Below are 56,309 nucleotides of genomic sequence, written 5' to 3'. Positions count from 1 at the left end.
GCTACGAGGAGGCGCAGGCGTCCGGCGTCGACTGCTTCTACGTCGCCGAGCGCTGGCGCGGTGAGCCGGCGCCCGTGGCGGAGTGCTCGGAGGTCGCCTGGTTCGACCCGGCCGACCTGCCGCCGGACGCGCTGCCCTGGCTGGCCGGCACGCTGCGCACGCACCTACTCGACGGGACGCCGTTCAGCGAGGTGCTCGAGGGCTGAGCCGCGGTGCTCACGAGAGCACCACGCGCAGCCGCCACTCGTGGGTGCCGTCCGGCAGCTGCTGCGCGCGCCAGCCGCCGCGGCGCAGCACCCGGTGCGTCCACCTCGGCCGGCCCTCGACGACCGCCCGCAGCTCGAGGGAGCCCGCGCCCCGCTGCCGCGCGTGCTCGGCCACCTCGCGCACCGCGGCGTCCAGCCGGGCGGCCGCGTCGTCGCCGGGCTCGAACCGGTGCCGCATCCGCAGCACCCGCCCCTGCAGCGTGAGCACGCCGTCGTCGTCCGGACCCCTCAGGTCGATCAGCGGCTCGAGCTCGCCCCGTGCCTCGAGCAGCGCCATCAGCTGCGGGGTCAGCCGCGGCGCGGCGCGCAGCAGCCGGAACGACTGCACCACCTCGAGCCGCAGCCGCTCGATCTCGGGGTCACGAGCCACCGGACGAGTGTCGCACGGCACCGGTTGCCGCCGGGCCCGGCTCGTCGAGACCGGTCGGGTCGGTGGTCGGCGCGGCGAACTGCGCGTCGTACAGCTCGCGGTAGCGGCCGCCGGCGGCGAGCAGCTCGGCGTGCGTGCCCTGCTCGACGATCTCCCCGGCGTCCATCACCAGGATCAGGTCGGCGTCGCGGATCGTCGACAGGCGGTGCGCGATGACGAAGCTCGTGCGGTCGGACCGCAGCGCCGCCATCGCCTCCTGCACCAGCACCTCGGTGCGGGTGTCGACCGAGCTGGTGGCCTCGTCGAGCACCAGCAGCGCCGGGTCGGCGAGGAACGCGCGAGCGATCGTGATCAGCTGCCGCTCCCCCGCGCTGAGGTCGCCGCCGTCCGTGCCGACGAGCGTGTCGTAGCCGTCGGGCAGGCCGTGCACGAAGCGGTCGACGTACGCCGCCTCGGCCGCGCGCAGCACCTCGGCCTCCGTCGCGCTCGGGCGGCCGTAGGCGATGTTGTCGCGGATCGAGCCGTCGAACACCCACGCGTCCTGCAGCACCATGCCGACGCGCGAGCGCAGGTCGTCGCGGCGCATCGTGGCGACGTCGACGCCGTCGAGGGTGATCCGCCCGCCCTGCAGCTCGTGGAAGCGCATGAGCAGGTTCACCAGCGTCGTCTTGCCGGCACCGGTGGGCCCGACGACCGCCACGGTCTGGCCCGGCTCGGCCACCAGCGACAGGTCGCGCAGCAGCGGGCGCTCGTCGTACCCGAACCGCACGTGCTCGAACGCCACCCGGCCGCGCAGGTGCTCGACGGTCGCCGCCGGCTCGGGGTCGGGGGACTGCCGCTCGGCGTCGAGCAGCTCGAACACCCGCTCGGCGGAGGCCACCCCCGACTGCAGCAGGTTGGCCATCGAGGCCACCTGCGTCAGCGGCTGGGTGAACTGGCGCGAGTACTGCACGAACGCCTGCACGTCGCCGAGGGTCATGGTCCCGGACGTGATGCGCAGGCCGCCGACCACCGCCACGGCGACGTAGCCGAGGTTCCCCACCAGCAGCATCGTGGGCATGATCAGGCCCGACACCAGCTGGGCGCCGAACGCCGCGTCGTGCAGCTCCTGGTTGGTGCGGGCGAACTCCCGCTCGACCTCGGCGCGCCGGCCGTACACGTTCACCAGGGTGTGGCCGCTGAAGGCCTCCTCGACCTGCCCGTTCAGCCGCCCGGTGGCCGCCCACTGCGCGACGAACCGGCCCTGCGCGCGCCGCGCCACCGCGCGGGTCAGCAGCAGCGAGGCGGGGATGGTGAGCAGCGCGACCAGCGACAGCAGCGGTGAGACGACGAGCATCATCGCGACGACGCCGACCACGGTGAGCAGGGCCGTCAGCAGCTGGCTGAGGGTCTGCTGCAGCGACTGGGCGACGTTGTCGATGTCGTTCGTGACCCGGCTGAGGATCTCGCCGCGCGGCCGGCCGTCGAAGTACGGCAGCGGCAGCTCGTGCAGCTGGTCCTCGACGTCGGAGCGCAGCCGCTGCACCGTGCGCTGCACCGCGAGGTTCAGCAGCCGGCCCTGCACGAGCATGCACAGCGAGGCCACGACGTACAGCACCAGCGCGAGCAGCAGCACCCGGCCGACGGCGCCGAAGTCGATCGCCCGCCCCGGCACGACGCCGGCCCGCTGCACGACGTCGGCCAGGGTGCCCTGGCCCCGCGCGCGCAGCGCCCGCACCGCCTCCGCGGTGGTCTGGCCGGCGGGCAGCCGGCTGCCGACGACCCCGGCGAAGACGAGGTCGGTGGCCCGGCCGAGCAGCCGCGGCCCGACCACGCTCAGCCCGACCGACGCCACGGCCAGCAGCACCACGAGCACGAACGTCGTGCGCTCCGGCCGCAGCCGCTCGACGAGCCGGCGCGCGGACGGCCCGAAGCGCAGGGCCTTCTGCGTGGGCACCGCCATCGCCATCGGACCGCCTGGACGCCCGCCGCCGGGACCGTGGCCGGGTCCGCCGGGCCCACCGCGACCACCCGGGCCACCCGGGCCACCCGGACCACCCGGTCCGCCCGGGCCGGCCGGCCGCCGTGCCTGCTGGGTGCTCACGCGGCCTCCTCGGCGGTCAGCTGCGACGCGACGATCTCGCGGTACGTCGGGCAGGTCGCCAGCAGGTCGTCGTGCCGGCCCAGGCCGACCACCGCGCCGCCCTCGAGCACCACGATCTGGTCGGCGTCGACGACGGTCGACACCCGTTGGGCGACCACCAGCACGACGCTGTCGGCGACGACGGGCCGCAGCGCGGCGCGCACCCTGGCGTCGGTGCGCAGGTCGAGCGCGCTGAACGCGTCGTCGAACAGGTAGACGGCCGGACGCCGCACCACGGCGCGAGCGATCGCCAGCCGCTGCCGCTGCCCGCCCGACAGGTTCGTGCCGCCCTGGGCGACGGGCGACAGCAGCCCCTGCGCCATCGCCTCGACGAAGTCCCGCGCCTGCGCGACGTCGAGCGCGGCCCACAGCTCGTCGTCCGTGGCGTCGGGCGCGCCCAGCCGCAGGTTGCTCGCGACGGTGCCGCCAAACAGGTACGGCTGCTGCGGCACCAGCCCGATGCGGTCCCACAGGTCGTCCGGTGCGAGGCCGCGCACGTCGACGTCGTCGAGCCGCACCGCGCCGGTGGTCGCGTCCATCAACCGCGGCACCAGCTGCACCAGCGTCGTCTTGCCCGACCCCGTGCTGCCGACGACCGCGGTGGTCTGCCCCGCGCGGGCCGTCAGCGTGACGTCGCGCAGCACCGGCGCGTCGGCACCCGGGTAGGTGAAGCCCACGTGGTCGAGCACCAGGTCGGCGCCCCGCCCCGGCGGCCGCACCGGCACCGCCGGCGGCACGACGGACGACGCGGTGCCGAGCACCTCCTCGATGCGCTCGGCGCAGACGGCGGCGCGCGGCACCATCACCAGCACGAACGTCGCCATCATCACCGACATCAGGATCTGCAGCAGGTACGACAGGAACGCCGTCAGCGCCCCGACCTGCATCTGCCCGTCGGCGATGCGGTGCCCGCCGAACCACAGCACCGCGACGCTCGACACGTTGAGCACCAGCATCACGATCGGGAACATCAGCGCGGTCAGCCGGCCCACCGCCGTCGCCGTCTCGGTCAGCTCGCCGTTGACCCGCGCGAACCGCTGCCGCTCGAACGGCTCGCGCACGAAGGCCCGCACCACCCGGACGCCGGTGATCTGCTCGCGCAGCACCCGGTTCACCGCGTCGATCCGCACCTGCATGCTGCGGAAGCCCGGCACCATCCGCCGTGCGACGAGCCCGATCGACACCGCCAGCACCGGCACGCTGACGCCCATCAGCCACGACAGCCCGAGGTCCTCGCGCAGCGCCATGACGACGCCGCCGACGCAGGTGATCGGCGCGGCGACCAGCAGCGAGCACGACAGCTGCACGAGCAGCTGCACCTGCGTGACGTCGTTCGTGGTGCGGGTGATCAGCGACGGCGCGCCGAGCTGGCCGATCTCGCGGGCGGAGAACGTGCCGACCCGGTGGAACAGCGCGCCGCGGACGTCGCGGCCGAAGCCTGCCGCCGTCCGCGAGCCGAGCACGACCGCGCCGTACGACGCGGCCCCCTGCACCAGGGCGACGAGGAGCATCCACCGGCCGATCCGCAGGATGGCCCCGGTGTCGCCGACGGCCACCCCGCGGTCGATGAGGTCGGCGTTCAGGCTCGGCAGCAGCAGCGAGGCGATCGTCGCCAGCAGCTGCAGCGCGACGACGCCGGCCAGCAACCGGCGGTACGGCTCGAGGTGGGTGCGCAGCAGGCGGGTGAGCATCAGGCGTCTCCTCGCGTCCGGAGGCCGTCGAGCAGCGTCGACACGATCTCGTCGGCGGTCATCGGCTGTCCGTCGGTGATCAGCGGGTGGGTGCCGGCGAAGGTGAGCACCCGCAGCCGGCGCACGAGCTCGTCGACCTCGACCCGCAGCGCGTCGCGGTCGGGCTCGACGAGGGCGCGGACGGCGTCGAGCGCCGGCCCGCTGCCGACGAGCTTCGGCCGGGCGGCCCCGCCGCGCAGCCGCTCGGCATCCGGCGGGCGGTCGCGGCCCATCGCGAGCATCAGCGCCCAGACGTGCTGCAGCCGCTCCTGCATGACCTGCACCACCTCGACCAGCCGCGCCTCCAGCGGCTGGTCGACGTCGACCGCCTGGAGGTCGCGCACCAGCAGCTCGGGGTCGAGCGCGCGGGCGACGGCCGCCTCGAGCAGCTCGTCCTTGCTGTCGAACACCCGGAAGATCGTGCCCTCGGCGACCCCGGCGGCACGCGCGATCTGCCGGGTGCTCACCGCCCGGCCGTGCTGCACGAGCAGCGGCAGCGTCGCGTCGACGAGATGACGTCGGCGCTCGTCCGGTGACAGGGGCGTGGCGCGGGGCACGCCGCACAGTGTGCTGAGTGAGTGCTCACTCAGTCAAGGTGGTCAGAGGTACTGCCCCGTGTTCGCCACGGTGTCGATCGACCGGCCCGGCTCGGTGCCCTTCTTGGTGTTGATGAGCGTGCGGATGTAGACGATCCGCTCGCCCTTCTTGCCGGAGATGCGCGCCCAGTCGTCGGGGTTCGTGGTGTTCGGGAGGTCCTCGTTCTCCTTGAACTCGTCGACGCACGCCTCGAGCAGGTGGTCGACGCGGATGCCGCGACGTCCGGTGGTCAGGAAGTCCTTGATGGCCTGCTTCTTGGCCCGGTCGACGATGTTCTGCACCATCGCGCCGGAGTTGAAGTCCTTGAAGTACAGGACCTCCTTGTCGCCGCCGGCGTACGTCACCTCGAGGAACCGGTTGTCCTCGATCTCGCTGTACATCCGCTCGACGGTCGCCTGGATCATCGCGTCGACGGTCTCCTGGCGGTCGCCACCGTGCTCGGCGAGGTCGCCCTCCCCCAGCGGCAGGTCGGCCGTCAGGTACTTGCTGAAGATGTCGCGCGAGGCCTCGGCGTCCGGTCGCTCGATCTTGATCTTCACGTCGAGCCGGCCCGGGCGCAGGATCGCCGGGTCGATCATGTCCTCGCGGTTCGAGGCGCCGATCACGATGACGTTCTCGAGCCGCTCGACGCCGTCGATCTCCGACAGCAGCTGCGGCACGATCGTGGTCTCGACGTCGGAGCTGACCCCCGAGCCGCGGGTGCGGAACAGCGAGTCCATCTCGTCGAAGAACACCACGACGGGCGTGCCGCCGGACGCCTTCTCGCGGGCCCGCTGGAAGATCAGCCGGATGTGCCGCTCGGTCTCGCCGACGTACTTGTTCAGCAGCTCGGGACCCTTGATGTTCAGGAAGAACGACTTGCCCAGCGGCTGCCCGGTGCGCTCGGCCACCTTGCGCGCCAGCGAGGCCGCGACCGCCTTGGCGATGAGCGTCTTGCCGCAGCCGGGCGGGCCGTAGAGCAGCACGCCCTTCGGCGGGCGCAGCCGGTGCTCGCGGAACAGGTCGGGGTGCAGGTACGGCAGCTCGACGGCGTCGCGGATCTGGTCGATCTGGCCGCCGAGGCCGCCGATGTCCTCGTAGGCGATGTCGGGCACCTCCTCGAGCACGAGCTCCTCGACCTCGGCCTTCGGGATGCGCTCGTAGACGAAGCCGGCGCGGGGGTCGAGCAGCAGGCCGTCGCCGGCGCGCAGCTTCTGGTCGTGCAGCGAGTCGGCCAGCCGGGCCACCCGCTCCTCGTCGGCGTGCCCGACGACGAGCACGCGGTCCTCGCCGAGGTGCTCCTTCAGCGACACCACCTCGCCGACCCGCTCGAACGCCAGCGCCTCGACGACGTTCAGCGCCTCGTTCAGCAGCACCTCGCGGCCGGGGGTCAGCTGCTCGGCCGGCACCGCCGGGCTGACCGCCACCCGCATCTTGCGCCCGCCGGTGAGGACGTCGACGGTGCCCTCGCCGAGCACCTCGACGATCGTGCCGAACCCGGACGGCGGCTGGGCGAGCCGGTCGACCTCGGACTTGAGGGTGACGATCTGGTCGCGGGCCTCGCGCAGCGTCCGCACCAGCCGCTCGTTCTGCGCCGCGGTGCTCTCGAGGGCCTCCTGCAGCTGCGCCGCCCGGCCACCGAGGCCGTGCTCGCGCGCGTCGTCCGGCCCCTGCGGGGAGTGCGTCATGTCGGCCACCTCTCGTGCGAACCACTCGAAGCACGACACTAACCCGGCGACTTCGCCGTCCGCGGGGCGACGGGCCCGCGGTTCGCGTCACATCCGCGCGGCGAGCGCGTCAGTCGCCGACGGGTGCGGAGGCGTCGCGCGCGGCGCGCCGCACCTTCTTGGCCGACACCGGCCGCTCGCCGAGGTCCTCCTCGGTCCACTGGTCGGTGTCGGGCATCCCCTTCGCCGGGCGGCGGCGGCGCACCGGCGGGACGACGCCGGGTGCCAGCCGGCGCACCGTGACCAGGAAGCCGGTATGGGCGACCATCCGGTGGTCCGGCCGCACCGCGAGCCCCTCGAGGTGCCAGCCGCGCACCAGCGACTCCCAGGCCTGCGGCTCGGTGAAGCCGCCGTGCGTCCGCGCGTCCTCGGCCACGCGGGACAGCTGCGTGGTGGTCGCGACGTAGCAGATGAGCACCCCGCCGGGCGCGAGCGCGTGCGCCACCGCGTCGAGGCACTCCCAGGGCGCGAGCATGTCGAGCACCACCCGGTCGACGGACCCGGCCTCGACGTGCTCGGGCACGTAGGTCTGCAGGTCGGCCACCTCGAGCTGCCACGCCGGGTGCGGCCCGCCGAAGAACGCCTCGACGTTGCCGCGCGCGACCTGGGCGAAGTCGTGCCGCCGCTCGACGCTCAGCAGGCTGCCGGTGTCGCCGACCGCCCGCAGCAGCGACATGGTGAGCGCGCCGCTGCCCACGCCGGCCTCGACCACCCGGGCGCCGGGGAAGATGTCGGCCATCGCGACGACCTGCCCGGCGTCCTTGGGGTAGACGACGGCGGCACCGCGCGGCATCGACAGCACGTAGTCCGACAGCAGCGGGCGCAGCGCGAGGTACTCGATGCCCCCGGTGTTGGTGACCGTGACGCCCTCGGGCCGACCGATGAGGGCCTCGTGCGCGAACCAGCCGGCGTGCGTGTGGAACGAGCGGCCGCGCTGCAGCGTGATGGTGTGCAGCCGGCCCTTGGGGTCGGTGAGCTGCACGCGCTCGCCCTCGGCGAGCAGGCCCCTGCGGTGGTCGGCCCCGGTGGGCCCGACCGGTTCGGTGGGCCCGCTCGACCCGGGCGGCTGGTCGGTCACGGTCGCCGATCCTATGGCGTGCCGGCCGTCCGTCCGGACGCACCGGTCAGCGCACCGGCCAGGCGGTCGCCGGACGCGACGCCCACCACGCGCCCGTCGGGGCCGGTCACGACGTAGACGGCGGCCGGGCTCCCGGCCAGCGTCTCCAGGACGACGTCGCCGGCGGCGGTCGCGGGCATGGTGATCGCGGGCTGCAGCACCGTCATCACGGCGGTCGCCGGGGTGCCGGCCGGCGGCCCACCCGGTGCGTGCAGCGTGCGCAGCCGCGCGGCGTCGACCAGTCCGACGGGGGCGCCGCCGGGGTCGAGCACCACCACGTGGTGCGGCGGGTCGAGCGGCACGGTGGCCCACGCGTCGGTGGCCGCCGGCACACCCACGGCCGGCTCGACGTGGTCGGACAGGCGCAGCGACCCGGCGCGGCCACGCAGCCGACCGACCTGGATCGCCGCGGTGGCGCCCTGCCACAGCGACGCGGCGATGAGCAGCGACCACACCGCGCTGAAGATCCCGGGCCGCGAGCCGCGGACCAGCGGCAGCACCAGCACCACGAGGACGAAGCCGACGGCGACCACGCGGCCGCCCCAGCCGGCGACGACGGTGCCCAGGCTGCGCCGCCGCGTCACGCCCCACACGAACGACTCGACGACCGCGCCGCCGTCGAGGGGCAGGCCGGGCAGCAGGTTGAGCACCGCCAGCGCGGCGTTGCCGTAGGCGAGCAGGTCGACCAGGGTGCCGACGACCGGGTCACCGACCGAGGGCGCCACCGCGGACGCCGCGACGGCGATCGCCGCGTTGGCCAGCGGGCCGGCGGCGGCGACCAGGGCCCGACGGCCGGGGCGGCCGAGGTCGGTGGAGAACTCGGTGTGCCCGCCCATCAGGTGCACGACGATCTCGTGCACCTGCTGCCCCATGGCCCGGGCGGTCGCGGCGTGCGCGAGCTCGTGGGCGAGCACCGAGAGCAGCAGCAGGACGGCGTAGAGCAGGGCGACGCCGTACGCCGGGCCGACGCCGAGCCCGAGCCGCACCTGCAGGCTCGGGCCCAGCGAGACCAGCACGACGAGGGCCAGGACGAACCAGGTGCCGGACAGCAGCACGGGCGCGCCGAGGAACCGTCCGAGTCGGATGCCGGCGCGGTCCATCCACAGATCGTACGTGGATGAACTGGACGAAGCCTGTGCGCCGTGAAACGGTGCGTCAGCATCCTGGGCCGGACGGCCCCCTTGGCACGAGAGGCAGGCATGTCCGGAACACGACACCTCAGCGGGCGGCGACCGCTGCTCGCGACGCTCGCGGTGCTGGGCGGCGGCACGACGCTCGCCCTGCTCGCACCCAGCAGCGCCCAGGCCGCCGGCGACGGCTGCCACGTGGTCGCCTCGCGCAGCGGCGACCAGCTGACCCTGCACCAGGCCGCGGCCGACTGCGCGCCGCAGGACGTGCAGGTCAGCACGTTCGACCTGCCGGCCAGCTACCAGGGCCCCGGGGACAAGACCTACCCGCAGGTGCTGCGCAGCACGCAGGCGGTGCACCTCGACGCCGGCACCGGGCGGGTGACGATCACCCTCGACGTCCCCGAGTGCGGCTTCTACCAGTGGGACGTCTACGCCGGTGCGCCGTACGTGCCCGGCCAGCCCTACCCGCACTTCGACAACGGCTCCATCGGGCACGCCGGCAGCGACGACTGCGCGACCCCGTCGCCCACGACGTCCACCACCTCCACGACGACGTCGCCGACGAGCACCACCTCCACGTCGCCGACGTCGACCACGTCCACGACGACGAGCCCCACGACGGCCAGCCAGACCACGACGTCGAGCACCACGAGCACGACGACCGGCCCGACGCTCACCACGTCGACGACCACCAGCCCGACGACGGCCAGCCAGACCACGACGTCGAGCACCACCAGCACGACGGACACCCTCACCACCGGGCCGACCGAGACCACGACCGGTCCGGGCAGCGCCTCGAACACGTCCGGCACCAGCACCACCGACCAGGCGGGGATCACCGTCTCCGACGTCAGCACCACGTCGGGCGAGGCCGCCCCGGCCGGAGAGCTGGCCTACACCGGCACGGACCTGCGGCCCGCAGCCGCCGGCGCCGGTCTGCTGGCGCTCGGCACCGCGTTCGTCGTCGGCGCCCGCCGCCGTCCGGCGCGCGCCCACCGGCGCCACTAGGCACCGAGCCGCACGACACGACGGCCGGCCGGGAGCGATCCCGGCCGGCCGTCGTCGTGTGCCCGGGGTCCGCCCGGGCGAGGGTCAGTCGCCGGCCGGCGGACCGATCAGGTCGAGCACCTCGCCGGCGGCGATCCGGCCGAGCAGCTCCGGTGTGACGTCGGCGAGCGAGCCGGCGAACGACAGTCCGTCGGCCCGCGGCACGGCGACCACGTGCGGCACCGCGAGGGTCGGCACGCCGGCGGCCAGCGCCGAGGCCGTGCCGGTGGCGGAGTCCTCGATGGCGACGCACTGCGCCGGCGCCAGCCCGAGACCGGCAGCGGCCGCGAGGTACGGCTCGGGGTGCGGCTTGCCGCGCGTCACCCGGTCGCCGGTGACCACGACCTCGAACGTGCCCGGCGGCACGGCGTCGAGGAACGTCTGCGCGAGCGACGTCCACGACATCGTCACCAGGGCGCACCGCACGCCGCGGCGCTGCAGCTCGTGCAGCAGCTCGAGCGCGCCGGGTCGCCACGGCACGTGCTGACGCACCAGCCGCACGACCCCCTCGAGCAGCTCGTCGACGATCTGCTCGGGCTCGAGCGGCACCGGGCCGTGCTCGCGGATGTACGCGGCCGACACCATGAGGTCGTTGCCGACCAGCTGGTGGGCGTGCTCGTCGGACCACGTGCCGCCGTACCGCTCGACGAGCGCGTGCTCGCCCTCGATCCAGTAGGGCTCGGTGTCGAGCAGCGTGCCGTCCATGTCCCACAGGACGGCGGCGGGCAGCACGCCGTCGACCGCGGTGGAGTCGGCGGGCAGGAGCTCAGGTGGCATTGAAGTACTTGGCCTCGGGGTGGTGGACGACGATGGCGTCGGTCGACTGCTCGGGGTGCAGCTGCAGCTCCTCCGACAGCTCGACCCCGATCCGCTCGGGCTCGAGCAGCCGCACGAGCGTCGAGCGGTCGGCGAGCTCGGGGCAGGCCGGGTAGCCGAAGGAGTAGCGCGAGCCGCGGTAGCCCTGGCGCAGGATGCCGTCGAGCTGCTCGTCGTCGTCCTCGACCAGGCCGAGCTCCTCGCGCACGCGGGCGTGCCACAGCTCGGCGAGCGCCTCGGTGAGCTGCACCGAGAGGCCGTGCAGCTCGAGGTAGTCGCGGTACGCGTTCGCCGCGTACAGCTCGTTCGCCGCCTGCGAGACCCGGTTGCCCATGGTCACCAGCTGCATGGGCAGGACGTCGACCCGGCCGCTGTCGCGCGCGGCGAAGAAGTCCGCCAGGCACAGCCGCCGGTCGCGACGCTGCCGGGGGAACGTGAAGCGGGCGATCTCCTCCCCCGCCCGCGGGCCACCTGTCGGGGTGTCGGTGTGCAGCACCACGAGGTCGTTGCCCTCGCTGACGCACGGGAAGTACCCGTAGACGACCGCCGCCTCGACCAGCCCCTCGGCCCGGATGCGGTCGAGCCACGCGCGCAGCCGCGGCCGGCCCTCCGTCTCGACGAGCTCCTCGTAGCTCGGGCCCTCGGCGCCGCGGGTGCCCTTCAGCCCCCACTGGCCGAGGAACGTGGCGCGCTCGTCGAGGTAGGCGGCGTAGTCGGCCAGGGCGATGCCCTTGACCACCCGGGTGCCCCAGAACGGCGGCACCGGCACCTCGACGTCGGCTGCGACGTCGGACCGGCGGGTGTCGACGGCCAGCGGCTCGCCGGTCTCGTCGGTGCCCTCGGCGCGGCGGCGCACCCGCCGCCTGCGCAGCTCGGGCAGCGCCTGCTCGACGCTGAGCGACGGGTCGGCCTTGGCCTTCGCGATGGCGTCCATGAGCCGCAGCCCCTCGAAGGCGTCGCGGGCGTAGCGCACCTGCCCCTGGTACACCGAGGCTAGGTCGTCCTCGACGTACGCCCGGGTGAGCGCCGCGCCGCCGAGCAGCACCGGCATGTTCGCGGCGATGCCCCGGGCGTTCAGCTCCTCGAGGTTCTCCTTCATCACGACGGTCGACTTCACCAGCAGCCCGCTCATGCCGATCGCGTCGGCCTCGTGCTCCTCGGCGGCACGCAGGATCTCGCCCACCGGCTGCTTGATGCCGATGTTCACGACGTCGTAGCCGTTGTTCGTCAGGATGATGTCGACGAGGTTCTTGCCGATGTCGTGCACGTCGCCCTTGACCGTGGCCAGCACGATCGTCGCCTTGCCCTTGCGGCGGCCGTTGGCGCCGACGTCGCCGGCGCCCTCGATGTGCGGCTCGAGGTGGGCGACGGCGGCCTTCATCGTCTCGGCCGACTGCAGCACGAACGGCAGCTGCATCTCGCCGCGGCCGAACAGCTCGCCGACCACCCGCATGCCGGCCAGCAGGTGCTCGTTGATGATGTCGAGCGCCGACTGCCCGCGGTCGAGCGCCTCGTCGAGGTCGGCGTCGAGGCCCTTGCGCTCGCCGTCGACGATGCGCCGCTCCAGCCGCTCACCCAGCGGCAGCGCGAGCAGCTCCTCGGCGCGGGTCTCGCGCAGCGACGCGGAGTCGACGCCCTCGAACAGGTCGAGGTAGGTCTGCAGCGGGTCGTACTCGAGGCGGCCGGTCGAGGGGTCGTCGTCGACCCAGCGGCGACGGTCGAAGACCAGATCGAGCGCCACCCGGCGCTGCTCCTCGTCGATCTTGCTCATCGGCAGGATCTTCGCCGCGTGCACGATCGCCGAGTCGAGCCCGGCCTTCGTCGCCTCGTGCAGGAACACCGAGTTCAGCACCACGCGCGCAGCCGGGTTCAGGCCGAAGGAGACGTTCGAGACGCCGAGCGTGGTCTGCACGTCCGGGTAGCGCCGCTTCAGCTCGCGGATCGCCTCGAGCGTCTCGATGCCGTCGCGGCGGGTCTCCTCCTGCCCGGTGGCGATGGGGAAGGTCAGGCAGTCGACGACGACGTCGGACGGCTCCATGCCCCACTCGTCGACGAGCGCGTCGATCGTGCGGGCGGCCACGGCCACCTTGTGGTCGCGGGTGCGCGCCTGCCCGGTCTCGTCGATGCACATGACGACGACCGCCGCCCCGTGCTCGCGGACGACGGGCATCACCCGGGCGAACCGGCTGTCGGGCCCGTCGCCGTCCTCGAAGTTCACCGAGTTCACGACCGCGCGGCCGCCCAGCATCTCCAGGCCCGCCTCGATGACGGCCGGCTCGGTCGAGTCGAGCACCAGCGGGAGGGTCGAGCTGGTGGCGAGCCGGCCGACCAGCTCGCGCATGTCGTCGGCGCCGTCGCGACCCACGTAGTCGACGCAGACGTCGAGCAGGTGGGCGCCGTCGCGGGTCTGCAGCCGGGCGATCTCGACGCACTCGTCCCAGCGCTGCTCGAGCATCGCCTCGCGGAAGGCCTTGCTGCCGTTGGCGTTCGTGCGCTCGCCGATCGACAGGAACGCGGTGTCCTGCTGGAACGGCACGTGCTGGTACAGGCTGGCGACACCCGCCTCGTGGCGCGGCCGGCGCGGCGCGGGCTGCCGGCCGTGCACCGCCTCGACCACCTGGCGCAGGTGCTCGGGCGTGGTGCCGCAGCAGCCGCCGACCAGCGACAGGCCGAACTCCTCGATGAACTGCACGTGCGCCGTCGCGAGCTGCTCGGGCGTCAGCGGGTAGAACGCGCCGTCGCGGCTGAGCTGCGGCAGGCCGGCGTTCGGCATGGCGGTGACCGGCACCCGGGCGTGCCGCGACAGGTGCCGCAGGTGCTCGCTCATCTCGGTGGGGCCGGTGGCGCAGTTCAGCCCGATCGCGTCGACGCCCAGCGGTTCGAGCGCGGTCAGCGCCGCACCGATCTCGCTGCCCAGCAGCATCGTGCCGGTGGTCTCGACGGTCACCTGCACGAGCACCGGCAGGTCGGCGCCGGCGTCGCGCATCGCCCGCTTCGCCCCGACGACCGCGGCCTTGGCCTGCAGCAGGTCCTGGGCGGTCTCGATCAGCAGCGCGTCGGCGCCGCCCTCGACGAGCCCGGCGACCTCGGCCTGGTACGCGTCGCGCAGGTCGGCGTAGCGCGCGTGCCCCAGCGACGGCAGCTTCGTGCCCGGCCCCATCGAGCCGATGACGAAGCGCGGCCGATCGGGCGTCGACCACGCGTCGGCGGCCTCGCGGGCCACCCGCGCGCCGGCCAGCGACAGCTCGGTGATGCGGTCGGCGATGTCGTACTCGCCGAGGTTGGCCAGGTTGGCGCCGAAGGTGTTCGTCTCGACCGCGTCGACGCCGACCTCGAGGTACGCCTCGTGCACCGAGCGGACGACGTCCGGCCGGGTGGCGTTGAGCACCTCGTTGCAGCCCTCGTGCCCCTCGAAGTCGTCGAGGGAGGGGTCGGCCGCCTGGAGCATCGTGCCCATCGCGCCGTCGGCGATCAGGACGCGCTCGTGCATCGCGGCGCGGAACAGGTCGGAGCGGCTGCTCATGTGGGACCTCTGGGACGTGGGGCGGGGCAGCGACGAGTCTACGGGCGGCCCCCGACGAAGCGCGGGTGCGGCCCGCCACGTGGGACGGCGCGCGCGCAACTATCGTGGGGTGGCCGACGGCGCAGCACCCTGCGCCGCGCACGTCGAGGAGGAGGCCCTGGGTGATCGAGCTCGCGGACGTCCCGCAGCTGCACGACCCGGTCATGCTCGCTGCCTTCGAGGGCTGGAACGACGCCGGGGAGGCCGCGTCGGCCACCATCGAGCACCTGGCGCGGGTGTGGGGCGCCGAGCCCTTCGCCGCCCTCGACCCGGAGGACTACTACGACTTCCAGGTCAACCGGCCGACGGTGGGCGGTGACGGCGGCACGCGGCGGATCACCTGGCCGACCACGCGGCTGCTCGCGGCGTCCGTGCCGTCGATCGGGCGCGACGTGGTGCTCGTCGACGGCATCGAGCCGTCGATGCGCTGGCGCGCCTACACGATCGAGCTGCTCGAGACCGCGCAGCGCCTCGGCGTCACCGGCATCGTGACGATCGGCGCCCTGCTCGCGGACGTGCCGCACACCCGGCCGATCCCGATCACCAGCACGAGCGAGGACCCGGCGATGCTCGACCGGCTGCGGGTCGAGCGCTCGCAGTACGAGGGGCCGACCGGCATCGTCGGCGTGCTCGCGGACGCCGCGCAGCAGGCCGGGCTGCCCGGGGTCTCGCTCTGGGCCGCGGTGCCGCACTACGCCGGCGCCTCGCCGTCGCCGAAGGCCACGCTGGCGCTGCTGCGCCGGGTCGAGGAGCTGCTCGACGTCACCGTGCCGCTCGACGACCTCACCGAGCTGGCGCAGGCCTGGGAGCGCGGCGTCGACGAGCTGGCCGAGGGCGACAGCGAGGTGGCCGAGTACGTGCGCACCCTGGAGCAGGCGAAGGACACCACCGACCTGCCCGAGGCGACCGGCGAGGCCATCGCCCAGGAGTTCGAGCGCTACCTGCGGCGCCGCGGCGACGGCGAGCCGCCGCGCGCCGGCGGGCCGGGCACCCCGCAGCCCTAGGCCCGGCCCGGGTCAGACGCGGACGCCGAGCAGCGCGTCCAGCGCGCGGCCGACGATCCCCGGTGCGCCCTCGACGTCGCCGCCGAGGGTGAGTGCGGCGTCGGCCCACTGGTCGACGGCGGCCAGCGCGCCCGGCGCGTCGAGGTCGTCGGCCAGCCGCTCGCGCACGGCCCGCAGCACCTCGGTGGCGTCTGGGCCGCCGTTGCCGCTCAGCGCCGCCCGCCAGCGGTCGAGCCGGGCCTGCGCGTCGGTCAGGCCCTGCGCCGTCCACGACCACTCGGTGCGGTAGTGGTGGGCCAGGATCGCCAGCCGGATCGCCATCGGGTCGACGCCCTCGGCACGCAGCCGCGAGACGAGCACCAGGTTGCCCTTGGACTTGCTCATCTTCTCGCCGTCGAGCCCGACCATCGCCTGGTGCACGTACGTGTGCGCGAACGGCCACTCGCCGGTGAGCCCGTGGGCCTGCACCGCGCTCATCTCGTGGTGCGGGAAGATCAGGTCGGTGCCGCCGCCCTGCACGTCGAAGCCGTCGCCGAGCCGGGTCAGCGCGATCGTCGTGCACTCGGCGTGCCAGCCCGGGCGGCCCGCACCCAGCTCGGGCCCGCCGTCCCACGACGGCTCGCCGGGCCGGGTGGCGCGCCACAGCAGCGGGTCGAGCACGTCGCGCTTGCCGGCGCGGTCGGGGTCGCCGCCGCGGTCGGCGAACACCTCGAGCATCTGCTCGCGCGTCCAGCCGCTGACGGCGCCGAACCGGTCGTCGGCCTGCACGTCGTAGTAGACGTCGTGCGCGCCCTCGCTCCCCTCGGCCGGCTCGGCCCCGTCGCTCTCGGGCACCGCCACCCGGTACGCGCGGCCGGAGCCGAGCAGCGTCACCACGTCCTGGGCGATCCGCTCGACGCTCTCGACGACGCCCACGTAGTCGTCCGGCGGCAGCACGGCGAGCGCGGTCATGTCCTCGTGGAAGAGCGCGATCTCGCGGGTCGCCAGGTCGCGCCAGTCGACGCCGTCGCGGGTGGCGCGCTCGAGCAGCGGGTCGTCGACGTCGGTCACGTTCTGCACGTAGTGCACCGCGTGCCCGCCGTCGCGCCACACCCGCTGCAGCAGGTCGAAGGTCACGTACGTCGCGGCGTGCCCCATGTGCGTCGCGTCGTACGGCGTGATGCCGCAGACGTACAGCCGGGCGGTCTCGCCGGGGGTGGTCTCGCGCAGCGTGCCCGTCGACGTGTCGTGCACCCGCAGCGGGACGCCCTCACCGGGCACGGACGGGACGAACGGCGGCGGCCAGGCGATCACGCCCGCAACCCTACGGTCCCCGTGCCGAGATGCGAGTAGCGGGTCACGGAGGGCGGCCCAGGTGAACCGCTGCTCGCATCTCGGCGGGGAGGGTGGGGCTAGAAGGGCGGCCAGGGGATGGCGGGGCCGCCGCGGCGGGGCTGCGGGAAGACGCCGCGGCGCAGCAGCCGCTCGACCCTGAACCGGGTGCGCGACACCTCGGCCGGCTCGAGCAGGTCGTCGAGGCGCGCCCGCAGCGGCCGGCCCTCTGCGAGCTCGGTCCGCAGGTGCAGCAGCACCTCGACGGCGTCGTCGGGCAGCGGGTCGCCCGCCCAGCCCCACAGCACCGTGCGCAGCTTGTCCTCCTCGTTGAAGGTCAGGCCGTGGTCGCACCCGTGCACGGTGCCGTCGCCGGCGGGCAGCACGTGCCCGCCCTTGCGGTCGGCGTTGTCGACGACCGCGTCGAACACCGCCATCCGGGCCAGTCGCGGGTCGTCGGCGTGCACCAGCGTGACGTCGCGCCCGGTGCCGTCCTCCGCGTCGAGCACGCCCAGCCAGCCCGGCGGCACCCGCCCGGCGTCGACGACGTCGACCAGGTCGGGCTGGTCGACGCCGGTGTCGACCGTGTCGACCCACAGCTGCACGCTGCCCTCGCCGAACGGGCCGTCGCGCCAGACGGTGGGCGGCACGACGTCCCAGCCGGTCTCGGCCGACACCTCGTACGCGGCGACCTCGCGCCGCGACAGGGTGGCGTGCGGGTAGTCCCACAGCGGCCGCTCCCCCGCGACGGGCTTGTAGATGCAGTGCGCCCGCACGCCCTCGTGCTCGACGCCGGCGTACAGGGTCGCGTTCGACGCGGCGGCCATGCGCCCCTCGACGTCGATCCGCCCGCGGCGCAGCAGCTCGAGCGCCACGTCGTGCGCCAGGGGCGCAGCGGGCTCGGGCAGGTCGGGCACGGCGTCGGTCACGTCGGTCGGGCCTCAGCGACGGCGGTGCCCGTTGGCCCGCGGGCAGACGTGCCCCTCGGGGTCGAGCGGGTTGCCGCAGAACGGGCACGGCGGGCGGCCCTGGGCGACGACGGCCCCGGCGCGCTTGGCGAAGGCGCGGGCGGCGGCACCGGTGAGGCTGACCCGCAGCATCGACGCGTCGGGCGACGGCGTGACCTCGCCGTCCTCGTCGGGCTCGGAATCCTCGCCCACCTCGAGGCACTCGATGACGACCCGCTCGGCGTCGGCGTCCCACGCCAGGCTCATCGTGCCGACCCGGAAGTCCTCCTCGATGGGCAGGCTGAGCGGCCCGTTGTCGTCGGCGCCGGTCGGGGTGACGGCGGGCACCGACGCCTCGCCGGCGGTGCGGCGCACCACCTCGTCGAGCAGCTCGTCGACCCGCTCACCGAGCACCTGCACCTGCTGCTTCTCCAGGGCGACGCTGGTGACGCGCGGCCCCTGCACGGCCTGCAGGTAGAAGGTCCGGTCGCCTGGGACGCCGACGGTCCCCGCCACGAAGCGCTCGGGGAGGTCGTACTCGAAGACGGGCATGCGCCGACCCTACGACGCGCCGCCGCCGACGACCGCGTCGCCCGTCGGGGCTTTCGGGGCACGGGCCCGGCGTCCCCTGCGCGGCGGCGGCACCAGCCCGGACAGGTCGCCGCCGACGTCGTTGACCCGCCCGACGAAGGGGCGGGTCGGCGTGTACTGCACCACCGAGACGGACGCCGGCGAGACCACGATGCGCTGGAACTGGTCGAGGTGGCTGCCCAGCGCGTCGGCCAGGATCGCCTTGATCACGTCGCCGTGCGAGACCGCCACCCAGACGGCGTCCGGCCCGTGCTCGGCGGCGACGCGGGCGTCCCACTCGCGGACGGCGTCGAGCGCGCGGGCCTGCATCGCCCGCATCGACTCGCCCTCGGGACCGGGGAACACCGCGGCGCTCGGGTGCTGCTGCACCACCTGCCACATGGGCTCCTTCGCGAGCGTCTTCAGCTCGCGGCCGGTCCAGTCGCCGTAGCGGCACTCCCCCAGCCGGTCGTCGACCACCGGCTCGGGTCGCGCGGCGCCCTTCGGGCCCGGGACGGCGGTGAGGGCGGCGGCGGTCTGCCCGCAGCGCTCGAGCGGGCTGGTGACGACCTGGGCGATCGGCAGCACGGCCGCACGCTGCCCGAGCGCCGCCACCTGCGCCTCGCCCTGCTCGTCGAGGCGCACCCCCGGCGTCCACCCGGCCAGCACGCCGGCGGTGTTCGCGGTGGTCCGGCCGTGGCGGACGAGCAGCAGCGTGGGCACGTGTGCACTGTACGAGGCACGATGTGCGACGTGATCGTCGACCAGGCCGTCTACCGCGACGGCAAGCGCCAGCTCTGCACCGACCTGTCCGACGAGCTGGAGCAGCTCCGCGAGGTACCCGACGGCTTCATCTGGATCGGCCTCAAGGACCCGACGGACGGCGAGTTCGAGCTGGTGCGCGAGGAGCTCGGCCTGCACCCCCTCGCCATCGAGGACGCCGTGAACGGCAACCAGCGCGCCAAGCTGGAGGTCTACGACGGTTCGCTGTTCTGCGTGCTGAAGCCGCTGCGCTACACCGAGTCGACGTCGCAGGTCGAGACCGGCGAGGTCATGGTCTTCGTCGGCGACCACTTCGTGGTGACGGTGCGCCGCGGCGAGGCGATGCCGCTGGCGGAGGTGCGCAAGCGGCTGGAGGACAACGCCGAGAGGCTCTCGCACGGCCCGGCCGCGGTGCTCTACGCCGTGATGGACGCCGTGGTCGACGACTACCTCGAGATCGACGAGGAGATCGGCCAGGACCTCGAGGAGATGGAGGAGAGCGTCTTCGCCGGCGAGGTCGAGGTCGAGCAGCAGGCCGAGGGCGAGGCGAAGCCGGAGAACAGCGCGAGCCGGCGCAAGGGCTCGGCCGACGCCCGCCGCATCTACCTGCTGAAGCGCGAGGTGCTCGAGATCCGGCGCGCCGTGGTGCCGCTGGTCGAGCCGGTGAAGCGGCTGTTCCTGCGCGACGTCCCGCACATCCCCGAGCACTCGAAGCCGTTCTTCCGCGACGTCTCGGACCACTTGCTGCAGGTCGTCGACCACGTCGAGTCCTACGACCGGCTGCTCACCGACATCCTCAGCGCCCACCTGACGCGGGTCTCGGTGCAGCAGAACGACGACATGCGCCGCATCTCGGCCTGGGTCGCGATCGCCGCCGTGCCCACCATGATCGCCGGCATCTACGGCATGAACTTCGAGAACATCCCCGAGCTGCGCTGGCACCTGGGCTACTTCTACGCGCTGGCGCTCATGGCGACCGCCTGCATCGTGCTGTTCCGCTCGTTCAAGCGCAGCGGCTGGCTCTAGGTCAGCGCCGCGCGACGTTGTGCAGGTGCGCCAGCACCTGCTCGCGGCGCTCGGGCTGCAGGCCGTCGGCCTCCTGCACGACGCGCAGCAGGGCGGCGGCGAGCGGGTCCGGGTCGGTCCAGCGGTGCAGCATGACGGTCCAGCGCGGGGTGCGGCCGACGCGCAGCCGCACCATCGGGGTGCGGCCGGGGCCGGGCACCATCCGGACGCTCTTCAGCTCGCCCGGCGTGACGAGCACCCGCCGCAGCGGCCAGCGGAAGCGCACGCCGCCCGGCACCACCTCGGCGCCCAGCGGCAGCATGAACCCGAGCAGCAGCAACCAGACCAGCGGCACCAGCACCAGGGCCGTCGTCCGCCAGCGGGTGAAGAGCGCGACGACCAGCACCGCCAGCAGGGCGAGCGTCGCGACGACGTAGATCGGGCGGGCGTCCTGGTTGCGGTGCACCGGGTCAGCCCGTCGCGTTCAGCACGCCGACGCCGAGCAGCACGGCGATCGCGATGCCGAGGGCGATGCGGTACGGCACGAACACGGTGATCGGGTGCCGCGCCACGAAGCGCAGCAGCCAGGCGATCGACGCCAGCGCGACGACGAACGAGACGCCGGTGCCGACGGCGAGCTGGCCGTAGCCGACGACGCTGGTGTCGACGTCCTTGAGCTCGAACAGCCCGGCGGCGGTGAGCGTCGGGATGGCGAGGAAGAACGACAGCCGCGTCGCCGTGACCCGGTCGAGCCCGCGCAGCAGGCCGGCGCTGATCGTGGCGCCCGATCGCGAGACGCCCGGGACCAGCGCGAAGCACTGGACGACGCCGATGATCACGGCGTCCTTGATCGTGACGCCGCGGTCGTCGTGCACCGCCTGCCGGCCGCGCCGCTCGGCGACCACCAGCACGCCGCTCCACAGCACCAGCGCGGCCGCCACCACCCAGAGGTTGCGCAGCGACCCGGCGATGACGTCGCGCAGCAGGAACCCGACGATCCCGGCCGGGACCGATCCGACGATCACGCACCAGGCGAGCCGGTAGTCGGGGTCGTCGCGGTGCGCGCTGTCGCGCAGCCCGCGCACCCAGGCCACCACCAGCCGTGCGATGTCGCGGGCGAAGTAGAGCAGCGTGGCCACGATCGCGCCGAGCTGGATGACGGCGGTGAACGAGGTGATCGCCTTGCTGTCGACCGGCAGCCCGAGCAGCCCCTCGACGACCGTCAGGTGGCCGGTCGAGGAGACCGGCAGGAACTCGGTGAGCCCCTCGACGACGCCCAGGACGACGGAGTGCAGGTAGGTCAGGTCGCTCACGCGGCGAGCCCCGACTCGTCGAGCACCTCGGCCATGGTGCGCAGGGTCTGCAAGCGGTCCTCCAGGGTGCGGGCGAACGGGGTGACGGACAGCGTCGTGACGCCCGCCTCGGCGTAGGCGGCGAGCCGGTCGCGGACGCGCTCGCGCGGCCCGATCAACGAGGTCGCGTCGACGAAGGCCGTGGGCACGGCGGCGGCGGCGTCGCGCTGGCGCCGGTCGAGGTACAGCTGCTGGATCTGCTCGGCCTCGGCCTCGAAGCCCATCCGGCGGGCCAGCGCGTTGTAGAAGTTCTGATCGCGGCTGCCCATGCCCCCGACGTACAGGGCGGCGTGGGCGCGCAGCGGGTCGGCGGCGCGCTCGACGTCCGGGCCGATCACGACGGGCACGGTGGGCACGACGTCGAAGTCGTCCATCGCCAGCCCGGCCGCAGACCGCCCGCGCCGCAACGGGTCCAGCGACACGGCGGCGTGCTCGGGGCTGAAGAAGATCGCGAGCCAGCCGTCCGCCACCTCGCCGGCGAGCTCGAGGTTCTTCGGGCCGACCGCGGCCAGGTAGACCGGGATGCGCTCGCGCACCGGGTGCACGGTCAGCTTGATCGCCTTGCCCGGGCCGTCGGGCAGCGGCAGCGTGAAGTGCTCGCCCTCGTAGCGCACGGTCTCGCGGCGCAGCGCCATCCGCACGACGTCGAGGTACTCGCGGGTGCGGCCCAACGGCTTGCCGAACCGCACGCCGTGCCAGCCCTCCGACACCTGCGGGCCCGAGACGCCGAGCCCCAGCCGGAACCGCCCGCCGCTCAACGAGTCGAGCGTCGCGGCGGTCATCGCCGTCATGGCCGGGGTGCGCGCGGGGATCTGCAGCACCGCGCTGCCGACGTCGATCCGCTCGGTCTGGGCGGCCACCCAGGTCAGGATCGTCACGGCGTCCGACCCGTAGGCCTCAGCGGCCCAGGCCGAGTCGTAGCCGAGCCGGTCGGCCTCCTTGGCCAGCGCCAGGTTCTCGGCGTCGCCGCCCTGGCCCCAGTAGCCGAGGTTCAGGCCGAGGCGCAGGCGTCCCGGGGTGACGGGGGTGGTGGGCACGGACGCGACTGTAGCGGCGGGCGCTCGTCGCCCAGGCGACGTCCGGACGACGCGCCGAGCACCCGCACGACACGCACACCAGGTGCACACGAGCCGCGCCGGTAGGTTGACCGGCATGCAGCAGCGCACCGTCGGGACGTCGGGCCTGCGGGTCTCCCGGCTCGCCCTCGGCACGATGACCTGGGGCCGCGACACCGACGAGCACGAGTCGCGCGACCAGCTCGCGGCGTTCCTCGAGGCGGGCGGCACGTTCGTCGACACCGCGGCCGGCTACGGCGACGGCGCGGCCGAGGAGCTGCTCGGCGAGCTGCTGCCCGAGCTGGCCGCCCGCGACGACGTCGTCATCTGCACGAAGGCCGGCATCTCGCGGCGCTCGGGGGCACGCGTCGTCGACACCTCGCGCCGGGCCATGCTCGCCTCGCTCGACGCGTCGCTGGCCCGGCTGGGCACCGACCACGTCGACCTCTGGCTGGCGCACACCTGGAGCGACGACGTGCCGCTCGCCGAGACGCTCGACGCGCTCGTGACGGCGGTGCGCACCGGCCGCGCCCGCTACGCCGGCATCTCGAACTACGCCGGGTGGCAGGCCGCCCGCGTCGCGACGCTGGCCGAGGCGCAGGGCGCGGGGCTGATCGTCGCAAACCAGGTCGAGTACTCGCTGCTGTCGCGCGGGGTCGAGGACGACGTCGTGCCCGCCGCGCTCGGGCTCGGTCTGGGGCTCATGGCGTGGTCGCCGCTCGGCCGCGGCGTGCTGACCGGCAAGTACCGCACCGGCACCCCCGCCGACTCGCGGGCCGCCTCGCCGCACTTCGCGACGTTCGTCGAGCGCTACCTCGACGAGGACTCCCGCCGGGTCGTCGAGGCCGTGGTCGCCGCGGCCGACGGGCTCGGCTGCTCCCCCGCCGAGATCGCGCTGGCCTGGGTGCGCGACCAGCCCGGCGTGGTCGCGCCGGTGGTCGGGGCGCGCACCGCCGCGCAGCTGCGCGGCACGCTCACCAGCGAGGACGTCGAGCTGCCGGAGCAGATCCGTGCTGCGCTCGACGAGGTCTCGGTCGGCCTGCGCTGACCTCCGCACCACCCGGTCGGGTGGTCGGCCTCGAGCCGGGGGCCGGACCTGCCGAAGGGTGCACGTGCTCGATGGACTCACGGTGGTGCGCTGGCGCGCAGAGGGTCGGGACCGGCTGCACGTCGAGGGGCCGGACGGCGAACGGCTGGGCCAGCTCGACCTGCACTCGGGCCGGCAGCGCATCGCGGTGCCGACCGCCCGGCGTCAGGTCGAGGACGCCATCGCCGACTGGCTCGTCGCCCACCCGGCGGTGCGTCCGCCGGCCGGTGCCGCGGCACCCTCGGCACCCGCGGACCGCGCGACCACGTCGACCGTCGTCCCGGTGGCTGCCCCTCGCCCGGCCGGTCTGACGCGGGCGCTGCACGCCGGCCGCGGCGCCGTGGCCCGGCGCCGGCAGCGGGTGACCGTCACCATCTCGGTGCCCGGCACGCCCGCGGAGCGTCGGCTGACCCGCCGGCTCGACCGGGTCGGCCCGGGCTGGCGGCTGCTGCCCGCCGCCCCGATCGGCGCGGCCGACGGCGAGCCGGCGCACCTGGTGGTCGGGCCGGCCGGGGTGTGGTGCCTGCGGGTGCAGGAGCGTCCGCACGCCACCGTCTGGGTCTCGGGTGACGTGCTGGTGGCCGACGGGCGCCGCCGCGACGACGTCCCGCGGGTGCGTGCGCTGGCCGAGCAGGCCGCGCGCCGTCTCGCCCTGGTGACCGGCACCCCGGTCGCCGTGCGCGGGCTGGTCGTGCCGATCGGCGCGAGCCGGCTCACCGTGCGACGGCCGTCAGCGGGCGTCGCGGTCGTCGGTGCCCGCGAGGTGCAGCAGTGGCTGCGCGCGCAGCCGCCGGTGCTCGACCAGCAGCGGGTCGAGGCGCTCGTCGAGGCCGCCGGACGTCGCGAGACCTGGCAGTAGCCCCGGCTCGTCCGACCGGAGGTCGGTCAGCTGCGCGCGCGCGGGCTGTTCGCGTCGAGGTCGACGGGGCCCGCGGTGTCGTCCGGCTCGTCGTCCTCGTCGTACTCCTCGTCGTCGAGGCCGGTGTACGAGCTGCCGTCGACGTCGTCCGGCTCGTCGAAGTCGCTGTCGTCGTCGTCCTCGCCCTGGAACACCTCGAGCGGCGTGACCTCGTCGTAGGCGTCGAGCAGGGCGTCGTCGTACGCCTCGAAGGCGATCGCCAGCTCGCGGTAGGCGGCCACGACGACCGGGTCCTCCTCGCCGCGCTTGCCGGCAGCGGCCTCGAGGTGACGCTCCAGCGCAGCGACCAGGGTGCCGAGGGCTGCGCGCGGGTCCGAAGTCATGCGGTGACCGTATCGCGGACGGACGCGGAGGGCGTGCTGCGCGCCGCGAAACCGTTTGGCACCATGGAGGGCGATGATCGACTACGAGTACCGGGTGCTGCGACTCCCCGGGGCGGTGCAGCGGTCCGAGGTGCGCGCGATGCTGACCGAGGAGGCCGAGTACGGCCGCTGGGAGCTGGCTCGCGTGCTGCTCTACGCCGGTGGCGCGCGCCAGGTCTGGTTGCGCCGCCGGATCATCCGGGTGCAGCGCACCGCCTGACGCCGGCCAGCGGCCCGGCCGCTCAGCAGGTGCGCAGCAGCCGGTCGAGCACCCGCACGCCGAAGCCCAGCGCGTCGACCGGCACCCGCTCGTCGACCCCGTGGAACATCGCCGGGAAGTCGAGGTCGGCGGGCAGCTGCAGGGGCGCGAACCCGAAGCCGCGGATGCCGATCTCCGACAGCGCCTTGTTGTCGGTGCCGCCGGACAGGCAGTACGGCAGCACGGGCGCGCCCGGGTCCTCGGCCTGGATCGCGGCGACCATCGCGTCGACGAGCGAGCCGTCGAACGTCGTCTCGAGCGCGATGTCGCGGTGGTGCACCTCGACGTCGACGCCCTCGCCGGCCAGCTCGCGGATCGTCGCCATGAGCTGCTCCTCGTGGCCGGGCAGGAACCGCGTGTCGACGAACGCCTCGGCGAGCTGCGGCACCACGTTGTGCTTGTAGCCGGCCTTGAGCATCGTCGGGTTCGCGGTGTCGCGGAACGTCGCGCCCACGAACCGGGCGACCGTGCCGAGCCGGTCGAGCAGCGGCTGCGGGTCGGACGGGTCGAGCTCGACGCCGGTGATCTCGGTGACGCCCTCGAGGAACTCGCGCACCGTCGGCGTGATCTCGACGGGGAACTCGTGCTGGCCGATGCGGGCGACCGCCGCGCCCAGCTTGGCGACCGCGTTGTCGGTGGTGATCTGCGACCCGTGCCCGGCCCGGCCGTGGGCGAGCAGCCGCAGCCAGGCGATGCCCTTCTCGGCGGTCTGCAGCAGGTAGGCGCGCACCGGGTCGCCGTTCCGGCCCTCGAGCGTCACGGAGTAGCCGCCGACCTCGCTGATCGCCTCGGTGACGCCGTCGAACAGCTCGCGCCGGTGGTCGACCGCGTAGTGGCTGCCGAGCACCCCGCCCGCCTCCTCGTCGGCGAAGAACGCGAACACCAGGTCGCGCGGCGGCTTGCGGCCGCTGCGCGCGAGGTCGCGCAGCACCGCCAGCATCATCGCGTCCATGTCCTTCATGTCGACGGCGCCGCGCCCCCACAGGCAGCCGTCGCGTTGCTCGCCGGCGAACGGGTCGACCTGCCAGTCGCTGGCGTCGGCGGGCACGACGTCGAGGTGGCCGTGCACGATCAGCGCGCCGCGCTCGCGGGTGCCGGCCTCGTCGCCCTCGACCCGCACCACGACGCTGGCCCGGCCCGGCTCGCTCTCGAACAGCTCGGGGTCGAGCCCCACCTCGGTCAGCAGCCCCATGACGTGCTCGGCCGCGGCGCGCTCCCCCGGCCCGCTGCCGTCGCCGTAGTTGCTGGTGTCGATGCGCAGCAGGTCGCGGCACAGGTCGGCGACCTCGGCCTCGGCGGCGGACGGGGTCTGGGCGGTGTCGGCGCGGTCGCTCACCCGGCCACCGTAACCGCGTCTACCGTGACGACGTGAGCGGCGCGACGTGGGCGGACGAGCCGGGTCTGCCCGAGGTGCCGCTGCCCGGCGGCGACGTCACCGAGGGCGTCGTGCGGGTGGGCGGCACGGTGCGCCGTCCGCTCGGAGCGCACTCGCCGGTCGTGCACCTGGTGCTGCGGCACCTGGGGTCCGTGGGGTTCGACGGCGCGCCGCAGCTGCTCGGCGTCGACGACCGGGGCCGCGAGGTGCTCGGCTTCGTCGACGGCGAGGTGGCCGGCCGGCCGTGGCCCGCGTGGGTCGCCGACGACGCGCGCGCCGTCTCGGTGGCCCGGCTGCTGCGCCGGCTCGACGACGCGCTGCTGCCCCTCGGCGTCCCGGCCGGGCTGCCGCCGTCGCCGATCCGCGCGGACGTCGCAGCGCGCCCCGGCCCGCCCCCGACGTTCCTCGGGCACCGCGACGTGACGCCCGAGAACACGGTGTTCCGCGACGGCCAGGCGTCCGCCCTCATCGACTTCGACCTCGTGCGCCCGTCGTCCCGCGTCGACGAGGTCACGAACCTGCTGCTGTGGTGGGGTGCCTGGGCGCCGCCGGCCGACCGCGAGGACGCCGTGCGCGACGTCGACGCCGCCGTCCGCGGCCGGCTGCTGGTCGACGCCTACGGGCTCGACGACGCCGACCGCCGCTGGGTCGTGCCGGTGTCGATCAGCGCCGCCGAGCGCTCGTGGCACTCCATGCGCGAGCTCGCCGAGACCCACGGCGGCGGCTGGGCGCGCATGTGGGCGGACGGCGTCGGCGACCGCATCCGCCGCCGCGAGGCCTGGCTCCGTGAGCACGCCGCCGCCCTCGACGCGGCCCTGCGCGACTGACCCGCCGCGGACGCCGCCGGTGTCCGGCCCGACCCGGCCCCCGTGCTAATCTCGTCGCCGCACTGCGGGCCGCTCACGGCGTCCTCGCGGTTCACCTGTCCGGGTGGCGGAATGGCAGACGCGCTAGCTTGAGGTGCTAGTGCCCTTAACGGGCGTGGGGGTTCAAGTCCCCCTCCGGACACCAGCACTCCAGAGGGTCAACGTGCGGACGGCACTCGCAGCGCAGGCAGCTGCAGGTACGACACCACCCGTCGAGGCGCCTGCCCCTTCACGTTCGTCAGCACCACCCAGACGCACACACCTTCCTGCTCTCCCGGGACGAGCTCGACCTTCGAGCTGACCGTCACCGCTCCCTTGGCATCCGGCCCGGCCTGCTGCCACAGCACCAGCTCGCCCGGCCACCGGGGCGTCGCACCGGCCGGCCACCGCGCGTTGCGGTCGGAGTTGCAGGCGACCTGGAGGTCGCGGTCGGCGGAGTCCGCCGGCCAGTCGGTGACCCCCTGCACCTGCACCAGCATGTTGTCCCTGCTGCGCAACCCGTTCGCGCTGGCGTCGACGGTCAGCGTGGTGGCCGACGCCGTCGTCGCGGCGGTGAGCGAGACCCGCGGCTGCTCTCGGTCGGACCCGGCCGCGCGGGCGCCGGCGGCCGCCGCCCAGCAGCTGGCCACGACGACCAGCACGATCGCCGCCCGCACCGCCCAGCCGGTGCTCGCCGCGACCGCCGGCACCGCGAACGCCAGGAGCGCCACGACGACCACGGCGGCGATCGCCACCGGGTGGTTGCGCACGGTGCGGGCGAGCAGATCACCCGAGACCCCGACCGCCGCGAGCGCGGCGACCACGAGCGCGACCGCTGCGGCGAGCGTCGGGGGCAGCGGGTCCCTGCCGCCGTCCGACGACCTCGCGGGCACGGTCCCGCCGGGCGCGGAGCGACCTCGCCCCGTCAGTCCGGACCTGGACCTCATGGGCGGGGAATGTACGCGCGCGCCGGAGCGGGTGTCCCGGGAACGGTCGAAGCCGGCCCGGCGGTCCGGGCCGGGTCAGACCGTCGCCGACGGTGTTCGAGGCCAGGAGCACGACGAGCTGGGCGACCACTCGGGCCTGGTGAAGCGGCCGGTCCGGGTGCCGTCGACGGCGGCATCGCGCCCTGCTGCCGGGGAAAGACCCTCGCCGGCGGTGAGCCCGAGCAGCTCGTCAGCGGCGGTCCTGGGCACGGCACGACCATGGTCTCCGTACGGCGCGACGTCCAGCACCCGGCGTCAGGTCGGCCGCGACAGGTCGGCGGCGACGTCGCGCAGGAGCACGACGACCCGTCCGACCGTCGTACGCAACACACGGTCGGGTCGGGCGAGGGCCTCGACGTGGCGGCCGATGCGGACGTCGGCGAGCGGCCGCAGGACCACACCGGGGTGCGCGGGCCCGGTCCAGCGCGGGACGAGCGCGCAGCCCTGGCCCTCGGCGACGAGCGCGACGGCGACGGGGAACCCGTTGAGCCGGTGGACGACGCGCACCGGGCGGGAGGCCGCTGCGGCGACGGCGTCGAGCGAGGCGGCGAGCGGGAACCCCTGGTGGACGGCGATCCACGGCTCGTCGGCGACGTCGGCGGCGGTCAGCGGTTCGTCGCGCTCGCTGAGCGGGTGGTCGCGGGGCAGCGCGACGTCGAGGGGCTCGCGCAGCAGCGGCGTCACCGCGACGGTCGGCGGCCAGGGCGGGCCGTGCAGCGGGCGGTGCGCGAGCACCACGTCGTGGTCGGCGCACAGCGCCGGGAAGCGTTCCTGCGCGACGTCCTGGTCGGTGCACCGGACGTCGACGCCCTCGGCCGCGGCGCGGGCGACCAGGCTCGGGAAGAACGCGCTCGCCGCGCTGTCGAACGCGGCGACGTGCACCGGCTGCGGGGAGGCGTCGAGGTACCCGGCCACCGTCTGCTCGGCAGCGGCAAGCGCCGAGGCCACCCCGGCCGCGGCGGCCGCGAGGGCGGTGCCCGCCTCGGTGAGCGCGAGCCGGCGCCCGTCGCGCCGGGTCAGCGGCACGGGCACGGTGCGCTGCAGCGCGGCCAGCTGCTGCGAGACCGCGGACGGCGTGATGTAGAGCGCGGCCGCGACGGCGGTGACGCTGCCGCGGTCACCGAGCTCGCGCAGGATGGCCAGCTGCCTCGCGTCCATGCAGCGATGCTAAAGCGTCGGTTGAGCACCTGGTCGTGGCTCTTCACGCTCGTGCCTGCGCACCCTTGCGTCGTGAGCACCTCGCACGGCACCGGCCGCGCCACCGACGTCGTCCTGCTGCTCGTCGCCGTGGTGTGGGGCAGCAGCTACCTCGTGGCCAAGCAGCTGACCGACGTCGCACCGGTGCTGGTCGTGCTCGGGCTGCGCTACGCGGTGGCGGCGGTGGCGCTGGTGACGGTCTGCATCGCCACCCGGCAGCAGCGGCCCGGACGACGGCAGGCGGCGGTCGCGGTCGGTCTGGGCGTCACGCAGGCCGCGGTGCTGCTGCTGGAGACGTACGGCGTGGCGCGCACGTCGGCGACGAACGCCGGGCTGCTCATCAGCCTGACGGTGGTGCTGACGCCGGTCGTCGACGGGCTCTGGGCGCGCTCCTGGCTGCCGCCCCGGTACTTCGTGGCGGCCGTCCTCGCGGTCGTCGGCGTCGCGCTGCTCGTCTCCGGCGACGGCGTGCACGCCCCCGGCTGGGGCGACGGGCTGGTGCTGGCGGCAGCCGGCGTGCGGGCGGGGCACGTGACGCTGCTCGGGCGGGTGCCGGCCGCCGACCGCACCGGTCCGCTCGTGCTGACGACGATCCAGTGCGTGGTCGGCAGCGTGCTCGTCTGCACGCTCGCCGGCGGGCAGCTCACCGCGGCAGCGCGCCTCACGTCGTCCGACTGGAGCCTGCTGCTCTACCTCGCCCTGGCGTGCAGCGTGTTCGCGTTCCTGGCGCAGACGTGGGCGATCCGCCGCTCGTCGGCGAGCCGGGCCAGCCTGCTGCTGGGCACCGAGCCGGTCTGGGCGGTCGCCGTCGGGGTCGGCCTCGGCGGAGAGTCGCTCACCCCGGTCGTCGCGGTCGGTGCGGCCGTCGTCGTCGGCGCCACGCTGTGGGCGCAGTCCGTCGAGCGGCGCGCCCCCGTCGTGCCGCTCCCGTCCGTCAGGGCCGCCGCGGGTGGCTCGGCCACCAGAACCGCTCGCCGAGCAGGCTGACCCGCGCGGGCACGATCAGGCTGCGGACGACGAGGGTGTCGAGCAGCACGCCGAAGCCGACGATCACCCCGATCTGCGCCAGCTGCACGAGGGGCAGCACGCCGAGCACCGCGAACACGGCGGCGAGCAGGATGCCGGCGCTGGTGATGACGCCGCCGGTGACGGCCAGGGCGGTGACGATCGACGAGCGGGCGTCCGCGCCGCCGCTCGCCTCCTCGCGAGCCCGGGTCGTGAGGAAGATGTTGTAGTCCACGCCGAGCGCGACGAGGAACAGGAACGCGAGCAGCGGTGTCGAGTCGGCCAGCGGCGGGTACCCGAGCAGGTGGTCGAAGGCGAACCAGCTCGCGCCGGTGCTGGCCACGAACGTCGCGACCACCGTCGCCACGAGCAGCACCGCGGCGACCACCGAGCGCAGCAGCAGGAGCAGCACCACCAGCACGATGCCGAGCACGAGCGGCAGCAGCAGCGCGCGGTCCCGGTCGGCCGTGGTGCTGGTGTCGAGCAGCTCGGCGTCCGACCCGCCGACGAGCCCGCCGACCGGGTGCACGGCGTCCCGCAGCGCGCGCACGGCCGTGAAGGCGGCGTCGCTGCCGGGCTGGGCACCCAGCACGACGTCGAAGGCGACCGACCGGTCGTCGGCGCCGGCGCGGCGCACCGAGCTCACGCTGTCGACGTCGGGCAGCGCGCGCTGCACCTCGCCGGCCGCCGCGACGGGCGCGACGACGAGCGTCGGCTGGCTGCTGCCGGCGGGGAACGCCCGCGCCAGCTGCTCCTGGCCGGCGACGGACTCGGGGCGCTGCAGGAACTGCTCGGTCGGCGTCTGCGCCACCGCGATGCCGACGCCGCCGGCGGTGAGCGCCGCGAGCACGACCACGCCGCCCGCGACGACCGCCGCCGGACGCCGCGTCACCCGCTCGCCGACCCGCCGCCACAGCCCGGTGCGGCTCGGATCGGGCTGCCCGACCCGCGGCACGAACGGCCAGAACAGGTTGCGCCCGAACAGCACCAGCGTCGCCGGCAGCAGCAGCAGCGCGAACGCCAGCGCGATGGCGATGCCCAGCGCTCCGGAGTACCCGAGCGACGTGACGAAGGTGTCGCGGGCCAGGCCGAGGCCGAGCAGTGCGAGGACGACGGTGCTCGAGCTGGCGAGCACGGCCGGGGCGGCCGACTCGAGCGCCCGGCGCATGGCGTCGTGCCGGTCGTCGACGAGCCGCAGCTCCTCGCGGTAGCGGGCGATCACGAGCAGCGCGTAGTTGGTGCCTGCCCCGAAGACCAGCACCGACACGATGCCCTTGACCGCGCCGTCCGCGCTCACGTCGGTGACCCGGCTCAGCGCGTCGGTGGCCCGGCTCGCCACCTGGTCGCCCAGGCCGACGACGCCCAGCGGCACGAGCCACAACCAGGGGCTGCGGTACGTGATCAGCAGCAGCAGCGCGACCACGCCGGCGGTGGCCGCGAGCAGCGTCACGTCGGCGCCGTCGAACACCTTGCCGATGTCGGTGGTGAACACCGGGCCGCCGGTCACCGCGACGTCGAGACCCTGCGGCACACCGCGTCGCACCGCTACCCGGACGGCGTCGACGGCCCGCCCGGTGGCGTCGTCGTCGAGGTCGCTGCGCAGCGGGACGACCGTCAGCGCCGTCGTGCCGTCGTCCGACACCTGCACCGCGAGGCCGTCCGGGGCGGCTGCTCCCCCGCCGCCGGTCGGGAGCGCGCCCTGGGCGCGGACGGCGTCGAGCGCGCGCAGCAGCGCGGCGGCGGCCGCAGACCGGTCGGCCTCGGCGAGCCGGCCGTCGCGCGACAGGACGACGAAGAGCGGCTGCACCTCGCTGGCCGGCAGGGTGGCCTGCACGGCGGCCGCCCGCACCGACTCCGCGGACGCCGGCAGCGTCGTCGCGCCCGGGGCCACTTCGCCCGCGCCGGCCAGCGCGAAGACGGCCGCCGAGGCGGCGAGGCCAAGCGCGACGACGACCCACTTGACCCGCGGACCGACCAGACGCCCGAGCGCCCGGGCCGGCGGGCCGAAGAAACCGTGCGCACCGTCTCCACCCTGGAATCTCTCCACGACGGAGAGACTAGACTGACGCGGTGCCCGACCGCGACCCAGAGCCCGACCCGGCGCGCTCCGGCGCGATCGTCGCCGCGCTGCAGGCGCTCACCGTCGCCGTCGACCGGTACGCCGACGTCCGCGGCGGCGCGCACGGCCTGCACCGCACCGACCTCTACGCCCTGGCGCACGTCATGCAGGCCGGCCGCCGCGGCGAGGACCTCACGCCCGGCGCCCTCAGCGCGTCGTTGAACCTCAGCTCGCCCGCGACCTCGGCCCTGCTCGGTCGCCTCGAGCGCGCGGGCCACGTGCGCCGCGAGCACGACACCGCCGACCGCCGCCGCGTCGCCGTCGTCATGACCGACAGCGCGATGGACGCCGGCCGCGCCGTCTTCGGTCCGCTCGGCGACGCGATGCGCGGGGTGCTGGCCACCATGCCCGCCGCCGACCAGCAGGTGGTGCTCGACTTCCTGGAGGCCGCCGTCGCCGCGACGTCCGAGGCCACCGAGGGGACGACGGGCGGGCGCCCCCCGGTCGCGTCCACGTAGCCTGCGACGGTGCCGACCAGCCGACCCACCCGCGAGCAGCTCGCCGACGCCGTGCAGGCGGCGCTCGACACCGACCGCAGCTCGGCGGAGGGCATCCGCAACGGTGGGGGTGCCGACCTGCCGCTCGGCCTGGCCGACGTGTTCGACCGGTACGCCGAGGCGCACGAGGCGCTGCTGCAGGTGCTCGGCGAGCTCGAGCCGGGTGCCCCGGTGCCGGCCGACCTCGCCGACCGCTACACCGGCTGGATCGCGGTCGACGAGATCGGGTAGCGCCGCGACCGCAGCCGCGCGGACCGGTGCTCGTCGGGACGGCCTCCGGCCGCTTCGGCCGGTAACCTGCCCGGATGGACGTCGTCGCGCGCCACAACGTCACCGAGCGCGGCGTCCCCGACGGCCGTCCGATGCTGTTCGCGCACGGGTTCGGCTGCGACCAGCACATGTGGCGATTCGTCGCCCCCGCCTTCGAGGACCGCTTCCGCGTGGTCCTCTTCGACCACGTCGGGTCCGGCGGGGCCGACCCGGCGGGCCACGACCCCGAACGGCACGGCTCGCTCGCCGGCTACGCGCAGGACGTCCTCGACGTCTGCCGCGCGCTCGACCTGCACGACGTCGTCTTCGTCGGCCACTCGGTCTCGGCGATGATGGGCGCGCTGGCCGCGATCGAGGAGCCCGAGCGGTTCTCGCACCTGGTCATGGTGTCGCCGTCGCCGCGCTACACCGACGACGGCGACTACGTCGGGGGGTTCGCGGCGGCCGACATCGAGGACCTGCTGGAGTCGCTCGACAGCAACTACCTGGGGTGGTCGGCGGCGCTGGCGCCGGTGGTCATGGGCAACACCGACCGGCCCGAGCTGGGCGCCGAGCTGACCGCGAGCTTCTGCCGCGCCGACCCCGCCGTCGCCCGCCGCTTCGCCCGCGTCACCTTCACCTCCGACAACCGTGCGGACCTCCCCCTGGTGCGCACCCCCACCCTGGTGCTGCAGTGCACCGACGACGTGATCGCGCCGGTCACGGTGGGCCGCTACGTCGCCGACGCCGTCCCGGGGGCGACGCTGGTGATGCTGGAGGCCACCGGGCACTGCCCGAACCTGAGCGCACCCGAGGCGACCGTCGCGGCCGTCGCCGCGTTCGTCGACCCGTGAGCACCCAGGAGCACGCCGCGGTGACGGCGTCCGGCTCGCTGGTCGAGGACGCCCAGCGGCTGTACGACGCGGCGCCCTGCGGGTACCTCTCGACGGCGCCCGACGGCACCGTGGTGCAGGTCAACGCCACCTTCCTGGCGCTCACGGGGTACTCCGCCGACGAGCTCGTGGGTCGACGTCGATTCATCGACCTGCTGTCCGGCGGGGGCCGGATCTACTACGAGACGCACTACGCCCCGATGCTCTCCATGCAGGGCAGCGCGCAGGGCATCGCGCTCGACCTCGTCCGCGCCGACGGCAGGCGGCTGCCGACGCTGGTCAACGCCGTGCTGGACCGCGACGAGGCGGGGGCACCGCGCGTCGTGCGGGTGGCCGTCTTCGACGCCACGGACCGCCGTGCCTACGAGCGCGAGCTGCTGCGCGCCAAGGAGCGCGCGGAGGCCAGCGAGGACCACGCCCGGGCGCTCGCCCGCACCCTGCAGCAGACGCTCATCCCGCCCCTGCCACCGGACGTGCCAGGGCTCGAGGTGGCCGCCGTCTACCGGCCCGCGGGCGCCGGCGCCGAGGTCGGCGGCGACTTCTACGACGTCTTCCAGCTCGCCGAGGACGACTGGTTCGTGGTGCTCGGCGACGTGTGCGGCAAGGGACCGGGGGCCGCCGTCGTCACCTCGCTGCTGCGCCACGCCGTCCGCGCGGCCGCCGTCGCCTCACCGGACGTCGAGACGGCCCTCCGCCTCACCAACGACGTGCTGCTGCGCGACGACAGCGACCGCTTCTGCACCGCGCTGCTCGCTCGCCTGCGCCGACGAGCGGGCCGCTGGCACGTCACCCTCTGCGCCGCCGGGCACCCGCTGCCGGTGCTGGTGCCGGCGACCGGGACGACCCGCCTGGTCGGTGCACCCGGCTCGCTGCTGGGCGTGCTCGCCGAGCTCGAGCTGCACGCCACCGAGCTCGAGCTGGCGCCCGGCGACCGCCTCCTGCTCTACACCGACGGGGTCACCGAGGCCCGGCGCGACCGCGTCGAGTACGGCGACGACCGGCTGCTCGCGCAGGCGGCCGGCGCCGCGACGGGGGCGCACGCGCTGGTCACCGCCGTGCTCGACGACGCCCTGGCGTTCCAGGGCGGGGTGGCGCGCGACGACATCGCCCTGCTGGCCCTCACCCCGTCGTCCGACCCCTGACCGCTGCGGTCGGCGCTCAGGTGACGGCGGCTGCCGCGGTCTGCAGCGGCAGGGCGGCGCGGAAGCGCTCGACGAAGCGGGCGAAGGCGGCGACGTCGTCGGGGTCCGGGGCGACGGTGTCGACCTCGGCGTCGCGGAACACGACGTCGTCGAGGTAGCCGGCCAGGTCGCCGCCGCCGGCGACCGCGAAGGCCGCGAGGACGGCGATCCCCCAGGCGCCGCCCTCGGACGCCGCGGCACCGACCGAGACCGGGGTGTCGAGAGCCGCAGCCAGCACGCCCTGCGCGACGCCGGCCGTGCGGAACAGGCCGCCGTGGGCGAGCAGGCGGTCGAGGCGCACGCCCTCCTCGTCGAGCAGCACGTCCATGCCGATGCGCAGCGTGGCGAAGAGCGCCAGCAGCTGCGCCCGCACGAACGTGCCGAGGTCGAGCCGGCTGCCCGGGGTGCGGACGACGAGGGGCCGGCCCTCCGCGACACCGGTGACCGGCTCGCCCGAGAGGTAGTTGCTGACCATCAACCCTGCGGCGTCCGGTGCGCCCTCCAGCGCGCTGCGCAGCAGCACCTCGAAGACGCGGGTGCCGTCGGCGTCGCTGCCCAGCAGCGCCGCGAACTCCGCGAAGACGCCGGCCCAGGCGTCGAGCTCGCTGGCACCGTTGTTGCAGTGCACCATCGCGACCGGGCGGCCGTCGGGCGTGGTCACCAGGTCGATGGCGTGGTGCGCCCGCCGCAGATCGCGCTCCAGCACCACCATCGCGAACACGCTCGTGCCCGCGCTGACGTTGCCGGTGCGGGGCGCCACCGAGTTCGTGGCGACCATGCCGGTGCCGGCGTCGCCCTCGGGCGGGCACAGCAGCGCTCCGGGCTGCAGCACGCCGGTCGGGTCGAGCAGCGCCGCGCCGTCCGCCGACAAGCGCCCCGCGTCGTCGCCCGACACCAGCACCGGCGGCAGCAGGTCGAGCAGCGGCCGCGTCGCGCCGGCGTCCGCGGCGAGCCGGTCGTACCGGGCCAGCAGGTCGGCGTCGTAGGTGCGCGTCACCGGGTCGATCGGGAACACGCCGCTCGCGTCGCCGACGCCCAGCACCCGGTGGCCGCCGAGCCGCTCGTGCACCAACCCGGCCAGCGTCGTCAGGTGGGCGACGTGCGGCACGTGCGGCTCGCCGTCGAGCAGCGCCTGGTGCAGGTGCGCCACGCTCCACCGGTGCGGGACGTTGCGGCCCAGCTCGCGGCTCAGCTGCTCGGACGCCGGGCCGGTGCTGGTGTTGCGCCACGTGCGGAACGGCACGAGCAGCTCGCCGTCGTCGTCGAGCGGCAGGTAGCCGTGCATCATCGCCGACACGCCGAGCCCGGCCAGCGACCGCAGCTCGACGCCGTGCCGGTCCCGCACGTCGGCCAGCACCGCGGCCGTGCACGCGCGCAGCCCCTCCCAGACGGCGTCGAGGGAGTACGTCCAGCGGCCGTCGACGAGCTCGTTCTCCCACTCGTGCGAGCCGGCGGCGAGCGGCACGTGGTCGGGCCCGATCAGCACGCCCTTGATGCGGGTCGAGCCCAGTTCGACCCCCAGCACCGCCCGTCCGGACGCGACGACGTCCGCGGCGCTCACAGCCCGCCGGCCAGCCGGTAGTAGGCCTGGTTCCACTGCAGCTCGCGCTCGAACCGGTCGACCGTCGTGCCGTCCTCGATGGTGAGCAGCTCGACGCGGGCGATGCGGGCCAGCACGCGGAACGCGTCGAGCCCGGCGGCGGTCGACAGCACGGTGTGGTGCGCGCCGCCGGCCAGCAGCCACGACTCGGCGCTGGTGGTGAAGTCGGGGCGCGGCTTCCAGACCGCCCGCGCGACCGGCAGGTGCGGCAGCTCGCCGCGCGCGTCGACCAGGTCGACGACGTTCGCGGTGAGCCGGAACCGGTCGCGCACGTCGGCCAGCGAGACGACCACGCCGGGGCCGGGGTCGGCCTGGAACACCATGCGCACCGGGTCCTCGCGCCCGCCGATGCCCAGCGGGTGCACCTCGATGCGCGGCGTCGACGTCGTGAGCGAGGGGCAGACCTCGAGCATGTGGGCGCCCAGCACCAGCTCGTCGCCCGGCGTCAGGTCGTAGGTGTAGTCCTCCATGAGCGAGGCCCCGCCGGGCAGCCCCTCGCCCATCACCTTGGCGGCGCGCACCAGGGCGGCGGTCTTCCAGTCGCCCTCGGCGCCGAACCCGTAGCCGCGCGCCATCAGCCGCTGCACGGCCAGGCCCGGCAGCTGCCGCAGGCCGCCGAGGTCCTCGAAGCTGGTGGTGAACGCCTTGGCGCCCAACGACTCCAGCTTGGCCAGCAACCCCAGCTCCTGGCGCGCGGCGTACCGGAGCGACTCGTGCCGCTCGCCGCCCCGGCGCAGCTGCGGCTCGACGTCGTAGTCGGTCTCGTACTCGCGCACCAGCACGTCGACGTCGGCGTCGGCCGCCGCGTCGACCGCGGCCGCCAGCTCGTTGACGGCCCAGGTGTTGGTGGAGATGCCGAAGCGGATCTCGGCCTCGGTCTTGTCGCCCTCGGTCACCGCGACGTCGCGCATGTTGTCGCCGAACCGGGCCAGCCGCAGCTCGTGCAGCGCGGCCCACCCGGCGGCGCCCCGCACCCAGGTGCCCACGCGGGCGAGCACGGACGGGTCGGAGACGTGGCCGGCCACGGTGGTGCGGGTCGTGTTCATGCGCGCGTGCACGTACCCGTGCTCGCGGTCGCCGTGCGCGGCCTGGTTGAGGTTCATGAAGTCGAAGTCGATCGTCGCCCACGGCAGCTCGACGTTCGCCTGGGTGTGCAGGTGCAGCAACGGCTTGCGCAGCGCGTCGAGGCCGGCGATCCACATCTTCGACGGGCTGAACGTGTGCATCCAGGTGACGACGCCCAGCACGCGGTCGTCGGCGTTCGCCTCGAGCATCACGCGGCGGATCGTCGTGCTGTCGGCCAGCACCGGCTTCCAGACGACGGGCGCGGGGACGGCGTCGGCCGCGTCGAGGGCGCGGGCGATCTCCTGCGACTGCGCCGCGACCTGGTCGAGCACCTCGGGCCCGTAGAGGTGCTGGCTGCCGGTCAGGAACCAGACCTCGCGGTCGGCGTAGGGGGTCGTCATGCTCGGTGCTCCTCGTGGTCGGCCGGTGCGCTCGCCTGGCCGTAGGCGTGCTGGTAGCGGTGGTGCAGTGCGGCGATCGCCGCGTCGGGGATGGGGACGACGGGCCCGCCCTGCCGTGCCAGGTGCACGCTGCGGGCGACGTCCTCGCACATGACGGCGGCCTTCACGGCGGAGCGCGCGTCGTTCCCGACGGTGAACACGCCGTGGTTGGCCATCAGCACCGCGGGCGAGGCGCTGGACCGCAGCGTCTCGACGACGCCCCGGCCGATGGAGTCGTCGCCGATCATCGCGAACGGCCCCACCGGGATCGGGCCACCGAACTCGTCGGCGATCGCCGTCAGCACGCACGGGATGGCCTCGTGCCGGGCCGCCCAGCCGCACGCGTACGGCGAGTGCGTGTGCACCACGCCGCCGGTGCCGGGGCGGTGCCGGTAGACGTAGGCGTGGGCGGCCGTGTCGGACGACGGGCGGCCGGTGCCCTCGAGCTGGTTGCCGTCGAGGTCGCACAGCACCATGTCCTCGGCCCGCAGGTCGTCGTACGAGACGCCGCTCGGCTTGATGAGGAAGGTCTCGGTGCCGGGCACGAGGGCCGACACGTTGCCCGCCGTCCAGGCCACCAGGCCCCACCGCACCAGCTCGCGGTGCAGGTCGACCAGCTCGGCCCGCAGGTCGTGCATGCCGTCGTCCCTTCGCTTGAGAGCGCTAACAGCGTCACTCGCGAGAGGCAGCGACGGTGCCGGCGTTCGGGGTGCGCGAACCACGGCGTCCTGCCGGGCCGTCGCGCACCGCTCACAGTGGGCGTCCCCAAACCCGTTGTCAAGCACCGGATCTCTGGGCTCGGCGGCGCCGAGGTCACGAACGCATCACGTCGGCCCGAGCCCTTGACAGCGATTTCGGACGGCTGCCATGTTGGCGCTAACAACCCTTCGGCACAGTCGCCGTCGGGTCATCGACAACGGGGTCCGATGACTGGGCCCCACCCCCTCGTCACCCACGAACCAAGGGATGGGCTCAGATGTCCGCACGACGCATCGCCACCGCCTGCATCGGCGCCGCCGCCGTCACGTCGCTGGTGGCGGCCTGCAGCACCGGCACCACCTCCGGCTCCTCCGGCAGCGGCAGCAGCAGCTCGAGCACCGCCGCCGCCGTCGAGACCTCCCTCGGCGCCGACGTGGGCGGCATCCCCGCCGCCATCACCGCCGCCGGCGGCACCGAGGAGCTGACCACCCCGAAGCCCGAGGGCGTCTCGGCCCAGTACGGCCCGGTCTGCAAGGCCTCCAGCCTCGGCATCGGCAAGATCGACTTCAAGACCGACACCATCGGGTGGGCGCAGTCGGAGAAGGAGGCCAACCCCTTCCGCATCGCGTCGACCAAGTCGCAGATCGAGGCCGCGAAGGCCAAGGGCTGGAAGCTGCTCACCACGAACGCGCAGTCGAACGTGCAGCAGGAGAACAGCGACATCAAGGGCATGATCGACAAGGGCGCCAAGGCGATCATCTTCTCGCCGATCAACTCCACCGGTCTCGGTGAGGCGATCGCGTACGCGAAGCAGAAGAAGGTCGCGATGATCCCCGTCGACCGCAACATCACCGGCGTCAAGGGCTGCGAGGACGTCGGCCCGCAGCTCGGGTCCGACTTCGTCGAGCAGGGCCGCCGCGCCGCCGACGCGATGATCAAGGCCACGGGCGGCAAGGCCAAGCTCGCCATCCTGCTCGGCGCCTCCGGCGTCAACGTGACCGACGACCGCACCGCCGGCTTCCTCGACCAGCTGAAGAAGCAGAACGCCACCGGCATCGAGGTCGTCTTCCAGCAGACCGCCGACTTCACCCGGGAGAAGGGCAAGAGCGTCACCGAGACGCTGCTGCGCTCGCACCCCGACGTCACCGCGATCTACGCGGAGAACGACGAGATGGGGCTGGGCGCGCTGGCCGCGCTCGACGACGCCGGCAAGTCCGGCACCGACAAGGTGCACATCGTCTCGATCGACGGCACCAAGGGCGCCGTGCAGGCCATCGTCGACGGCAACTTCGACGCGGTCATCGAGTCGAACCCGGCGTACGGCCCGTCGGCGCAGGCCGCGCTCGAGGCGTACGTGAACGGCGACGGCGCACCCGCGGTCACCATCACGACCGACAACCAGTACGACAAGAGCAACGCGGCCCAGGCCATCGCCGACGGCACCGCGTACTGAGCACCCCGGGACACCAGCACATGACCAGCAGCACCAGCCCGCCGACGCTCTCGGTCGTCGGCGCCAGCAAGCGGTTCGCGGGGGTGGACGCCCTCACCGACGTCTCCCTCGACCTGCACCCCGGCTCGGTGCACGCGCTGGTCGGTGAGAACGGCGCCGGCAAGTCGACGCTCATCAAGCTGATGACGGGCGTGCACCAGCTCGACGAGGGCACCGTGCGGCTGCGGGGCGAGGAGGTCGCGTTCTCCTCGCCCCGGGCCGCGCAGCAGGCCGGCATCGCGACGATCTACCAGGAGGTGCACCTCGCGCCGCAGCTCAGCGTGGCGCGCAACTTCTTCCTCGGTCGCGAGCTCACCCGGTTCGGCGCCCTCGACCTGCGCCGGATGCACGACCGGGCGCGCACCGAGCTGCTGCGCTTCGGCATCGACGCCGACGTCCGGCGTCCGCTGGGCGAGCTGGGGCTCGGCGTGCAGCAGATGGTCGCCATCGCCCGCGCCGTCTCGACGGCGGCGGGCGTGGTGATCATGGACGAGCCGACGTCGTCGCTCGAGCCGCGCGAGGTCGACAAGCTGCTCGAGGTCGTGGCGCTGCTGAAGGCGGACGGCGTCTCGGTGGTCTACGTGTCGCACAAGCTCGACGAGGTGTTCCGCGCGTGCGACACCATCACGGTGCTGCGCGACGGGCGGCTGGTGCACACCGGGCCCACCGCCGAGCTCGACAAGCGCGGGCTCATCTCGCTGATGCTCGGCCGCGACGCCGGCGACCTGGCCGGCGGCCGCACCCGGCTCGCGTCGGGGCACGCCGTCGACGACGACGTCGCACCGGTGCTCAGCGCGCGGCACCTGTCGCGGCGGCTGGTGCTGGACGACGTCACGGTCGAGGTGCGGCCGGGCCAGGTCGTCGGCCTCGCGGGGCTGCTCGGCTCGGGCCGCAGCGAGACGGCGAAGGCGGTGTTCGGCGCGATGCCGCTCGACGGCGGCGAGGTGCGGGTGGGCGACACGACGTTCGCGCACCAGACGCCGGCGTCGCGGATCGGGCACGGCGTCGCGATGCTGCCGGAGGACCGCAAGACCGAGGGGATCGTGCCGGACATGTCGATCCGGGACAACATCGGGCTGGCCGCGCTCCCCCAGCTGACCCGCGGCGGGCTGGTGTCGGGGCGCAAGCTCGACGAGCTGGTCGAGGTGTTCGTGCGCAGGCTGCGCATCCGCGCGTCCAGCCCGCTGCAGAAGGTGTCGCAGCTGTCCGGGGGCAACCAGCAGAAGGTGCTGCTCGCCCGGCTGCTGTGCCTCAACCCGCGCGTGCTCCTGCTCGACGAGCCGACGCGCGGCATCGACGTCGGCGCGAAGGCCGAGGTGCAGGCGCTGATCGCCGAGCTGGCGGAGAAGGGCATGGCGGTGGTGATGATCTCGTCCGAGATCGAGGAGGTCGTGGAGGGCAGCGACGACGTCGTCGTGCTGCGCGACGGCCGGCAGGTCGGGCTGCTGCGCGGCGACGCGATCAGCGAGGAGGCGATCATGGACCTCATCGCCGGTGCGGCCGACGACGCGGCCCGCTCCCACGAGGGCGAGGCGGCCCGGTGAGCGCGCAGACCGAGGCCGCGCCCGAGCGCGGGACGAGCGGCCGCACCGTCGCCGAGCGGCTCGGGTACGAGGGCTCGTGGAGCGGCTGGCTGCGCGAGCGCGGCGTGTACCTCGCCCTCGCCGTCCTGGTGCTCTACAACGCGTTCGCCACGACGAACTTCCTGACCACCGACACCATCCAGCTGCTGTTCTCGCAGCTGCCGCCGGTGATCATCGTGTCGCTCGGCATGGCGCTGGTGATCGGCACCGGCGGCGTCGACCTCTCGGTGGGCGCCACCATGGCGATCGCCAGCGCGGTGCTCGCGAAGTTCGTGCTGCCGGCCGGTCAGGGCGGCGTCGGCGCGAGCATCACCGTCGCGATCGCCGCCGCCGTCGTCGCGGGGCTGCTCGTCGGGGTGCTGAACGGCACCGTCGTCGCGGTCGCCCAGGTGCAGCCCATCGTCGCGACGCTGGCGCTGCTGGTGGCCGGCCGCGGCATCGCGCTCGTCATCACCGGCGGCGCCCTCGTCGAGCTGTTCGTGCCGTTCTTCCAGACCGTCCGCAAGGGCGCGCTGGTGGGCATCCCGTACGTGATGCTCGTCGCGGTGCTGCTGGCGCTGCTCATGAGCTTCGTGGTGCGCCGCACCGGGTTCGGCTTCCGCACCCTGGCGATCGGCGGCAACCGCCGGGCCAGCGTGCTGGCCGGGCTGCCGGTGAAGCGCACGCTCGTCACGGTCTACGCGCTGTCCGGTGGGCTGGCCGCCGTCGCAGGCGTCATCGCCACGGCCCGGCTGCGGGCCAGCGACCCGTCGTACATCGGTCTGCTCTTCGAGCTCAGCGCCATCACCGCCGTCGTGGTCGGCGGCACCGCGCTGGACGGCGGCCGAGTGCGCATCCTCGGCACCGTCACGGGGGCGGTGCTGATCCAGCTGCTCGAGACGACCCTGGTGTCGCACAACGTCCCCGACTCCGTCGCCCGCATCGTGGAGGCCGCGATCATCGTCACCGCCGTGTTCGTCCAGCGCAGCTCGAGGAGAGGGTCATGAGCAGCCCGAGCAGCACCAGCAGCCAGGGCGTCGTCACCACCCCCGCCGACGACCCCGGCGTCCGGGCCGCGGCCGACCGGCGTCGCTCGCTGACGTCGATCGTGTCGCGCAACGGCGCCGTGGCGGTGCTGCTGCTGGTGGTGGTGCTCGGCGTCGTGACCGTGCCGTCGTTCGGCTCGGCCGACAACCTGCGCAACGTCGCCCTGGCGGCGTCGTTCATCGGCATCATCGCCGCCGGCATGACGTTCGTGATCATCAGCGGCGGCATCGACCTGTCGGTCGGGTCGACGTACGCGCTGGCGGTCATCCTCTCGGCGTCCGCCGCCCGGTACGGCTCCTGGGCCGCGATCGGGGCCGGGCTCGGTGCGGCCGCGCTCGTCGGCCTGGTGCAGGGCGTGGTCATCTCGTGGCTGCGGCTGCCGCCGTTCATCGTCACGCTGGCCGGGCTCACCGGCGTCCGCGGTCTGGTCTTCCTCATCACGCACGAGGGCAACGACCACCCGCAGATCGAGGGGTTCCGGGTCTTCGAGGTGCTCGGCACCGGCCGGCTGGCCACGATCGGCACGCCGGTCTGGATCATGCTGGTCTGCTTCGCGATCGGCTGGTGGGTGCTGAACCGCACGCCCTTCGGCCAGTCGCTGCAGGCCATCGGCGGCAACCGGCCGGCGGCCGAGCTGATGGGTCTGCCGGTGCGTCGCAACACGGTGACGGTCTACGTCGTGAGCGCCCTGGCGGCCGGGCTCGCCGGCCTGCTGACGACGGCGGTGTCGGGCGGCGGCCAGGAGGCGCGGATCGGCGACTCGTACGAGCTGCAGGCCATCGCGGCCGTGGTCATCGGCGGCACGCTGCTCAGCGGCGGCGTCGGGTCGATGATCGGCTCGCTGGCCGGCGTCAGCCTGCTGTTCGTCATCCAGAACCTGATCGTGCAGGGCGCCAACCTCAACTCGTACGTGCAGCAGGTGGTGTCGGGCGCGTTCCTGCTCGTGGTCGTCATCCTGCAGGCCACGCTGAGCCGCCGGTCGGCGGCCGCGGGGCCGTGAGGACGCGCCCGCAGACCGGCGGCCCGGGACCCCACCCCCGGGCCGCCCTAGACTCGGCCCCGACCGCACGTCGAGCGAGCAGCCAGGGAGCCACCATGCGCCGGCAGGACGCCGACGCGCCGGGGGGCGACCCAGCCCGGCCGCCCGCCATGTCGGACGTCGCGGTGCTCGCCGGCGTCTCGCACCAGACGGTCTCGCGGGTGCTCAACGAGCACCCCAACGTCTCGCGGGCCACCCGCGCGAAGGTGCTCGAGGCCATCGAGGCCCTCGGCTACCGGCGCAACCTGTCGGCGCGGGCCCTGGCCACCGGCCGGTCGAACGTCGTCGGCGTGATCGCGCAGAACACCACGCTCTTCGGGCCGTCGTCGACCATCGCGGCGCTGAGCGTCGCGGCGCTCGACGTCGGCATGGCGGTCACGCTCGGCCACCTGCGCGACTTCGACCGCACCTCGATGCGGGCCACCGTCGACCGGCTGATGAGCCAGGGCGTGGCGGGCATCATCCTGCTGCTGCCGCTGCTGCTGGCCGAGGACGTGATCGGCGCCCTGCCCGGTGACGTGCCGCTGGTCACCGTCGACGGCCCGCCCGACTGGCAGGGGTCGAACGTGCTGGTCGACCAGGAGCGGGGCGGCGTGCTGGCCACCGAGCACCTGCTCGCCGCCGGGCACCGCTCGGTCTGGCACGTCGCGGGTCCGGAGGCGTGGAACGACAGCCGGGCGCGGCAGCGCGGCTGGGAGCGCGCGCTGGCCGACGCCGGGCAGGACGCGCCGCCCGTGCTGCGGGCCGACTGGTCGCCGCGCTCGGGCCACGAGGCCGGGCAGCTGCTGGCGCGCATCCCCGACTGCACCGCCGTCTTCGCTGCCAACGACCACGTGGCGCTCGGCCTGACCCGTGCGCTCGCCGAGCACGGCCGCTCGGTGCCGGGCGACGTGAGCATCGTCGGGTACGACGACGTCCCGGAGTCGGAGTTCTTCAGCCCGCCCCTGACCACCGTGCGCCAGGACTTCGACCGCCTCGGCCACGAGAGCCTCGGCCTGCTCACCCAGCAGCTGCGGGCCGGCGACCGCACGCCGCAGCGGGTGCTGATCGACCCCGTGCTCGTCGAGCGGTCGTCCGTGGTGTCGGCGACGGTGGGCGCATGAGCGACGCGACGCCCGTCCCCGCCTCCGGCACGCAGCTCGAGCTGCAGCACGGCTCCCAGCACGCGGTCGTGGTGACCACCGGTGCCGCCGTCCGCTTGTACTCGGACGGCGGGCGCGACGTCCTGCTGCCGTTCGAGGCCGACGAGGTGGCACCCGCGTTCCACGGCGCGGTGCTCGCGCCCTGGCCGAATCGGTTGCAGGACGGCAGCTACACCTTCGACGGCACCGCGTTCCAGGCGCCGGTGAACGAGATCGGGCGCTCGACGGCGCTGCACGGGCTGGTCGCGTGGACGGCCTGGCGGGTCGACGACGCCGGGCCGGACCGTGCCGTGCTCGGGGTGCGGCTGCCGCCGTCGCCCGCCTACCCGGGCACGCTCGACCTGCAGGTGACCTACGAGCTCGGCGACGACGGGCTCACGGTCACCGCGTCGGCGCAGAACGTGGGCGGTGTGCCCGCGCCGTACGGCATCGGCTTCCACCCGTGGCTCTCGCCCGGCCCCGGCGGGGTCGACGCGTGCACGCTCGAGGTGGCCGCCGCGGGGCACGTCGTCGTCGACGACCGGCTGCTCCCCCGCGGCGTCGACGGCGTCGACCTGGACCCGGCCCACGAGTGGCGCACCGCCCGCCCGCTGCGCGACGTCCTGCTGGACGACGCCTACGTCGAGGTCGAGCGCGCCGCGGACGGTCGCTCCTGGGCGCGCCTGGCCGGCGACGACGGGCACGTCGTCGAGGTCTGGATGGACGACGCCTGCCGGGCCTGGCAGGTCTGCACCGGCGACGCCGTCGAGGACGTCGCGCACCGACGGCGCGGTGTCGCGGTCGAGCCGATGACGTGCGTGGCCGACGCGTTCCGCACCGGCGACGACCTCGTGGTGCTGCCGCCGGGTGCGACGCACCGGGTGCGCTGGGGCGTGGGCCTGCGGCGACCCGCCTGACCCGCCCGGCTCCTAGCGGAGCGAGCCCGCGCCGTCCTCGACGACGCGGCGGGCCAGCTCGCTGATCTTCACGTTCAGCTCGGACGACAGCCGCCGCATGACGCCGAACGCCTGGTCGCTGGTGATGCCGTGCGCGGCCATCAGCAGGCCGACCGCGACACCGATCTCGCGGTTGCTCTCGAGCCCGCGGGTCAGCGTCTCGGCGCGGTCGTGGTCGCTGGCGCTGGTGAGCGCCGCGGTGGCGAACGCCGCCAGCAGCGCACCGGTGTCGCCGGCCGCCTCGTCGAACGCGCCGACGGTGTCGGAGAACAGGTTCAGCGCCCCGACCTTGCGGTCGTCGACGAGCAGCCGGTAGCCGGCCATGCCGCGCACCGGGGTCTCGGCCAGCAGACGGCGGCGCAGCTCGGGCCACGGGTTCTCGGGCAGCGCGATGTCCGGCGTCAGCTGGTAGGCGCGGTCGAGGATGGCGTCGATGCACGGCCCCTCGCGGGTCTCCCGCTCGAGGTCGTCGACCGTCCGCGCGACGTCGTCGGTCGCCGCGACCGTCTCGAACCGGCCGCGGCGCGCGAGCACCAGGCTGGCGTGGTCGCAGCCGGGCACCAGCTGCCGGGCTGTGTCGACGATGGCCTGCTGCACGGTCTCGGCACCGGGACGGGCGTTCACCACGGCGGCGAGGTCGGCGAAGGTGCTGGCGACGGTCGGATCGATCACGGGAGGCAGTATCGCCCGAACGGCTGCGACCCACTACCCGTCGGGCTGCAACGACCCGGTGCGCGCCGGCGGGTGCGCTCCGGACCCGTGCGGTAGAAGAGACGCATGGAGCCGTTGCCCGAGGTGCGTGAGGCCGCGACGCAGCTGAACCGGCTGAACCCCGACACCGACTTCCTCGGGGTGCTGGGCGACGTGGCCGATCGCGCGCAGCGGTTGGTGCCGTCGTGCGTCGGGGTCAGCGTCACCGTGCTCGTCGACGACCGGCCGTACACGCTCACCTCCACCAGCGACGAGATCGCCGTGCTCGACGGCGCGCAGTACGTCGACGGCGGCCCGTGCGTCGACGCCGCCCGCACCCTCGACCAGGTCGACGTGCTGGACGTCCTCGACGAACAGCGGTGGACGCTGTTCGCCCGCGCCGCCGGCGCGTCCGGCGTCCGCTCGACGCTGTCGATGCCGTTGTACGCCGCGGGCAGCCAGCTGCCGGGTGCGATCAACCTCTACGCCAGCGAGCCGGACGCCTTCGCCGGCAGCCGCGACGAGCTGGCGGCGGTGTTCCATGCGCCCGTCGAGAGCCTGGTGGACGACGCCGACCTGTCGTTCACCACCCGCGACCGAGCGCGCGAGCTACCCGACCAGGTCGCCGAGGACGGGCTCGTCGACGTGGCGTCCGGCATCCTGCTCGCCGAGCGGCAGTGGTCGCCGCAGCTGAGCCGCCGGCGGATGCAGGAGGCCGCGGACCAGGCGCACGTGTCGCTCTCGGCCGTCGCCCGCACGGTCATCGAGCTGCGCGCCTAGCCTCCGCGCCGTCCCGTCGACGGGCGCGTCACCCGCGCAGCTGCTTCGCGAGCGGGCAGCCGAACGGGTCGGGGGCTCGCGATCCGACCGTCCGCAGGTGGGTCAGGACGGCGCGGAAGGCGGCGACCAGCGAGGTCTCGGTGTAGGTGACGCCCTGCTGCTCGCAGTGCGCCCGGACGAGCGGACGCGCCCGGCGCAGGTTCACCCGCGGCATGCTCGGGAAGAGGTGGTGCTCGACCTGGTGGTTCAACCCGCCCATGAGCAGGTCGACGAACCACCCGCCGGTCACGTTGCGCGACATGAGCACCTGCCGGCTGAGGAAGTCGAGCTTCGCGTCCCGCGGCACGACGGGCATGCCGGTGTGGTTCGGGGCGAAGGCACCACCCAGGTGGACGCCGAACAGCGCCAGGTGCACGGCCACGAAGGCGGCCGCCTTGCCGGGCGACAGCACCAGCAGCAGCCCGCCCAGGTAGAGCGTCCAGTGCGTCACGACCAGCGCGACGTCGCGCAGCCGGCCGCGCCGCGGCCCGCCGCGCACCAGCGACCGCACGCTGTCGGCGTGCAGGTTGAACCCCTCGAGCGCGAGCAGGGGGAAGAACCACCAGGCCTGGCGGTGCGCGAGCCAGGCAAGCACGCCGGTGCGCGAGCGAGCGGCGTCGTCGTGGAACGAGAGCACCTTCGACTCCACGTCGCCGTCGGTGCCGAGCCGGTTCGGCGCCTGGTGGTGCGGGTTGTGCTTGCCCTGCCACCACGAGTAGCTCAGGCCGGTCATCAGGCACGCGAACACCCGGCCGGTCCACTCGTTGGCGCGCGCGGTGGCGAACACCTGCCGGTGGGCGCCGTCGTGGCCGAGGTAGGCGCACTGGGTGAGCACCAGCGCCAGCGCGGCGGCCATCAGCAGGGTCAGCCACGAGTCGCCCAGCAGCACGACGCCGGTGACGACGCCGCCCAGCCCGGCGGCGACCAGCGCGATGACGGCGGCGTAGTAGCCGCGGCGCCGGTGCAGCAGCCCGGCCGCCTGCACCTGCCGCGACAGCGCCGCGTAGGTGCTGGCCTGGCGGGCCTGCCGGCCCGCCGGTGCGTCGGGGGGCGCCGCCGCGCGCGAGGTGGTGGTCGTGGTCATCGGACCGCCTGCCGTGAGGTGTCGTGCGCGTCGGCCTGGGTCCGGGGCCCTACCGTTCGACGCTACCCCGGTCGGTCAGCCGACGCCGAGCTGAGCCGGGTCGAGATCTCCGTCGAGCACGGACCGCGCGATGTCGGTCAGCCGGCCACCCGAGCGGCGGGCGTAGCCGCGCATGTGCTGGAAGGCCGCGTCGACCTCGAGCCCCGTGCGGGCGGCGAGCGCACCCTTCGCCTGCTCGATGAGCACCCGGCTCTGCAGGGCGCCCTGCAGCTGCTCGGTCAGCACGGTCTGCTCGCGCAGCGTGCGCTCCTGCAGCAGGCCGATCGTCGCGACGTCGGCCAGCGCCTGCCCGACCGCGAGCTCCTCGGCGGTCATCGGCACGTCGTCCGCGGCGAACAGGTTCAGGCCGCCGACGACCTGCCGGCGGAGCCGCATGGGCAGCGCGTGCGCCGTGACGAACCCGGCGCTCTGCAGCCCGGCGACGAACCGCGGCCAGCGCGAGCGCGCGTCGTGCTGCTCGACGTTCACCACCTGCTGACCGGTGTGGAAGCTGTCGAGGCAGGGACCCTGCTCGACCTGCAGCTCGAACAGCTCGACCAGCCGCGAGCGCTCGGTGGTGCTCGCCACCAGGCGCAGCGTGCCGTGCTCGTTCGCCAGCATCAGCCCCGCTGCCCGCGCGGGCAGCAGCTCGACGCACCGCTCGCACAGCAGCGCCAGGAAGTCGACCACGTCGTAGTCGTCGACCAGCGTGTCGGCCAGCTCGACGAACACCTCCGCCAGGCGTGTGGTCTCAGCCATCGGAATCATCCCTCTCGTGCCCCCGTCGGTTGCCGCCGACGTCGGGGGCGACGTCCGGCGCGGTCCAGAAGTCGATCCGTCGCGCGAGCACGTCGCGCGACAGCTTCAGCAGCGGCACGCCGGACGCCCAGGCGTGCGCACGCAGCAGCACCAGCGCGTCACCCAGCGGCACCTGCGCCAGCACGCTCAGGGCGCCGGTGGCCTGGTGCACCTCGTCGCGGTCCTCGACGACGGGCAGCGGCAGCAGCTCGTCGTCCGGCACGGTGACGTGCCGCGTGACGTGCAGCATGACGGTCGTGGCGGCCTCGGCCCAGGCCAGCGCCTCGACGAGGGCGTCGTGCGACAGGTGGCCGACGCGGTCGCGGTAGAGGTCGAGCACCCCGACCCGCAGGCCCCCGACCCGCAGCGGGAAGGCGAACGCGGCGCAGATGCCGGCGCGCAGCGCGCCGTCGGTGAACGTCGGGTACCGAGACGGACCGGTGCGCGCCAGGTCGGGGTGCAGGGCCGGCCGGCCGTGCTCCGAGGCGTCGACGCACGGACCCTCGCCCAGCGAGAACTGCAGCTGCTCGGCGGTCACCGCGACGCCGTTGCTCGCCGCCACCGTGCCGAGCGGTCCCAGATCGTTCATGAGGATCAACCCCGCCCCCGTCACCTGCACCGCCTCGGCGCACTCGTCGACCAGCCGCTGCGCGAGCGCACGGTCGTCCGTGGGGGGTCGGGTCAGCTGGCTGAGGATCTGGGCTGACCTCCTCGACGGCATCCGTCCTCCGGTCCTGGGGCAGTGGCCGCCGGGCAGGGAACGGATGCTCCGACCCTAGTGCACCGACGTCTGGCGCGTTCACCCTGCGCGGCGGTCTCAGCGCAGCGGCTCCAGGCGTCGGGGGCGCAGCCGGCGCTTGCTGGCGTACATGTCGCGGTCGGCCGCGGCCAGGGCGTCGAGCGCGCGCACGGCCGGTGGGCGCAGCTGCGCGTGCCCGACGGCGACGGAGACCTCGACCGTCGCCCCGTCGGGCGTCTCGAACGGTCCGCCGACGGCTGCCTCGAGCGCGCGGGCCAGCGCGGCCGCCGCGAGCGGCCCGGCCCCGGTGCTCAGCACCGCGAACTCGTCGCCGCCGGTCCGCGCCGCGGTGTCGCCGTCGCGCAGGGCCGCCCGCAGCCGGTGGGCGACCTCGACGAGCACCTGGTCGCCCACCACGTGCCCGTGCTCGTCGTTGACCGCCTTGAAGTGGTCCAGGTCGAGCACCAGCACCGCCCCGGCGGGCTCGGTCTCGTCGCGCCGGCGCCCGCCGGGCCGGGCCGTGCCCCGCAGCAGGTGGGCGAACGCCGTCTGGTTGAGCAGCCCGGTCAGGCCGTCGAGCTGCAGCCGGCGCAGCAGCTCGGCCCGCTCCGCGACGTCGTCGGTGACGTCCTGCGCCACCAGCCCCACCCCGGACGGCCCGTCGGGCGAGACGTGCAGCGGGAACGCCAGCGCCCGCCAGGTCTCGCCGGCCGCGTGGGTCAACCGCACCTCGGCCCCCTCGAGCCGGCCCTCCGCGACCGCGTGCAGCAGCGTCAGCTCCGCCCGCGAGACGCCGGGCAGCAGCTGGCGCAGACGCCGACCGAGCAGCGACCCGCGCAGGGTGCCGGCTGCCAGGTCGTGGAAGCGCGGGTTGGCGCTGGTGCACCGCAGCGCCAGATCGAAGCTGGCGATCGCGACCGGGGCCAGGGCGACCGCCCGGTCGCCGGAGGCCATGGCGGTGAACGGGTCCGGTGCCTCGCCGGGCGACCGGGCCGGCCGCACCCGCCGGAGCCGGTCAGGCGTCGACACGGTGAGCCTGGCGCGGGTGCGTCGCCGGACGGCGACGGGGGACGTCGGGCAGGGTGCCGGCGAGGGCGACCAGCTCGGCGAGGTCGCGCACCTTGACGTTCAGGTGCTGCGACGTGCCGACGAGCAGCTGCCACGCCTCGTCGGCGTCGAGGTGCCGGCTGGCCATCAGCACGCCCTTCGCCTGCCCGATGCGGTCGCGGTGCAGGAGCGCCTCCTGCAGCTGTGCGATCACCTCGTGGGCCGCGGCCAGCTCGCTCGTCAGCGCCTCCAGCCCGGTGCGCGCGGGCGGCGCGGCGCGTGGCCCCCGGCGGTCCGGGTCGAGCGCGCCGGCGGCGCGGCGGGTGCCGGACGGACGACTGAGCGAGTCCTCGGCCATGATCGAGTCCCTCGAACGGTTCAGCTCGGGCTGAGTCGGGTCCAGGACTCCGTGAACCGTGACAGCACGTCACGGCGTCGAACGCTCAGAGCATAGGGCAGTTCGTCACGACCTGGACAGACCCTCTGCGCCGCGGCTCAGAACGAGTCCCCACCGAAGTCGCCGCCACCTCCGAAGTCGCCCCCGCCGAGGTCGCCGCCGCCGAAGCCGCCGTCGCCGAAGCCACCGCCCGGGTCGTCGCCGTACCCGCCGCCCGACGCGTCGTCGAAGCCCGCGCCGTCGGCCTGCACGTCCCCGCCGTCCCCGCCGTCCCCGCCGTCGGAGCCGTCGGAGCCGTCCCCGCCGTCGGAGCCGTCGGAGCCGTCCCCGGAACCGTCCCCTGCCTCGGCGGCCTCGGGCGAGTCGCCGTACCCGTCGAAGAGCGCGTCGGCGACGGCCGACCCGATGACCACGCCGGCGATGGTGCCCATCATCGAGCCCATGATCGAACCGCCCATGCCCATCCCGAACCCGCCGCCGCCGAACCCACCGCCGTAGCCGCCGCCGAAGCCGCCGCGGCTGAACGTCTGCTCGAGGTACCCCGGACGTCGCAGCTCGGCCCGGGTCGCGGTGCGCGCCAGGGACTGCGGGTCGTCACCGGCGGGCCGCTCCCCCGGCGGCAGGTCGCGGCTCAGCTCCTCGAGCACCTGGCTGCGCTGCTGCGGCGTGAGGCGGCCGAACGCCTCGGCGTGCACGCGCTCCAGCTCCTCGGGCGGAGCGGTGCGCAGCAGGTAGCGGTACCGCGCGACGGCCCGCTCGTCGTCGCCCTGCGGCCCGCCGGCCGGTCGCGGCGCCTGCGGCACCTGCTGCTGCGCGGGCGGCTGCCAGCCACCCTGCTGTCGAGGTTCGCGGCCGAGGAGCCGATCGAGGAAGCCCATGCCGACACCCTCGTGCACGCCCTCCCCCTCGGCAACGCGGGCGCGGGCTACGCTCCGCCAGACGTCGTCGTCCGGCCAGAGGGAGCGCGCGTGGCACAGGCCGACCTCGCGCTGCCCGCGCCCGCCGACCGGCTCCCGGAGTACGGCCACGACGCGCTCGTCGTCTGCGACAACCTCGTGCGGATCTACCAGACCGAGGCCGTCGAGGTGCAGGCGCTGCAGGGGCTCGACCTGCTCGTCCACGAGGGCGAGCTGGTCGCGATCGTCGGGGCCTCGGGGTCGGGCAAGTCGACGCTGCTGTCGGTGCTGGCCGGCGTCGACGCACCCACCGCCGGCCGCGCCACCGTGGCCGGGCACGACCTGCTCGGCATGGGGCGGGCCGAGCGGGTGCGCTACCGCCGGCACGTCGTCGGGTTCGTGCGGCAGCAGACCGCCCGCAACCTGGTGCCGTACCTGACCGCGGCGCAGGTGGTCGACCTGCCGATGACGCTGGCCGGGGTGCCGCGGACCGAGCGCCGCGAGCGGGTGGCCGAGCTGCTCGAGACCGTCGGCGTCGCCGACCTCGCCCGGCGACGCCCGGCGCAGCTGTCGGGCGGCGAGCAGCAGCGGGTCGCGATCTGCGTGGCGCTGGCCAACCGGCCGCGGGTGCTGCTGGCCGACGAGCCGACCGGCGAGCTCGACAGCGAGAGCGCGCAGCAGGTGTTCGAGGCCCTGCGCACGGCCAACCGGCAGCTCGGGGCGACGGTCGTGATCGTCACGCACGACGCCGCGGTGAGCGGCCAGGTGGCGCGCACGGTCGCCATCCGCGACGGGCGCACCAGCAGCGAGGTGCTCCGCGGCGGCGGCGACGGCGCGGACGACGGCGCCGTCGAGTACGCCGTGATGGACCGGGCGGGCCGGGTGCAGGTGCCGCGCGAGCACCGCGAGGCGCTCGAGCTGACCCGCCGGGTGCGGCTCTCGCTGGAGGGCGACCACGTCGCCGTCCGCCGCGACGGGCCACCGGTGCGACCCACCGGTGCCGACGGTGCCGACGGTGCCGACGGTGCCGACGGCGCGGACGACGGGCCCGGCCCGGCGGGCCGGCACCGCGCGGGCCCGTCGTGAGCGAGCCGATGGTGCGGGCCCGGGGGCTGAGCCGCACCTACGGCGACGGCGCGCAGGCCGTGCACGCGCTGCGCGAGGTGTCGTTCGACGTCGCGCCCGGCGAGATGGTCGCGGTGGTCGGCCGCTCGGGTTCGGGCAAGACGACGCTGCTGAACCTGGTGGGCGGCCTCGACCGACCGGACGCCGGCACCGTGGTCGTCGACGGCACCGACGTGTCCGCCCTGGACGACGACGGGCTGAGCCGGCTGCGCCGCGAGTCGGTGTCGTACGTGTTCCAGACCTTCGGGCTGCTGCCGGTGCTGACCGCCGCGGAGAACGTCGGGGTGCCGCTGCGCATGCGCCGCACGCCGGTCGCCGAGCGCGAGCAGCGGGTCGCGCTGCTGCTCGACCTCGTCGGGCTGCGCGAGCACGCCGGCCAGCGGCCCGGCGAGCTGTCGGGCGGCCAGCAGCAGCGGGTGGCGATCGCCCGCGCGCTGGCGGCGTCGCCGCGCCTGCTGCTGGCCGACGAGCCGACCGGCGAGCTCGACGCCGACACCGGGCGCGCGGTGATGGCGCTGCTGCGCGCGCTCGTCGAGTCGGAGGGCGTGACCGTGCTGGTGGCGACCCACGACCCGGTGATGATGTCGCTGGCCGACCGCGTGCTGCGGATCGGCGACGGCCGGCTGCAGCCGTGACGCCGAGCCGGTGCTAGGGCTGGTCGCACGCCGGGCGCTCGCCCAGCGACGGCTGCTGGCCGGCGTGCTCGCCCTGGTGACCGTCGGCGCGACCCTGCTCGGCGTCTGCACGCTGCTGCTGACGGTGACCCAGGAGCGGGCGCTCACCCGCGACGTCCAGCGCCGTCCGGCGTCCGACGTCGCGGTGACGGCCTACCTGGTGACGGTCGCCGGCGCCGACGCCGCGTCGGTGCGCGACGGGGCCCGGGCGGTGGTCGGCGCCGCGCCCGCGCCGCCGCCGTCCGGCACGGCGACCACCACGGTGACGGCGATGCGCCGGCTGCCGGGCGGCCGCGGTGTCGGGTACCTCGAGAGCGTCGACGACGTCGCGGCCCGCGCGCGGCTCACCGCCGGCACCTGGCCCGCACAGCAGCCGGGTGCCGTGCTCCAGGCGGCCGTGCCCGAGCGCACCGCGCAGCAGCTCGGGCTGCGCGTCGGCAGCCGGCTCGCGCTCGGCGCCGAGACCCGCGCCGTCACGGGCGGGCAGGCGGTCGAGCGGCCGGTGCAGGTCAGGGTCGTCGGCACGTTCCGGCCGGGCTCGCGCGACGCGTGGAGCCGAGACCCGTTGCGCGGCAACGGGTTCGACCCCGACTACACCGACGGCACGGTGCCGGCGCCGGCGTACGGGCCCTTCCTCGTCGACGCCGACGCGCTGCTGGGCACCGGCTCGACCGTCGACTCGATGCAGGTGGTCGGCACCCCCGACCTGCGCGGCGTCACGAGCAGCTCGCTCACCCGCGTGGCCGCGAACGCGCAGATGGCGGACGCCCGGTTGACGGCGCGGGTCGGTGACCGGGTGCGCATCGAGCGCGTCGCCTCCGACCTGCCGCAGACCCTCGCCACGGCGCACGAGCAGCAGGCGGTGGCCCGCTCGGCGGTGCTGGTCGTGCTGCTGCTCGGCGGCGCGCTGGCGGTGACCGCGCTGCTGCTCGCCGGGCGGCTGACGTCGGTGGTGCGGGCCGACGAGCAGGCGCTGCTCGTGTCGCTCGGCGCCGGTCGCCGCCGGCTGGCCGGCACCGCGGCCGTCGAGTCGCTGCTGCTGGCCGCGGTCGCCACCGTCGTGTCGGTGCCGCTGGCCGCCGTCCTGCACTCCCGACTCACCCACCGTCCCGAGCTCGCCGCGGCCGGGCTCGCCCAGGCGCCGCAGGTGACCGGCCCGCTGCTGCTCGTCGTCGGCGCGGCCGCGCTCGTCATGACCGACGCGCTCGTCGCACCGGCCCTCGCGGCGCGACCGCAGCGACCGCCCACCCGCAGCCGCGCCGGTGCCGTCGCCCTGGTGGGCGCCGGCCTGCTGCTGCCGGTGCTCGCCGTCGTCGGCTGGTGGCAGCTGCGCTCGCAGTCGGCGACGGTCGGCTCGGGCGGCGACGCGGTGCAGGTCGTGGCTCCCGTGCTGTGCGTCGCGGTGGCCGGCGCCGTCGCCCTGCGCCTGCTGCCCGCGCTGCTGGCACCCGCGGCCCGCGCGGCCGTCACCGGGGGCACGCTGCTGCTGCCGCTCGCGGTGCTCGAGGCGGCGCGCCGTCCGCGTGCGGTCACCGCC

General features: G+C 74.7%; 53 protein-coding genes, 1 tRNA gene and 1 pseudogene (1 of these 55 running past the window's edge). 24 read left to right on the top strand and 31 right to left on the bottom strand.

Annotated elements, in window-relative coordinates; genetic code table 11:
- Window positions 1-206, top strand: the 3' portion of a protein-coding gene (locus tag ACYVI6_RS05075) for a GNAT family N-acetyltransferase (protein ID WP_460445323.1). The gene continues 736 nt to the left of window position 1, outside the view; only the last 206 of its 942 coding nucleotides appear in the window; its start codon lies beyond the left edge, outside the window; it ends in the stop codon at window positions 204-206.
- A 10-nt stretch (window positions 207-216) separates the two neighbouring features.
- On the opposite strand, the gene ACYVI6_RS05070 is transcribed toward ACYVI6_RS05075, so the two are convergent.
- The 7 genes from ACYVI6_RS05070 to ACYVI6_RS05040 all read right to left on the bottom strand — a co-directional run bounded on the left by ACYVI6_RS05070 (window position 217) and on the right by ACYVI6_RS05040 (window position 9,008).
- Window positions 217-636: a hypothetical protein gene (locus ACYVI6_RS05070; RefSeq protein ID WP_460445322.1), complete on the bottom strand. Its 420-nt coding sequence runs from the start codon at window positions 634-636 to the stop codon at window positions 217-219.
- Window positions 626-2,719, bottom strand: coding sequence for an ABC transporter ATP-binding protein (locus ACYVI6_RS05065; protein ID WP_460445321.1), 2,094 nt, complete (start codon window positions 2,717-2,719; stop codon window positions 626-628). Before ACYVI6_RS05065 ends, ACYVI6_RS05070 begins: the two co-directional genes overlap by 11 nt.
- On the bottom strand, window positions 2,716-4,449 hold the full coding sequence (locus tag ACYVI6_RS05060) for an ABC transporter ATP-binding protein (protein ID WP_460445320.1): 1,734 nt from the start codon (window positions 4,447-4,449) through the stop codon (window positions 2,716-2,718). The genes ACYVI6_RS05065 and ACYVI6_RS05060 overlap by 4 nt, the downstream gene beginning before the upstream one ends.
- A complete protein-coding gene (locus tag ACYVI6_RS05055) occupies window positions 4,449-5,045 on the bottom strand; it encodes a TetR/AcrR family transcriptional regulator (protein ID WP_460445319.1) in 597 nt (198 codons plus the stop codon). The genes ACYVI6_RS05060 and ACYVI6_RS05055 overlap by 1 nt, the downstream gene beginning before the upstream one ends.
- Window positions 5,046-5,087: 42 nt before the next feature.
- Window positions 5,088-6,791 (bottom strand): proteasome ATPase, encoded by a 1,704-nt coding sequence (arc, locus tag ACYVI6_RS05050; protein ID WP_460445318.1) that lies wholly within the window; start codon window positions 6,789-6,791, stop codon window positions 5,088-5,090.
- 70 nt (window positions 6,792-6,861) lie between these two features.
- On the bottom strand, window positions 6,862-7,869 hold the full coding sequence (locus tag ACYVI6_RS05045) for a tRNA (adenine-N1)-methyltransferase (RefSeq protein WP_460445317.1): 1,008 nt from the start codon (window positions 7,867-7,869) through the stop codon (window positions 6,862-6,864).
- An 11-nt stretch (window positions 7,870-7,880) separates the two neighbouring features.
- On the bottom strand, window positions 7,881-9,008 hold the full coding sequence (locus ACYVI6_RS05040) for a M50 family metallopeptidase (protein WP_284286885.1): 1,128 nt from the start codon (window positions 9,006-9,008) through the stop codon (window positions 7,881-7,883).
- A 99-nt stretch (window positions 9,009-9,107) separates the two neighbouring features.
- Here ACYVI6_RS05040 and ACYVI6_RS05035 point away from each other — a divergent pair, with 99 nt between their 5' ends.
- Window positions 9,108-10,046 (top strand): hypothetical protein, encoded by a 939-nt coding sequence (locus ACYVI6_RS05035; protein WP_460445316.1) that lies wholly within the window; start codon window positions 9,108-9,110, stop codon window positions 10,044-10,046.
- Between the two features lie 84 nt (window positions 10,047-10,130).
- Here the strand turns inward: ACYVI6_RS05035 and ACYVI6_RS05030 are convergent, their stop codons facing one another.
- Window positions 10,131-10,862, bottom strand: a complete 732-nt coding sequence (locus tag ACYVI6_RS05030) for an HAD family hydrolase (protein WP_460445315.1) — start codon at window positions 10,860-10,862, stop codon at window positions 10,131-10,133.
- Entirely contained in the window at window positions 10,852-14,424 is a 3,573-nt protein-coding gene (gene metH, locus ACYVI6_RS05025; RefSeq protein WP_460445314.1) for a methionine synthase, read from the bottom strand. The genes ACYVI6_RS05030 and metH overlap by 11 nt, the downstream gene beginning before the upstream one ends.
- A gap of 161 nt (window positions 14,425-14,585) precedes the next feature.
- On the opposite strand from metH, the gene ACYVI6_RS05020 reads away from it, so the two are divergent.
- The gene (locus ACYVI6_RS05020; protein WP_460445313.1) at window positions 14,586-15,467 is read left to right on the top strand and encodes a PAC2 family protein; all 882 of its coding nucleotides are present in this window, start codon (window positions 14,586-14,588) and stop codon (window positions 15,465-15,467) included.
- 12 nt (window positions 15,468-15,479) lie between these two features.
- Here the strand turns inward: ACYVI6_RS05020 and mshC are convergent, their stop codons facing one another.
- From mshC to ACYVI6_RS05000, 4 genes are all read right to left on the bottom strand, one after another.
- Window positions 15,480-16,760, bottom strand: coding sequence for a cysteine--1-D-myo-inosityl 2-amino-2-deoxy-alpha-D-glucopyranoside ligase (gene mshC, locus ACYVI6_RS05015; protein WP_460445312.1), 1,281 nt, complete (start codon window positions 16,758-16,760; stop codon window positions 15,480-15,482).
- Between the two features lie 98 nt (window positions 16,761-16,858).
- Window positions 16,859-17,707: an SCO1664 family protein gene (locus tag ACYVI6_RS05010; protein ID WP_460445311.1), complete on the bottom strand. Its 849-nt coding sequence runs from the start codon at window positions 17,705-17,707 to the stop codon at window positions 16,859-16,861.
- A 12-nt stretch (window positions 17,708-17,719) separates the two neighbouring features.
- On the bottom strand, window positions 17,720-18,277 hold the full coding sequence (locus ACYVI6_RS05005; protein WP_460445310.1) for a DUF3090 domain-containing protein: 558 nt from the start codon (window positions 18,275-18,277) through the stop codon (window positions 17,720-17,722).
- Window positions 18,278-18,286: 9 nt separating this feature from the next.
- A complete protein-coding gene (locus ACYVI6_RS05000) occupies window positions 18,287-19,018 on the bottom strand; it encodes an MSMEG_4193 family putative phosphomutase (RefSeq protein WP_460445309.1) in 732 nt (243 codons plus the stop codon).
- 21 nt (window positions 19,019-19,039) lie between these two features.
- Here ACYVI6_RS05000 and ACYVI6_RS04995 point away from each other — a divergent pair, with 21 nt between their 5' ends.
- The gene (locus tag ACYVI6_RS04995; protein WP_460445308.1) at window positions 19,040-20,083 is read left to right on the top strand and encodes a magnesium and cobalt transport protein CorA; all 1,044 of its coding nucleotides are present in this window, start codon (window positions 19,040-19,042) and stop codon (window positions 20,081-20,083) included.
- 1 nt (window position 20,084) lies between these two features.
- Here ACYVI6_RS04995 and ACYVI6_RS04990 read toward each other — a convergent pair whose 3' ends face one another.
- Genes ACYVI6_RS04990 through ACYVI6_RS04980 form a run of 3 tightly spaced genes read right to left on the bottom strand, consistent with a single transcriptional unit; the run spans window position 20,085 to window position 22,421 of the window.
- The gene (locus tag ACYVI6_RS04990; RefSeq protein ID WP_460445307.1) at window positions 20,085-20,528 is read right to left on the bottom strand and encodes a hypothetical protein; all 444 of its coding nucleotides are present in this window, start codon (window positions 20,526-20,528) and stop codon (window positions 20,085-20,087) included.
- Between the two features lie 4 nt (window positions 20,529-20,532).
- Window positions 20,533-21,375: an undecaprenyl-diphosphate phosphatase gene (locus ACYVI6_RS04985; protein WP_460445306.1), complete on the bottom strand. Its 843-nt coding sequence runs from the start codon at window positions 21,373-21,375 to the stop codon at window positions 20,533-20,535.
- On the bottom strand, window positions 21,372-22,421 hold the full coding sequence (locus ACYVI6_RS04980; protein ID WP_460445337.1) for an LLM class F420-dependent oxidoreductase: 1,050 nt from the start codon (window positions 22,419-22,421) through the stop codon (window positions 21,372-21,374). The genes ACYVI6_RS04985 and ACYVI6_RS04980 overlap by 4 nt, the downstream gene beginning before the upstream one ends.
- Before the next feature lie 145 nt (window positions 22,422-22,566).
- On the opposite strand from ACYVI6_RS04980, the gene ACYVI6_RS04975 reads away from it, so the two are divergent.
- Together ACYVI6_RS04975 and ACYVI6_RS04970 are read left to right on the top strand one after the other, a co-directional pair.
- Window positions 22,567-23,517, top strand: coding sequence for an aldo/keto reductase (locus ACYVI6_RS04975; RefSeq protein ID WP_460445305.1), 951 nt, complete (start codon window positions 22,567-22,569; stop codon window positions 23,515-23,517).
- 64 nt (window positions 23,518-23,581) lie between these two features.
- On the top strand, window positions 23,582-24,415 hold the full coding sequence (locus tag ACYVI6_RS04970) for a hypothetical protein (RefSeq protein ID WP_460445304.1): 834 nt from the start codon (window positions 23,582-23,584) through the stop codon (window positions 24,413-24,415).
- Window positions 24,416-24,441: 26 nt separating this feature from the next.
- Here the strand turns inward: ACYVI6_RS04970 and ACYVI6_RS04965 are convergent, their stop codons facing one another.
- Window positions 24,442-24,798, bottom strand: coding sequence for a hypothetical protein (locus tag ACYVI6_RS04965; protein WP_460445303.1), 357 nt, complete (start codon window positions 24,796-24,798; stop codon window positions 24,442-24,444).
- A gap of 73 nt (window positions 24,799-24,871) precedes the next feature.
- Here ACYVI6_RS04965 and ACYVI6_RS04960 point away from each other — a divergent pair, with 73 nt between their 5' ends.
- Window positions 24,872-25,057, top strand: a complete 186-nt coding sequence (locus ACYVI6_RS04960) for a DUF5703 family protein (protein ID WP_460445302.1) — start codon at window positions 24,872-24,874, stop codon at window positions 25,055-25,057.
- 22 nt (window positions 25,058-25,079) lie between these two features.
- Here ACYVI6_RS04960 and ACYVI6_RS04955 read toward each other — a convergent pair whose 3' ends face one another.
- Window positions 25,080-26,432 (bottom strand): M20/M25/M40 family metallo-hydrolase, encoded by a 1,353-nt coding sequence (locus ACYVI6_RS04955; RefSeq protein ID WP_460445301.1) that lies wholly within the window; start codon window positions 26,430-26,432, stop codon window positions 25,080-25,082.
- Window positions 26,433-26,464: 32 nt separating this feature from the next.
- Here ACYVI6_RS04955 and ACYVI6_RS04950 point away from each other — a divergent pair, with 32 nt between their 5' ends.
- Window positions 26,465-27,298 (top strand): phosphotransferase, encoded by an 834-nt coding sequence (locus ACYVI6_RS04950; protein WP_460445300.1) that lies wholly within the window; start codon window positions 26,465-26,467, stop codon window positions 27,296-27,298.
- Window positions 27,299-27,395: 97 nt separating this feature from the next.
- A tRNA-Leu gene (locus ACYVI6_RS04945) sits at window positions 27,396-27,482 on the top strand.
- A gap of 13 nt (window positions 27,483-27,495) precedes the next feature.
- Here the strand turns inward: ACYVI6_RS04945 and ACYVI6_RS04940 are convergent.
- Together ACYVI6_RS04940 and ACYVI6_RS04935 are read right to left on the bottom strand one after the other, a co-directional pair.
- Window positions 27,496-28,209 (bottom strand): hypothetical protein, encoded by a 714-nt coding sequence (locus ACYVI6_RS04940; RefSeq protein ID WP_460445299.1) that lies wholly within the window; start codon window positions 28,207-28,209, stop codon window positions 27,496-27,498.
- Between the two features lie 348 nt (window positions 28,210-28,557).
- The gene (locus tag ACYVI6_RS04935) at window positions 28,558-29,460 is read right to left on the bottom strand and encodes a LysR family transcriptional regulator (RefSeq protein WP_460445298.1); all 903 of its coding nucleotides are present in this window, start codon (window positions 29,458-29,460) and stop codon (window positions 28,558-28,560) included.
- 72 nt (window positions 29,461-29,532) lie between these two features.
- On the opposite strand from ACYVI6_RS04935, the gene ACYVI6_RS04930 reads away from it, so the two are divergent.
- Window positions 29,533-30,486, top strand: coding sequence for a DMT family transporter (locus ACYVI6_RS04930; RefSeq protein WP_460445297.1), 954 nt, complete (start codon window positions 29,533-29,535; stop codon window positions 30,484-30,486).
- On the opposite strand, the gene ACYVI6_RS04925 is transcribed toward ACYVI6_RS04930, so the two are convergent.
- The gene (locus ACYVI6_RS04925) at window positions 30,434-32,551 is read right to left on the bottom strand and encodes an MMPL family transporter (RefSeq protein ID WP_460445296.1); all 2,118 of its coding nucleotides are present in this window, start codon (window positions 32,549-32,551) and stop codon (window positions 30,434-30,436) included. The two genes, ACYVI6_RS04930 and ACYVI6_RS04925, sit on opposite strands and share 53 nt — an antisense overlap.
- A 23-nt stretch (window positions 32,552-32,574) precedes the next feature.
- Between ACYVI6_RS04925 and ACYVI6_RS04920 the strand changes: the two genes are divergently transcribed.
- The 4 genes from ACYVI6_RS04920 (at window position 32,575) to ACYVI6_RS04905 (ending at window position 35,404) form a co-directional block, all read left to right on the top strand.
- Window positions 32,575-33,081, top strand: a complete 507-nt coding sequence (locus ACYVI6_RS04920) for a MarR family winged helix-turn-helix transcriptional regulator (protein WP_460445295.1) — start codon at window positions 32,575-32,577, stop codon at window positions 33,079-33,081.
- Between the two features lie 9 nt (window positions 33,082-33,090).
- Window positions 33,091-33,351, top strand: a complete 261-nt coding sequence (locus tag ACYVI6_RS04915; RefSeq protein WP_460445294.1) for a hypothetical protein — start codon at window positions 33,091-33,093, stop codon at window positions 33,349-33,351.
- 74 nt (window positions 33,352-33,425) lie between these two features.
- Entirely contained in the window at window positions 33,426-34,223 is a 798-nt protein-coding gene (locus tag ACYVI6_RS04910) for an alpha/beta fold hydrolase (RefSeq protein WP_460445293.1), read from the top strand.
- A complete protein-coding gene (locus tag ACYVI6_RS04905) occupies window positions 34,220-35,404 on the top strand; it encodes a SpoIIE family protein phosphatase (protein WP_460445292.1) in 1,185 nt (394 codons plus the stop codon). Before ACYVI6_RS04910 ends, ACYVI6_RS04905 begins: the two co-directional genes overlap by 4 nt.
- 16 nt (window positions 35,405-35,420) lie before the next feature.
- On the opposite strand, the gene ACYVI6_RS04900 is transcribed toward ACYVI6_RS04905, so the two are convergent.
- From ACYVI6_RS04900 to ACYVI6_RS04890, 3 genes are read right to left on the bottom strand one after another with little or no spacing between them, the layout of a single operon-like run.
- Complete coding sequence (locus ACYVI6_RS04900; protein WP_460445291.1) at window positions 35,421-37,004, bottom strand: FGGY-family carbohydrate kinase; 1,584 nt, start codon at window positions 37,002-37,004, stop codon at window positions 35,421-35,423.
- Complete coding sequence (araA, locus tag ACYVI6_RS04895; protein WP_460445290.1) at window positions 37,001-38,509, bottom strand: L-arabinose isomerase; 1,509 nt, start codon at window positions 38,507-38,509, stop codon at window positions 37,001-37,003. The genes ACYVI6_RS04900 and araA overlap by 4 nt, the downstream gene beginning before the upstream one ends.
- Window positions 38,506-39,186 carry an L-ribulose-5-phosphate 4-epimerase gene (locus tag ACYVI6_RS04890; RefSeq protein WP_460445289.1) on the bottom strand — a complete coding sequence of 227 codons (681 nt, stop codon included), beginning with the start codon at window positions 39,184-39,186 and terminating at the stop codon, window positions 38,506-38,508. The genes araA and ACYVI6_RS04890 overlap by 4 nt, the downstream gene beginning before the upstream one ends.
- 338 nt (window positions 39,187-39,524) lie before the next feature.
- On the opposite strand from ACYVI6_RS04890, the gene ACYVI6_RS04885 reads away from it, so the two are divergent.
- The 6 genes from ACYVI6_RS04885 to ACYVI6_RS04860 all read left to right on the top strand — a co-directional run bounded on the left by ACYVI6_RS04885 (window position 39,525) and on the right by ACYVI6_RS04860 (window position 46,425).
- The gene (locus tag ACYVI6_RS04885; protein WP_460445288.1) at window positions 39,525-40,700 is read left to right on the top strand and encodes a substrate-binding domain-containing protein; all 1,176 of its coding nucleotides are present in this window, start codon (window positions 39,525-39,527) and stop codon (window positions 40,698-40,700) included.
- Between the two features lie 20 nt (window positions 40,701-40,720).
- Window positions 40,721-42,283, top strand: coding sequence for a sugar ABC transporter ATP-binding protein (locus ACYVI6_RS04880; protein ID WP_460445287.1), 1,563 nt, complete (start codon window positions 40,721-40,723; stop codon window positions 42,281-42,283).
- A gap of 89 nt (window positions 42,284-42,372) precedes the next feature.
- Complete coding sequence (locus tag ACYVI6_RS04875) at window positions 42,373-43,308, top strand: ABC transporter permease (RefSeq protein ID WP_460445336.1); 936 nt, start codon at window positions 42,373-42,375, stop codon at window positions 43,306-43,308.
- The gene (locus tag ACYVI6_RS04870; RefSeq protein ID WP_460445286.1) at window positions 43,305-44,348 is read left to right on the top strand and encodes an ABC transporter permease; all 1,044 of its coding nucleotides are present in this window, start codon (window positions 43,305-43,307) and stop codon (window positions 44,346-44,348) included. Before ACYVI6_RS04875 ends, ACYVI6_RS04870 begins: the two co-directional genes overlap by 4 nt.
- Window positions 44,349-44,443: 95 nt before the next feature.
- On the top strand, window positions 44,444-45,490 hold the full coding sequence (locus ACYVI6_RS04865; protein WP_460445285.1) for a LacI family DNA-binding transcriptional regulator: 1,047 nt from the start codon (window positions 44,444-44,446) through the stop codon (window positions 45,488-45,490).
- Window positions 45,487-46,425 carry an aldose 1-epimerase family protein gene (locus ACYVI6_RS04860; RefSeq protein WP_460445284.1) on the top strand — a complete coding sequence of 313 codons (939 nt, stop codon included), beginning with the start codon at window positions 45,487-45,489 and terminating at the stop codon, window positions 46,423-46,425. The genes ACYVI6_RS04865 and ACYVI6_RS04860 overlap by 4 nt, the downstream gene beginning before the upstream one ends.
- A 12-nt stretch (window positions 46,426-46,437) precedes the next feature.
- Here ACYVI6_RS04860 and ACYVI6_RS04855 read toward each other — a convergent pair whose 3' ends face one another.
- A complete protein-coding gene (locus tag ACYVI6_RS04855; RefSeq protein WP_460445283.1) occupies window positions 46,438-47,136 on the bottom strand; it encodes a GAF and ANTAR domain-containing protein in 699 nt (232 codons plus the stop codon).
- Between the two features lie 105 nt (window positions 47,137-47,241).
- Between ACYVI6_RS04855 and ACYVI6_RS04850 the strand changes: the two genes are divergently transcribed.
- Window positions 47,242-47,934 carry a GAF domain-containing protein gene (locus ACYVI6_RS04850; RefSeq protein ID WP_460445282.1) on the top strand — a complete coding sequence of 231 codons (693 nt, stop codon included), beginning with the start codon at window positions 47,242-47,244 and terminating at the stop codon, window positions 47,932-47,934.
- Between the two features lie 28 nt (window positions 47,935-47,962).
- Here the strand turns inward: ACYVI6_RS04850 and ACYVI6_RS04845 are convergent, their stop codons facing one another.
- From ACYVI6_RS04845 to ACYVI6_RS04820, 6 genes are all read right to left on the bottom strand, one after another.
- Entirely contained in the window at window positions 47,963-49,057 is a 1,095-nt protein-coding gene (locus ACYVI6_RS04845) for an acyl-CoA desaturase (protein WP_460445281.1), read from the bottom strand.
- Window positions 49,058-49,132: 75 nt separating this feature from the next.
- Window positions 49,133-49,855, bottom strand: coding sequence for a GAF and ANTAR domain-containing protein (locus ACYVI6_RS04840; protein ID WP_460445280.1), 723 nt, complete (start codon window positions 49,853-49,855; stop codon window positions 49,133-49,135).
- The gene (locus ACYVI6_RS04835) at window positions 49,848-50,615 is read right to left on the bottom strand and encodes a GAF domain-containing protein (protein WP_460445279.1); all 768 of its coding nucleotides are present in this window, start codon (window positions 50,613-50,615) and stop codon (window positions 49,848-49,850) included. The genes ACYVI6_RS04840 and ACYVI6_RS04835 overlap by 8 nt, the downstream gene beginning before the upstream one ends.
- Window positions 50,616-50,711: 96 nt before the next feature.
- Window positions 50,712-51,662, bottom strand: coding sequence for a GGDEF domain-containing protein (locus tag ACYVI6_RS04830; protein ID WP_460445278.1), 951 nt, complete (start codon window positions 51,660-51,662; stop codon window positions 50,712-50,714).
- Complete coding sequence (locus ACYVI6_RS04825; protein WP_460445277.1) at window positions 51,649-52,038, bottom strand: ANTAR domain-containing protein; 390 nt, start codon at window positions 52,036-52,038, stop codon at window positions 51,649-51,651. Before ACYVI6_RS04825 ends, ACYVI6_RS04830 begins: the two co-directional genes overlap by 14 nt.
- Window positions 52,039-52,175: 137 nt before the next feature.
- Complete coding sequence (locus tag ACYVI6_RS04820) at window positions 52,176-52,955, bottom strand: hypothetical protein (RefSeq protein WP_460445335.1); 780 nt, start codon at window positions 52,953-52,955, stop codon at window positions 52,176-52,178.
- 90 nt (window positions 52,956-53,045) lie between these two features.
- On the opposite strand from ACYVI6_RS04820, the gene ACYVI6_RS04815 reads away from it, so the two are divergent.
- The 3 genes and pseudogenes from ACYVI6_RS04815 to ACYVI6_RS04805 form a co-directional block, all read left to right on the top strand.
- Window positions 53,046-54,059, top strand: coding sequence for an ABC transporter ATP-binding protein (locus ACYVI6_RS04815; protein ID WP_460445276.1), 1,014 nt, complete (start codon window positions 53,046-53,048; stop codon window positions 54,057-54,059).
- Window positions 54,060-54,067: 8 nt separating this feature from the next.
- On the top strand, window positions 54,068-54,733 hold the full coding sequence (locus ACYVI6_RS04810) for an ABC transporter ATP-binding protein (protein WP_460445334.1): 666 nt from the start codon (window positions 54,068-54,070) through the stop codon (window positions 54,731-54,733).
- 10 nt (window positions 54,734-54,743) lie between these two features.
- Window positions 54,744-56,309, top strand: a pseudogene (locus tag ACYVI6_RS04805) (permease); the annotation flags it as partial.

It is taken from the genome of Angustibacter aerolatus, from assembly GCF_054776675.1.
The sequence above is the reverse complement of the archived record's forward strand: the minus strand, read 5'-3'. Positions and strand labels throughout refer to the sequence as shown.

Bases quoted from the DNA above. Each gene is read 5' to 3' on its own strand.
- ACYVI6_RS04810 (WP_460445334.1), top strand. From the start codon at position 54,068: ATGGTGCGGGCCCGGGGGCTGAGCCGCACCTACGGCGACGGCGCGCAG.
- ACYVI6_RS04890 (WP_460445289.1), bottom strand. From the start codon at position 39,186: ATGCACGACCTGCGGGCCGAGCTGGTCGACCTGCACCGCGAGCTGGTG.
- ACYVI6_RS04850 (WP_460445282.1), top strand. From the start codon at position 47,242: ATGGAGCCGTTGCCCGAGGTGCGTGAGGCCGCGACGCAGCTGAACCGG.
- ACYVI6_RS05040 (WP_284286885.1), bottom strand. From the start codon at position 9,008: ATGGACCGCGCCGGCATCCGACTCGGACGGTTCCTCGGCGCGCCCGTG.
- ACYVI6_RS04910 (WP_460445293.1), top strand. From the start codon at position 33,426: ATGGACGTCGTCGCGCGCCACAACGTCACCGAGCGCGGCGTCCCCGAC.
- ACYVI6_RS05030 (WP_460445315.1), bottom strand. From the start codon at position 10,862: ATGCCACCTGAGCTCCTGCCCGCCGACTCCACCGCGGTCGACGGCGTG.
- ACYVI6_RS04965 (WP_460445303.1), bottom strand. From the start codon at position 24,798: ATGACTTCGGACCCGCGCGCAGCCCTCGGCACCCTGGTCGCTGCGCTG.
- araA (WP_460445290.1), bottom strand. From the start codon at position 38,509: ATGACGACCCCCTACGCCGACCGCGAGGTCTGGTTCCTGACCGGCAGC.
- ACYVI6_RS04975 (WP_460445305.1), top strand. From the start codon at position 22,567: ATGCAGCAGCGCACCGTCGGGACGTCGGGCCTGCGGGTCTCCCGGCTC.
- ACYVI6_RS04860 (WP_460445284.1), top strand. From the start codon at position 45,487: ATGAGCGACGCGACGCCCGTCCCCGCCTCCGGCACGCAGCTCGAGCTG.
- ACYVI6_RS05035 (WP_460445316.1), top strand. From the start codon at position 9,108: ATGTCCGGAACACGACACCTCAGCGGGCGGCGACCGCTGCTCGCGACG.
- ACYVI6_RS04960 (WP_460445302.1), top strand. From the start codon at position 24,872: ATGATCGACTACGAGTACCGGGTGCTGCGACTCCCCGGGGCGGTGCAG.
- ACYVI6_RS04825 (WP_460445277.1), bottom strand. From the start codon at position 52,038: ATGGCCGAGGACTCGCTCAGTCGTCCGTCCGGCACCCGCCGCGCCGCC.
- ACYVI6_RS04880 (WP_460445287.1), top strand. From the start codon at position 40,721: ATGACCAGCAGCACCAGCCCGCCGACGCTCTCGGTCGTCGGCGCCAGC.
- ACYVI6_RS04865 (WP_460445285.1), top strand. From the start codon at position 44,444: ATGCGCCGGCAGGACGCCGACGCGCCGGGGGGCGACCCAGCCCGGCCG.
- metH (WP_460445314.1), bottom strand. From the start codon at position 14,424: ATGAGCAGCCGCTCCGACCTGTTCCGCGCCGCGATGCACGAGCGCGTC.
- ACYVI6_RS04995 (WP_460445308.1), top strand. From the start codon at position 19,040: ATGTGCGACGTGATCGTCGACCAGGCCGTCTACCGCGACGGCAAGCGC.
- ACYVI6_RS04840 (WP_460445280.1), bottom strand. From the start codon at position 49,855: ATGGCTGAGACCACACGCCTGGCGGAGGTGTTCGTCGAGCTGGCCGAC.
- ACYVI6_RS04935 (WP_460445298.1), bottom strand. From the start codon at position 29,460: ATGGACGCGAGGCAGCTGGCCATCCTGCGCGAGCTCGGTGACCGCGGC.
- ACYVI6_RS05005 (WP_460445310.1), bottom strand. From the start codon at position 18,277: ATGCCCGTCTTCGAGTACGACCTCCCCGAGCGCTTCGTGGCGGGGACC.
- ACYVI6_RS04835 (WP_460445279.1), bottom strand. From the start codon at position 50,615: ATGCCGTCGAGGAGGTCAGCCCAGATCCTCAGCCAGCTGACCCGACCC.
- ACYVI6_RS04870 (WP_460445286.1), top strand. From the start codon at position 43,305: ATGAGCAGCCCGAGCAGCACCAGCAGCCAGGGCGTCGTCACCACCCCC.
- ACYVI6_RS04845 (WP_460445281.1), bottom strand. From the start codon at position 49,057: ATGACCACGACCACCACCTCGCGCGCGGCGGCGCCCCCCGACGCACCG.
- ACYVI6_RS05060 (WP_460445320.1), bottom strand. From the start codon at position 4,449: ATGCTCACCCGCCTGCTGCGCACCCACCTCGAGCCGTACCGCCGGTTG.
- ACYVI6_RS04885 (WP_460445288.1), top strand. From the start codon at position 39,525: ATGTCCGCACGACGCATCGCCACCGCCTGCATCGGCGCCGCCGCCGTC.
- ACYVI6_RS04820 (WP_460445335.1), bottom strand. From the start codon at position 52,955: ATGGGCTTCCTCGATCGGCTCCTCGGCCGCGAACCTCGACAGCAGGGT.